The sequence below is a fragment of the Sphingopyxis sp. C-1 genome, from assembly GCF_001047015.1.
Lineage (GTDB): Bacteria > Pseudomonadota > Alphaproteobacteria > Sphingomonadales > Sphingomonadaceae > Sphingopyxis.
Genome location: NZ_BBRO01000001.1, coordinates 3,092,110 through 3,149,780, shown reverse-complemented (window position 1 = coordinate 3,149,780; position 57,671 = coordinate 3,092,110). Strand labels below are relative to the sequence as shown.

General features: G+C 63.7%; 38 protein-coding genes (3 of these 38 cut by a window edge). 23 read left to right on the top strand and 15 right to left on the bottom strand.

The genetic code is table 11. The annotated features are described in order from the left end of the window. Positions 1–14 carry the 3' end of an AraC family transcriptional regulator gene (locus SC1_RS14655; protein WP_238586709.1) on the top strand. The gene continues 667 nt to the left of window position 1, outside the view, so only the last 14 of its 681 coding nucleotides appear in the window; its start codon lies off the left edge, out of view; its stop codon occupies positions 12–14. On the opposite strand, the gene SC1_RS14650 is transcribed toward SC1_RS14655, so the two are convergent. After that, on the bottom strand, positions 1–481 hold the 5' portion of the coding sequence (locus tag SC1_RS14650) for a GFA family protein (protein WP_062183174.1). 14 nt of this gene lie to the left of the window's left edge; only the first 481 of its 495 coding nucleotides appear in the window; the start codon lies at positions 479–481; its stop codon lies beyond the left edge, outside the window. The two genes, SC1_RS14655 and SC1_RS14650, sit on opposite strands and share 28 nt — an antisense overlap. 111 nt (positions 482–592) lie before the next feature. On the opposite strand from SC1_RS14650, the gene SC1_RS14645 reads away from it, so the two are divergent. Next, positions 593–1,294: a helix-turn-helix domain-containing protein gene (locus tag SC1_RS14645; RefSeq protein WP_152682408.1), complete on the top strand. Its 702-nt coding sequence runs from the start codon at positions 593–595 to the stop codon at positions 1,292–1,294. Positions 1,295–1,340: 46 nt separating this feature from the next. Next, complete coding sequence (locus tag SC1_RS14640; RefSeq protein ID WP_062183168.1) at positions 1,341–2,000, top strand: class I SAM-dependent methyltransferase; 660 nt, start codon at positions 1,341–1,343, stop codon at positions 1,998–2,000. Between the two features lie 15 nt (positions 2,001–2,015). Here SC1_RS14640 and SC1_RS14635 read toward each other — a convergent pair whose 3' ends face one another. The 4 genes from SC1_RS14635 to SC1_RS14620 are packed head-to-tail and all read right to left on the bottom strand — an operon-like array spanning position 2,016 to position 8,032. Then, a complete protein-coding gene (locus tag SC1_RS14635) occupies positions 2,016–5,222 on the bottom strand; it encodes an efflux RND transporter permease subunit (RefSeq protein ID WP_062183165.1) in 3,207 nt (1,068 codons plus the stop codon). A gap of 3 nt (positions 5,223–5,225) precedes the next feature. After that, on the bottom strand, positions 5,226–6,374 hold the full coding sequence (locus SC1_RS14630) for an efflux RND transporter periplasmic adaptor subunit (RefSeq protein ID WP_062183162.1): 1,149 nt from the start codon (positions 6,372–6,374) through the stop codon (positions 5,226–5,228). Positions 6,375–6,378: 4 nt separating this feature from the next. Further along, entirely contained in the window at positions 6,379–7,650 is a 1,272-nt protein-coding gene (locus SC1_RS14625) for a TolC family protein (protein WP_062183159.1), read from the bottom strand. Positions 7,651–7,705: 55 nt separating this feature from the next. Continuing rightward, the gene (locus tag SC1_RS14620) at positions 7,706–8,032 is read right to left on the bottom strand and encodes a hypothetical protein (RefSeq protein ID WP_062183156.1); all 327 of its coding nucleotides are present in this window, start codon (positions 8,030–8,032) and stop codon (positions 7,706–7,708) included. A 208-nt stretch (positions 8,033–8,240) separates the two neighbouring features. Between SC1_RS14620 and SC1_RS14615 the strand changes: the two genes are divergently transcribed. From SC1_RS14615 to SC1_RS14590, 6 genes are all read left to right on the top strand, one after another. After that, on the top strand, positions 8,241–10,541 hold the full coding sequence (locus SC1_RS14615) for a TonB-dependent receptor (RefSeq protein ID WP_062183153.1): 2,301 nt from the start codon (positions 8,241–8,243) through the stop codon (positions 10,539–10,541). 2 nt (positions 10,542–10,543) lie between these two features. Beyond that, the gene (locus SC1_RS14610; RefSeq protein ID WP_062183150.1) at positions 10,544–11,866 is read left to right on the top strand and encodes an MFS transporter; all 1,323 of its coding nucleotides are present in this window, start codon (positions 10,544–10,546) and stop codon (positions 11,864–11,866) included. Further along, positions 11,863–13,491: a carboxylesterase/lipase family protein gene (locus SC1_RS14605; RefSeq protein ID WP_062183147.1), complete on the top strand. Its 1,629-nt coding sequence runs from the start codon at positions 11,863–11,865 to the stop codon at positions 13,489–13,491. The genes SC1_RS14610 and SC1_RS14605 overlap by 4 nt, the downstream gene beginning before the upstream one ends. Beyond that, positions 13,488–15,074: an AMP-binding protein gene (locus SC1_RS14600; protein ID WP_062183144.1), complete on the top strand. Its 1,587-nt coding sequence runs from the start codon at positions 13,488–13,490 to the stop codon at positions 15,072–15,074. The genes SC1_RS14605 and SC1_RS14600 overlap by 4 nt, the downstream gene beginning before the upstream one ends. After that, the gene (locus SC1_RS14595; protein ID WP_083435866.1) at positions 15,061–15,813 is read left to right on the top strand and encodes a TetR/AcrR family transcriptional regulator; all 753 of its coding nucleotides are present in this window, start codon (positions 15,061–15,063) and stop codon (positions 15,811–15,813) included. Before SC1_RS14600 ends, SC1_RS14595 begins: the two co-directional genes overlap by 14 nt. 75 nt (positions 15,814–15,888) lie before the next feature. Further along, a complete protein-coding gene (locus tag SC1_RS14590) occupies positions 15,889–16,776 on the top strand; it encodes an SDR family NAD(P)-dependent oxidoreductase (RefSeq protein WP_202966802.1) in 888 nt (295 codons plus the stop codon). 27 nt (positions 16,777–16,803) lie between these two features. Here SC1_RS14590 and SC1_RS14585 read toward each other — a convergent pair whose 3' ends face one another. The 4 genes from SC1_RS14585 to SC1_RS14570 form a co-directional block, all read right to left on the bottom strand. Beyond that, entirely contained in the window at positions 16,804–17,745 is a 942-nt protein-coding gene (locus tag SC1_RS14585; protein ID WP_062183142.1) for a tetratricopeptide repeat protein, read from the bottom strand. Beyond that, entirely contained in the window at positions 17,742–18,806 is a 1,065-nt protein-coding gene (locus tag SC1_RS14580; protein WP_062183140.1) for a dipeptidase, read from the bottom strand. The genes SC1_RS14585 and SC1_RS14580 overlap by 4 nt, the downstream gene beginning before the upstream one ends. Positions 18,807–18,891: 85 nt before the next feature. Next, on the bottom strand, positions 18,892–19,515 hold the full coding sequence (locus tag SC1_RS14575) for a helix-turn-helix domain-containing protein (protein WP_083435865.1): 624 nt from the start codon (positions 19,513–19,515) through the stop codon (positions 18,892–18,894). A 194-nt stretch (positions 19,516–19,709) separates the two neighbouring features. Next, complete coding sequence (locus SC1_RS14570) at positions 19,710–22,154, bottom strand: TonB-dependent siderophore receptor (RefSeq protein ID WP_062183133.1); 2,445 nt, start codon at positions 22,152–22,154, stop codon at positions 19,710–19,712. 177 nt (positions 22,155–22,331) lie between these two features. On the opposite strand from SC1_RS14570, the gene SC1_RS14565 reads away from it, so the two are divergent. From SC1_RS14565 to SC1_RS14540, 6 genes are all read left to right on the top strand, one after another. Then, positions 22,332–23,648 carry an amidohydrolase family protein gene (locus SC1_RS14565; RefSeq protein WP_062183130.1) on the top strand — a complete coding sequence of 439 codons (1,317 nt, stop codon included), beginning with the start codon at positions 22,332–22,334 and terminating at the stop codon, positions 23,646–23,648. Positions 23,649–23,694: 46 nt separating this feature from the next. After that, the gene (locus SC1_RS14560; RefSeq protein WP_062183127.1) at positions 23,695–25,257 is read left to right on the top strand and encodes an aldehyde dehydrogenase family protein; all 1,563 of its coding nucleotides are present in this window, start codon (positions 23,695–23,697) and stop codon (positions 25,255–25,257) included. 32 nt (positions 25,258–25,289) lie between these two features. After that, positions 25,290–26,282: a hypothetical protein gene (locus SC1_RS14555; RefSeq protein WP_193749185.1), complete on the top strand. Its 993-nt coding sequence runs from the start codon at positions 25,290–25,292 to the stop codon at positions 26,280–26,282. 73 nt (positions 26,283–26,355) lie between these two features. Continuing rightward, positions 26,356–27,768 carry an amino acid permease gene (locus tag SC1_RS14550; protein WP_062183120.1) on the top strand — a complete coding sequence of 471 codons (1,413 nt, stop codon included), beginning with the start codon at positions 26,356–26,358 and terminating at the stop codon, positions 27,766–27,768. A 186-nt stretch (positions 27,769–27,954) separates the two neighbouring features. Continuing rightward, the gene (locus SC1_RS14545) at positions 27,955–29,193 is read left to right on the top strand and encodes an MFS transporter (protein ID WP_062183117.1); all 1,239 of its coding nucleotides are present in this window, start codon (positions 27,955–27,957) and stop codon (positions 29,191–29,193) included. Between the two features lie 83 nt (positions 29,194–29,276). After that, positions 29,277–30,188 carry an alpha/beta hydrolase gene (locus SC1_RS14540; protein WP_062183115.1) on the top strand — a complete coding sequence of 304 codons (912 nt, stop codon included), beginning with the start codon at positions 29,277–29,279 and terminating at the stop codon, positions 30,186–30,188. Between the two features lie 9 nt (positions 30,189–30,197). Here the strand turns inward: SC1_RS14540 and SC1_RS14535 are convergent, their stop codons facing one another. From SC1_RS14535 to SC1_RS14520, 4 genes are all read right to left on the bottom strand, one after another. Then, a complete protein-coding gene (locus SC1_RS14535; RefSeq protein ID WP_202966801.1) occupies positions 30,198–31,781 on the bottom strand; it encodes a long-chain fatty acid--CoA ligase in 1,584 nt (527 codons plus the stop codon). Positions 31,782–31,801: 20 nt separating this feature from the next. After that, entirely contained in the window at positions 31,802–33,289 is a 1,488-nt protein-coding gene (gene treF / locus SC1_RS14530; protein ID WP_062183112.1) for an alpha,alpha-trehalase TreF, read from the bottom strand. Continuing rightward, the gene (locus tag SC1_RS14525) at positions 33,289–34,182 is read right to left on the bottom strand and encodes an alpha/beta hydrolase (protein WP_083435862.1); all 894 of its coding nucleotides are present in this window, start codon (positions 34,180–34,182) and stop codon (positions 33,289–33,291) included. Before SC1_RS14525 ends, treF begins: the two co-directional genes overlap by 1 nt. Positions 34,183–34,249: 67 nt before the next feature. After that, positions 34,250–36,553: a TonB-dependent receptor gene (locus SC1_RS14520; protein ID WP_062183106.1), complete on the bottom strand. Its 2,304-nt coding sequence runs from the start codon at positions 36,551–36,553 to the stop codon at positions 34,250–34,252. A gap of 180 nt (positions 36,554–36,733) precedes the next feature. Here SC1_RS14520 and SC1_RS14515 point away from each other — a divergent pair, with 180 nt between their 5' ends. Beyond that, complete coding sequence (locus SC1_RS14515; protein WP_193749183.1) at positions 36,734–37,663, top strand: alpha/beta hydrolase; 930 nt, start codon at positions 36,734–36,736, stop codon at positions 37,661–37,663. Here SC1_RS14515 and SC1_RS14510 read toward each other — a convergent pair. Both SC1_RS14510 and SC1_RS14505 read right to left on the bottom strand, forming a co-directional pair. After that, positions 37,660–38,661 carry a LacI family DNA-binding transcriptional regulator gene (locus SC1_RS14510; protein WP_062183100.1) on the bottom strand — a complete coding sequence of 334 codons (1,002 nt, stop codon included), beginning with the start codon at positions 38,659–38,661 and terminating at the stop codon, positions 37,660–37,662. The two genes, SC1_RS14515 and SC1_RS14510, sit on opposite strands and share 4 nt — an antisense overlap. Before the next feature lie 29 nt (positions 38,662–38,690). Then, the gene (locus SC1_RS14505; protein WP_062183096.1) at positions 38,691–39,596 is read right to left on the bottom strand and encodes an alpha/beta hydrolase; all 906 of its coding nucleotides are present in this window, start codon (positions 39,594–39,596) and stop codon (positions 38,691–38,693) included. Positions 39,597–40,064: 468 nt separating this feature from the next. Between SC1_RS14505 and SC1_RS22275 the strand changes: the two genes are divergently transcribed. The 7 genes from SC1_RS22275 to SC1_RS14470 form a co-directional block, all read left to right on the top strand. After that, positions 40,065–48,449, top strand: a complete 8,385-nt coding sequence (locus SC1_RS22275; RefSeq protein ID WP_083435861.1) for an Ig-like domain-containing protein — start codon at positions 40,065–40,067, stop codon at positions 48,447–48,449. 33 nt (positions 48,450–48,482) lie between these two features. After that, the gene (locus SC1_RS14495; protein WP_062183091.1) at positions 48,483–49,850 is read left to right on the top strand and encodes a TolC family protein; all 1,368 of its coding nucleotides are present in this window, start codon (positions 48,483–48,485) and stop codon (positions 49,848–49,850) included. Beyond that, complete coding sequence (locus tag SC1_RS14490; protein ID WP_062183089.1) at positions 49,847–51,937, top strand: ATP-binding cassette domain-containing protein; 2,091 nt, start codon at positions 49,847–49,849, stop codon at positions 51,935–51,937. The genes SC1_RS14495 and SC1_RS14490 overlap by 4 nt, the downstream gene beginning before the upstream one ends. 38 nt (positions 51,938–51,975) lie before the next feature. Next, positions 51,976–53,097 (top strand): HlyD family efflux transporter periplasmic adaptor subunit, encoded by a 1,122-nt coding sequence (locus SC1_RS14485; protein ID WP_238586708.1) that lies wholly within the window; start codon positions 51,976–51,978, stop codon positions 53,095–53,097. A gap of 309 nt (positions 53,098–53,406) precedes the next feature. Beyond that, on the top strand, positions 53,407–55,659 hold the full coding sequence (locus tag SC1_RS14480) for a TonB-dependent receptor (RefSeq protein ID WP_062183079.1): 2,253 nt from the start codon (positions 53,407–53,409) through the stop codon (positions 55,657–55,659). Positions 55,660–55,679: 20 nt separating this feature from the next. Beyond that, complete coding sequence (locus tag SC1_RS14475) at positions 55,680–56,447, top strand: aspartate dehydrogenase domain-containing protein (protein ID WP_152682406.1); 768 nt, start codon at positions 55,680–55,682, stop codon at positions 56,445–56,447. Then, positions 56,444–57,671, top strand: partial view of an MFS transporter gene (locus SC1_RS14470; protein WP_193749182.1) — the 5' portion only. The gene runs 95 nt beyond the window's last position; only the first 1,228 of its 1,323 coding nucleotides appear in the window; it begins with the start codon at positions 56,444–56,446; its stop codon lies off the right edge, out of view. The genes SC1_RS14475 and SC1_RS14470 overlap by 4 nt, the downstream gene beginning before the upstream one ends.

The following is a 57,671-nucleotide window of genomic DNA, read 5'->3' as shown; positions in this document are numbered from 1 at the left end:
GGCCGGTATCATGATCGGGATGCTGGTGATTGCTCGCCTTGATGGCACCGACATAGTCGGCCATCGTTTCCTCGGTCGTGCCTTCGCCCTTGATGGGCAGATGCTCGAACAGCGATAGCTGGCCTTCGATTCCGAACTGGACCTGCGGCGGGAAGCGCGCCGGATCATCGAACGACCCCGTGGTCAGGTTGATATGCTGGCTCTCGAAATAGTCATAGGCGAGCGGTGTCCCGCAACTGGAACAAAAGCCCCGCGCCGCCTTGTCCGAGCTTTTGAACCAGGTCGGCGAACCGCGCGTCCAACGGATCGCGTCGCGCGGGACGCCGATCAACGCGATGAAAAAATTGCCTGCTGCCTTTTGGCACATGCGGCAATGACATATGTGCGAGCTGTCGAGCACCGCCGTCACATGCCAGCGCACCGCGCCGCACTGGCAGCCGCCGGACGCCTCGGCTTCAACGCGTTCGGGGCGATAGCTCATCTTTCCTCACTCCCATTCAATTGTTAGGGCTCGCAATATATCGGGAATGCAGGCCTTGGTACCTCGTTTTTTCTCTCGGCTCCGACCGGCGGTGGCGCCGGGGCCGGATCATTGGCAGGAGCCGGCATGACTGGTTTGCCTTGGAACGGGCATTTGCAGATTTCAGGAGAGATTGCCTGGTGGTCGGGCGTCGTTGGCGACGCCACCTTGCACCGGCATTTCGCCGCGCAGGCGGTCTTCTCAGACGATCCGGTGCGGGTTATCGACGATGAGGGGTGCGAAATCTGTGGAACCTGCCTGTTGATCGAACCCAACGCCCGCCATCTTCTGCGCCCGGGCGGCCGTGCCCGGATCTGTTATGTCGAGCCGACAACCGCTTTTGGACCGCCTGATGCCCTGCGCGAGCACCTCGACCAAGAAGATGTTCGCATCGTGTCGGGCGCCGGGGCGCGAATATTCTGGAAGGACTGGACTGAACGCAGGGCGCGCCCGGCCATCGATACGCGCATTTCCCGGGCGATTATTGCAATCGAACAATTGCTTCCCGCCGGCACGATACGCCTCGCCGACATCTGCGCGGAGGGCACGCTTTCGGTTGGGCGCTTCCGGCATCTGTTTGCCGCCGAGATCGGATTGCCCTTTCAGCGCTTTGTCCTGTGGCGTCGCCTGGCTGCAGCATTCGAGAGCTTGATCGAGGGAACGACGGTCACGGAGGCGGCCCATGCGGCAGGTTTCGCCGACGCCGCGCATCTCGCGCGGACGACAAGGGCCATGTTCGGCATTCGTGCGAGCGACATTCTTCCGCAGCGATAGCCGCTTCGTTCAATCGCGCCGACGCCGGGCGGGCTATAAACGGAGCATGACAGAAACAAAAAGAGACTTCGTCCCGGCTCTGGGAAAGGCTGGCAACACCGGCAGCTACGATACCGTCGTCGCGCTGATGACACGCGAGAAGCGTTGGCGTGGCGAACTGGTCCGGCTGATTGCACCGCGCGCGGGCGAAACGATCGTCGACGTCGGCTGCGGGACCGGCACGCTTGCGATCGCGCTCAAGGCGGCGGAACCCGAAGCTATTATTCTGGGCGTCGATCCCGATCCAGCGGTGCTCGCGATCGCTGAGGAGAAGGCACGCGATGCGGGTGTGACGGTGCGATGGTTCGAGGCGATGGGTGATGCGCTCGATGCCATCGAGCCCCTGCAGGCGTGCGACAAGATCGTGTCGAGCCTGGTCCTCCATCAATGTCCGATGGACGTGAAACATGCGATCGTTCGCCAGATGCGGCGGCTGCTGAAACCGGGCGGCGAGTTCTTCATCGCCGACTATGGCGAGCAGCGTACATTGTTGATGCGCACGCTTTTTCGTCAGGTCCAGATGATCGACGGTTTCGAACTTACGGAGCCGAATGCGCGGGGCTGCGTCCCCGAAATCCTGCGCGAAGCGGGATTTCGGGGAGTCGAGGAAGTCGGCGCGATTTCAACCCCGACGGGTTCGATCTCGCTTTATCGGGGACACCGTTGATTCCGGCGCGTTCGACTATGCGTGTGCGCCATCGCCGCCCCCTTCATTGTTCGTCATCCGCCCACCCCAACGCGCGTAGAGGGTCGGAAGCAGGAAAAGGGTGAGCAAGGTCGCCGAAATCAGCCCCCCGATCACAACCGTTGCCAGCGGCTTCTGCACCTCGGCGCCGGCGCCGGTGGCGAGCGCCATCGGAACGAAGCCGAGGCTTGCGACCAGGGCGGTCATCACCACGGGACGGAGGCGGAGTAGGGCGCCTTGCCGTGCGGCTTCGGCTCTTTCCATGCCCGCGCGCATCAGTTCCTGGATCGACGATACCATCACAAGGCCGTTGAGCACCGCGATGCCCGATAGCGCGATGAAGCCGACGGCGGCCGAGATGGAGAAGTCCATGCCGCGCAGGAACAGCGCAAGGACGCCGCCGATCAGCGCCAACGGCACGCCCGTAAACACGATCGCCGCATCGCGCGTCGACCGAAGCGCGCCGTAGAGAAGCAGCAGAATCAGCACGAAACACGCCGGGATGACGAGCCCGAGCCGGTCGCGCGCCGAGGCCAGATTCTCGAACTGGCCGCCCCATTCGAGATAGCTACCGGCGGGCAGCCGGACATCTTTTGCTATGGCTGCCTTTGCGTCGGACACGACGTCCGAGATCGCACGGTCGCGGACATTGGCCTGCACGACGACGCGCCTTTTGCCATTCTCGCGGCTGATCTGGTTCGGGCCGTCGACGATACGGATGTCGGCAACGCTCGCGAGCGGCACGAAGCCGCCGCCCGCAACCGGGACCTGCACCTGTTCCAGCACCGACAGGTCGGCGCGCTCTGCATCCGACAGCCGGATGACCACGGGGAAGCGCCGGTCGCCCTCGAAGATCGTGCCGGCCTCGCGCCCGCCGATCGTCGCGGTCACGACATCCTGCACATCCTGCGCGGTCACGCCAAGCCGCGCCATTGCGTCGCGGTTGACGCGAATGTCGAGCAGCGACAGCCCCTCGGTCTCCTCCACCCGGACATCGCTTGCGCCCCCGGTCTTCCGCAGGATCGCGGCGATCTGCTGCGCGGTGGAATTCATCGTATCGAAATCGTCGCCAAAGATCTTGATTGCGATATCGCCGCGTACCCCCGCGATCAGCTCGTTGAAGCGCATCTGGATCGGCTGGGTGATTTCATAGGCATTGCCCGGAAACTTGTTCAGCTCCTTTTCCAGCCGCTCGACGAGCTCGGCCTTGGTCAGCTTTGGATCAGGCCATTGCTTGCGGGGTTTGAGGATCACGAAATTGTCGGTTGCATTGGGCGGCATCGGATCGGATGCGAGGTCCGCCGTGCCGGTCTTCGAAAAGACAATCGCGACCTCGGGCTGCTTTGAAAGCATCCGTTCGATCGGGATCTGCATCGCCTGGCTCTGCTCGACCGAGGTCGAGGGAACGCGGAATGCCTGGATCAAGAGGTCGCCCTCATCGAGCTGCGGCAGGAACACCTGACCGAGCGAGAAGAAGGCGAGGACCGCGACGACGAACCCGCCGACGCCGGCGCCGATCGTGATCTTCGGTTTGCTCATGGCCCGGTCGAGACCGGGTTCGTAGCGCCGTTTGAGCCAGCTCATGATGCGGCCCTCCTTTTCGTCGACGCGTTTCGACAGCCAGATGGCGATCGCTGCCGGCACGAAGGTCAGCGAGAGGATGAAGGCGAATGCGAGCGCGATGATCACGGTCAGCGCCATCGGGATGAAGGTCTTGCCCTCAACCCCGCTCAAGGTGAGCAAGGGCACATAGACAAGGATGATGATCGCCTGCCCGTAGACCGAAGGCCGCACCATCTCGCGCGCCGCAGCGGCTACCGTTGCCAGCCTTTCCTCCTTTGTCAGCGTCCGTCCCTCCCGGTGCTGGAAATCGGCCATGCGCCGCAGCGCATTTTCGACGATGATCACGGCGCCGTCGACGATGAGGCCGAAATCGAGCGCCCCGAGGCTCATCAGATTTGCCGAGACGCCGGCGTGCAGCATGCCAAAGCTGGTGAGCAGCATGGTCACGGGAATGACGAGCGCTGCAATGAGCGCGGCACGGAAATTGCCGAGCAGCAGGAAGAGTATGGCGATAACGAGCAGCGCGCCTTCGGTCAGATTCTTGCCGACCGTCCAGATCGTCGCATTGACCAGCTTGGTGCGATCGAGCACCGGCTCGATAACCACATCGGGCGGCAGCGAGGCGTTGATGTTCAGCAGCCGGTCGGCAACCGCGGTCGCCACCGTGCGGCTGTTTTCGCCGATCCGCATGATGGCGGTCCCGACGACGACCTCGGTACCATTTTCGGACGCCGATCCCATGCGGACCGCTTGCCCGGTGCGAACCGTCGCGACCTGATCGAGCGTGATCGGAACACCTGCACGCGTCGCGACGACGATACGCGAAAGCTCGCTAGCATCGCGCACGAGCGCGTCGGAGCGAACCGCGAGTCCTTCGCCGTTGCGTTCGACCACGCCGCCGCCGACGGCTGTGTTGTTGCGTTCGAGTGCTTCGGCGAGATCGGTCAGGCCAAGGCCAAGCGCGGCAAGGCGCTGGACGTCGGGCACGACCAGATATTGCTTTGAAAAGCCGCCGATCGCATCGATGCCGGCGACCCCCGGAACGGTACGGAGCAGCGGGGTCACGATCCAATCCTGTGCGGTGCGCAGGTAGGTCGCCTTGTCGGCTTGGGTGACGAGCCGTTCGCCTTCGGGTGTCACATAGCTGCCGTCGGGTTGAAGGCCGGGCTCGCCCGGCTTGTGCACGTCGTCCTTGCGGTGGGCGAGCCGAACCGTCCACATATAGACTTCGCCGAGCCCCGTCGCGATTGGCCCCATTTCGGGCCGCACGCCGTCCGGCATCGTCTCGGTCGCCTCGTTCAGCCGCTCGCCGACCTGTTGGCGTGCGAAGTAGATGTCGGTCTTGTCGGTAAAGACGGCGGTCACTTGCGCAAAGCCATTGCGGCTCAGCGAGCGTGTATATTCGAGGCCGGGAATGCCGGCGAGCGCAGTCTCGATCGGGAAGGCGACCTGTTTCTCGACAAGTTCGGGCGAGAGCGCCGGTGCGCGGACGTTGATCTGAATCTGGTTGTTGGTGATGTCGGGAACCGCATCGATCGGCAGGCGCGACAGCGCGAAGGCTCCGATAACGGCGGCAAGGGCGGTGAGCAGGACGACAAGCCAACGCTTGTCGACCGCCCAGGTGACGATATGGGCGATCATGGCTTAGTCCTCATGGCCTGCTTCGCCCTTGCCGATTTCCGACTTGAGCGAGAAGCTGTTGGTAATGGCGATCTGTTCGGTGCCCTTGAGTCCCGAGCGGACGATCACATTGGCACCGGCACGGTCGCCGAGGACCACCGGAACGGCGGCGAAGCCACCCTTGGTGCGGACGAATATGACGCTCTTTCCCTCGACCGTCTGGACCGCGCTCAACGGGACGCTGATCGATGTGTCTCCGCTGTCTCCGGCGAGTGCGATGGTCGCCGTGACCGCTTCGCCGACCCGCCATTGCCCGGCGCGATTGTCGAGGATCGCGATCGCCGGGACGAGCCGCGTGGCCGGATCGAGCGCGGGCGAGACGAAACTGATCTTGCCGGTAGCCTGGCGCCCCGGCGCGTCGATGGAAACGATCGCGCCGGGACGAATGCGCCCGGCGTCGGCAGGCCGCAGGTTGAACGACAGCGAAACGCTCGAGAGATTGGCGATGCGATAAAGCTCGGCGTCCGCAGCCACCGTCTGACCGAGAATCACGCTGCGCGCGATTACCTGTCCCGAAATTGGTGCGGCGATTGCGATCCGGTTGAGTTGGCCGCCGCCGCCGCCCGCAGCCGACACCTGTTGCTGCGCAAGCTGGTAAGCGATCTTGGCTTCGGTTGCCGTCGTGCGCGCCGCGATCACATCCTGTTCCGGCGACACGCGCTGCGCGAACAGGCGCTCCTCGCGCGCCAGGTTGGAGTTGGCGAGCGCGAGCCGCGCGCGCGTTGCCTGTACTTCGCCCTGAAGCTGCGCGGCCTCGCGGCTTTCGACGATCGCGAGCGTTTGCCCGCGGCCGACGCTCTGTCCAAGATTGCGATTGAGCGCGACGATGCGCCCGCTGATCGCAGCCGACACCGCTTGTGTGGCTTGGGGATCGCCCTCGATCGTCGCGGGCAGTTGCAGCGTGCCGACGCTTCCGATGGTCGGACGGCCGAGCGCGATCCCGGCGACCTTGATCTGTTCGTTCGTGAGCGTGATCTGGCCCTCGTCGGCGTGGCCGGCTTCCTCCTTGCCATGCTCGTCGGCCGGTTTGACGGTATCCGTGCCACCGCACGCCGCGAGGAAGAGCGGCAGCGCCGCGGTGAGCAGCAGCTTTCGGTTGATATTGATGGTCATGGGTTCAATTTCCTTCGAGCGGCGCGGGAGCCGTGAGGCGTTCCAACCGGGCCTTGGCGAGTTGATAGGAGGCGAGGGCTTCGATCGACGCCGACCTCATGTCGGTCAGCGTCCGTTCGGCATCGAGCAGTTCGAGCTGCCCGAATTTGCCCTCGCGGTAACCGATGCGCGCAATCCGCGCGGCTTCCATCGCCGCCGACAATGCGGGGCCGCTCGCGACGCGCGCCGCGGCTGCCGCATTGGCGGCCTCGACCTGGGCGTCGCCGATCTGCTGCTCGACATCGAGTGCGGTCACGCGGCGCTGTGCATCGGCACGCCGTCGTTCGGCATTCGCCTGGTCGACCGCAGCGCGCCCGTTGTTGAACAGCGGCAGCGGCACCGAGACGCTGAACACTGCCGCGACGTCGTTCGTGGCCTCTAGACGCCGAATGCCAGGCCCGACGGTGAGGTCCGGGACACGCTGCGATTGTGCCAGCCTTACGCCTGCATCGGCCGCCCCGAGATTGGCGTCGGCCGCAGCCAGCGCGAGCGTGCCTGTCGCCATGGCCGGCCGCGGCGGGCCCATCGCTGCGCTCGCCGGTCCGCCGAGCACGGCGATATCAAGTGCGCCGGTGACCGGTCGCCCGATCCGCCGAGCCAGATTGGCGCGCGCGGCATCGACGAGCCGGCGCGCCTTTTCGACTCCGGCTTCGGCGGTCAGGCGTGCGACTTCAGCGCGCTCCTGCTCAAGCGGCGATGCGCGGCCCGCCTGTACCCGGATCGTCGCGGCGCGCGCTGTGTCCCCGGCGATACGGAACTGGTCCGCGGCAATTGCGAGCCGCACTTCGGCAGCCGAGGCCTGGATATAGAGCTCGGTCACCTGCAGGCGGATATCGGCCTGGGCGATCGCCTGCTCAATCCGCGCGCGGTGCGTCGCCGCGTCGGCGACTGCGATTCGCGCCTGTCTTTTGCCGCCGAGTTCGAGCGGGATCGCAACGCTCGCCGTCACGTCGGCGCCGTTCACGCCCTTATAGGGCCCGGTTCCGACGAAATTCTCGACCTCGACGGCAAGCGCGGGGTTGGGGCGGAGCCCCGCGACGCGGCGCGCCGCCGTTGCGGCGTCGACCTCTGCCGCTGCGGCATCGGCTGCGGGTGCACTGCCGCCCGCGAGCGCGACCGCCTGGTCGAGCGTCAGTAATGGGCCGGATATCTGCCGGCTTTCGGTGCCGACCTGCTGTGCGTGCGCGATCGCGACGCACGATGTGGCTGCCGCGAGGGCAGCAACGTACCTGAACATAATGGATCATCCTCGATTGATCGGAGAGATCGCCGCCGGAAAGCGGCGAGCGTGCTCAGATCGCGAGGAGCGGCGGATCGAGTAACGGCGGGAGAATACGCGAGGCGAGCTGCGTCGCGGGCGCCGCGAAAAGCGGGGCGCGGGCAGGGTGCGGTTCGGAACCCGCCGACGGGCCACCCGGATCGGGGGCGACCGGGCAATGATGATGCCCGCCGTGCGCCAGGTTCGATACGGGATTCGGATCGTCGCCTTCGTCGTCGCCGGCCGAAAGGTGAAAGGCGGTTTCGCTCGACGTCGAATGCGCCGACGCGGGCTCGGCGATATGCATGCTGCAAAGCAGCACCCCGACAATCATCAGCAGTCGCATCAACGCACCCGGCATGGCGCTCCCCATATCAGCGTCGACCGGGTTTGTCGCGGGGCGAAATGAAAGGGGCCCGGCTATCGGGCGGAACGGGCTGATCGTCGGCATATTTGGGCAGTAGGAATTTTATTCACACACGTGAGAGTGAATATTGACTCATTTCCGGACCGCTGCCATGAATGCGCCATGCCGACGATCGAGCGGCGACATTTTGGGAGAGGGCAAGATGAGGGTTCAGCTGTTTGCGTCCGTATGCGCGGGCGCGCTTTTCGCAATTCCGGTGAGCGCCGCCGCGCAGGACGCGAGCGAAACCGTGCCGCAGGCCGACGAAGCGTCGGATGGCAGCGACATCATCGTCACCGCGACGCGCCGCGCCGAGCGCATCCAGGACGTGCCGATCAGCATCTCGGCCTTTTCACAGGAAGAGCTGACCGAAAAGGGCATCGTCGGATATGAGGGCATCGGCCGCGAGACGCCGGGTGTCGTGCTCAACAAGCCCACCGCGAACTTCAACAATTTCACCGCGCGCGGCATCGCGACCAACGGCTATAATGCGAACCTGCAAAGCTCCGTCGCAATCTATATCGACGAGCTTCCGGTCTCGACGATCGGTAACACCACCGTCGTCGACCCGAACCTGTTCGATGTCGAGCGCGTCGAGTTTCTGCGCGGGCCGCAGGGGACGCTCTTTGGATCAGGCTCGCTGTCGGGGGCGATGCGTATCCTCCAGAAGACGCCCGATCTCAACGATTTCGATGTGTCGGCGCTCGTCGACCTTGGGCTGACCGGGTCGGACAGCTTTCGCCAGCGCTATAATGCGATGGTCAATGTTCCGATCGTCGACGACAAGCTCGCGCTCCGCGTCGTCGGTTTCTACCGTGACGAAGAAGGCTATCTCGACAATGTCGGGACGGGCGTGAAGAATTCGAACACGCTGATCGACTATGGCGGCCGCGCGACCCTGCTGTGGCGCCCGACCGATCGTTTGTCGATCAAGCTGCTCGGCAGCTATGAGTACAGCAATCCCAAGGATTCGTCGCTGACGAGCCCCTCGCTCGGTCGCAACAAGCGCATCTCCGACGAACCCGATCGCTTTACGGGCAAGCAGTTCATCGCCAATGCGACGATCGACTATGAGTTCGACTTTGCCAAGCTCACCAGCTCGTCGACCTATTCGGATTTCGACCAGCGTTTCTATGTCGATCTTGCCGGGACCTTTGCGCCCGGCTCGTTTCCCGGGGCGCCGATCGCCTTCGGCCTCGATGCCGATGCCTATGACAAGGTGTTCGTGCAGGAAACGCGCCTGGCCTCGACGCTCGACGGTCCATTCCAGTTCGTCGTCGGCGGCTTCTATCTCGATCGTCGCCGCGACGTCGATTATTTCTACCGCTCGAACCTCGCTTTCCTCGCGGCGCGAAACATGACGGGACTGCCCGACAAATATTTCCAGAAGCAGTATACGCATTCGCTCAGCAAGGAACTGGCGGGCTTTGGCGAGTTGACCTACCGCTTCTCGGACAAGTTCTGGCTCACCGGCGGCATGCGCTATGGCGAGACGTCGGCGCAGGGCTTTACCGAGGCGGGCGGCTATCTCGCGACTGCGTTCGGCTTCAACTATTACGACTATGCGTTGCTCGGGCTGCCGGCGAATTTCACGACCTTCACGCCCTATGCGGCGGTCGAAGGCGTGAAGGCCAAGGGGTCGAAGCCGTCGTGGAAGGCGAGCGCGACCTTCAAGCCGAGCGATGCGCTCACGACCTACGCGACCTTCTCGACCGGTTTCCGGGCGCCGATCGTCAACGCCTTCGCGGGCCGGCCGAGCCTTGTCGATCCGAACGACCTTGTCATTCCGTACGGGGCGAGCTCGGACGACCTCAAAAGCTATGAAGTGGGCGCGAAGGGCCGCTGGCTGGGCGGGCGCGTCAGCATGAACGTCGCATTCTACCAGATCGACTGGAGCAACATCCAGGCGCAGGCGAACCGCGTGTCGGACTCGGTGCAGTTCGCCACCAACATCGGCGCCGCGCGCAGCAAGGGCTTCGAGTTCGAAGTCGGCGTGGTCCCGGCAACGGGTTGGGCGATAGGCTTCAATGGTGCGTATAACGACGCGAAGATCACCAAACTGTCGCCTGAAGAGGCGGCGATTTCGGGCGCGGTGCTGGGCCACCGCCTATCGGCGCCGCGCATCCAGGGGTCGGCCTATATGTCCTATAGCTTCAAGCTTGCGACCGACGTCGATGCGATGCTGGCGGTCAATGCGCAGCATATCGGGTCGTATAACAGCAGCTTCCCGAATACGCCGGGCCGTCCCACCGTACCGCTCTCGACCTTTGGCAAGACCGACGCCTACAGCAACGTCAACCTCAGTTTCGGTTTGAAGAAGGGTGATATTTCGGCGCAGCTCTATGTCGAGAACCTCTTCGACGATCATTCGATCACCTATATCCACCCTGAAGCCTTCCTCGTGAGCCGCTTCGGGACGATGCGTCCGCGGACGTTCGGCATCCGCCTCGGCTACGGGCTCTGACGATGGCGGGCGCAGAGGCCTCCCTCTCCCCGGTCGCAGCGTCCACGCGGCCGGGGAGTAATCCGACTTTCGTTCTGGGGATGCTCTGCTTCGTCTATGTGCTGAACTTCCTCGACCGGCAGTTGCTGTCGATCCTCGCCAAGCCGATCCAGGATGCGCTGCAGATCAGCGACGGTCAGCTCGGGCTGATCAGCGGGCTCTATTTCGCGATGTTCTATTGCTTCATCGCGATCCCCGTCGGCTGGTTCGCCGACCGCACCAGCCGTGTCGGCGTGCTGTCGGCCGCTTGCGCGATCTGGAGCGGAGCGACCGTCGCATGCGGCATGGCTGCCAACTACACGCAGCTCGTCGTCGCGCGCATGGTCGTCGGCTTTGGCGAAGCGGGCGGTGTGCCGCCTTCCTATGCGATCATCACCGACACCTATCCGCCGGGCAAACGCGCCGCCGCGCTCGGCATCTTCAACCTCGGTCCGGCGATCGGCGCCGCGGCCGGGGTGGCGTTCGGCGCCGCGATCGCCGAGCGTTTCGGCTGGCGCATTCCTTTCATCGCGGTGGGCGCGATCGGCATCGTCACCGCGCTCGCGGTATGGCTGACGGTCCGCGAGCCGACGCGCGGTGCGACCGATGTCGCGGCCACGCCCTCGATCCCGTCCGCCGACGACAAGGCCGCCTTCTGGCCGACGGTGCGCATGTTCCTGTCGCACCCGGTCCTGATGCTCGCGGCGCTGGGTAGCGGCGCGACACAATTCGTTACCTATGGCCTCGGCAATTTCGCGGTGCTGTTCCTGATGCGCGAAAAGGGCATGGAGCTTGGCGATGTCGCCATCTGGTATGCGCTGGTTCTGCTGATCGGCATGGGCGGCGGGATGATCGTCTCGGGCCGCGTGATCGACCGGATGGTTCGCAAGTCGCGGGCGGGTTATGCGGTCGCGCCCGCGATCTCGCTGGCCGTCGCCATGCCCTTCTATCTCGCCTTCGTCTGGGCGCCGGGCTGGCCGCTCGCGCTGGCGCTGCTCACCGTCGTGATGGTCTTCAACTATTTCTACCTCTCGGCCTCGGTCGCGCTGGTTCAGGAGGAAGTGAAGCCTAATCAGCGCGTACTCGCCGGCGCCTTGCTGCTGCTCATCATGAACTTCATCGGATTGGGATTGGGCCCGACATGGGTCGGCTTCGCAAGCGACTGGTTCAAGGCGCAGGGCGACCTGCACGGGCTGCAAACGGCGCTTTACACGCTGACGCCCTTTTACGTGATCGCGATCGGACTTTTCCTCTGGCTCGCGCGGCTGCTGCGCCGAGAGGATGGTCGGCAGGAGATACAGGCATGAAATCGTTGCGCACCGCCTTGTCGGCGGCGGGGCTATTGATGGCGGCGCCCGCCATCGCCGCGAACCCGGTCGTCGAGGCACCCGCCGGGACGCTGGAGGGCAAGACCGTCGGCAAGGTTCGCGAGTATAAGGGTATTCCCTTTGCGCAGCCGCCGGTTGGGCCGCTTCGCTGGAAGGCGCCGCAACCGCTGCCGGGATGGCCCGGTGTCCGCAAGGCGCAGAGCTTTGGCGCCGCATGCATCCAGCCGCGCCCCGCGGCCGTCCATATCTATGCGAATCCGCCCGCGAAGATTTCCGAGGATTGCCTGACGCTCAATATCTGGGCGCCCGAGGATGCCAAGGATGCGCCGGTGATCGTCTGGATCCACGGTGGCGCGCTGACGACGGGTTACAGCCATGAGGGAATGTACGGCGGTGCAAAGCTGGCGGCGCGCGGCGCTATCGTGGTGTCGATCAATTACCGCCTCGGGGTGCTCGGCTATTTGGCCCACCCGGCGCTGAGCGCGGAATCGCCCGACGGCGTGTCGGGCAATTACGGCCTGCTCGACCAGATCGCGGCGCTCGAATGGGTGAAGGCCAATATCCGTGCGTTCGGCGGCGATGCGGGCAATGTTACCATCGCGGGCGAGTCTGCCGGCGCGCTCAGCGTGATGTATCTGATGGCCTCGCCAAAGGCGCGGGGGCTGTTCCACAAGGCGATCGCGCAAAGCGCCTATATGATCTCGACCCCTTCGCTGAAAGGGGATCGCCATGGCGAAACAGCCGCCGAAGCGACCGGGTTACGGGTCGCGGCTGCGCTTGGCGCAAACGATCTGACGACGCTCCGCGCGATGGACGCAACCGCGCTATCGGATGGGGCGCTGAAGGCGGGCTATTTCCCGTGGGGAACGATCGACGGCAAGATTTTGCCGCGTCAGCTCGTCGACACTTTCGACCGCGGCGAACAGGCGCCGGTGCCGATCATAGCCGGGTTCAATATCGGCGAAATCCGATCGCTACGCATGCTTGCGCCGCCCGTTCCCGCCAATGCGGCGGCTTATGAAGCCGCGATCCGCGAGCGCTACGGCGACCTCGCCGATGCCTGGCTGAAACTCTATCCGGCAAAGGATCTGGGCGAGGCAATCCTCGCGACGACGCGCGACGCCATGTATGGCTGGACGTCGGAGCGGCTGGCGATCAAGCAGACCGCGCTTGGCCAGCCATCCTATCTCTACCTCTTCGACCATGGCTATCCGGCGGCGAGCGAGGCGGGTTTGCACGGCTTTCACGCGGCAGAAATTCCGTTTGTATTCGGCACCGCCAGCGATACGCCGCCCTATTGGCCCAAGATTCCCGACACGGTTGCCGAACGCCGCCTTGCGACCGCAATGGGCGACTATTGGGTCTCCTTCGCCAAGACGGGGAAGCCCGAGGCGGCGGGGCAGGCGGCCTGGCGGGCTTATGGTGGCGATGCGGCCTTTATCGCGTTCGCCGACATTCCGCGCCCCGGTGTGCGGTTGATGCCCGGCATGTATGCGCTTCACGAAACCGCGGTTTGCCGCCGCCGGGCGGCAGGGAACCAGCCGTGGAACTGGAACACGGGGATCGTCTCGCCCGTGCTCGCGAAGGACGCGAATTGTCCATGATTCACGGAATGATGCAGGATTATCCGCTTACCCTCGACAAATTCCTCGATCACGCGGCGCGCTGGCACGGTGATGCCGAAGTCGTCACTGCATGCGAGGACGGCAGCGTTGCACGCATCGGATACGGACGCCTGCGCGGCCGCAGCCTCGCCATATCATCGCTGCTCGCGGGGTTCGGCGTAGAGGAGGGTGACCGCGTCGCGACGCTCGCGTGGAACAGCCAGGCGCATGTCGAGGCCTGGTATGCGACGATGGGCATCGGCGCCGTCTGTCACACGCTCAATCCGCGGCTGACCGCGCCGCAGCTTGCGGCAATGGCGGTGCAATCGGGCGCGAAGCTGCTCATCGTCAGCGCCGACCTGTTGCCGCTCGCACGGTCGATCGTCGAGCGCGCGCCTGCGATCGCGCAGGTGCTGGTGATCGACGGATCCGCGAGCGACTGGCCTGCCGCCGCGCCGCCGCTTCGCGAACTCGAAACGCTGATCGACGACGCGCCGGGCGGTGCGACATGGGGCGGCTTCGACGAGCGCTCGCCCGCCGGCCTTTGCTTTACCTCTGGCACGACGGGTGCGCCGAAGGGCGTAACCTATACGCACCGCGCAAGCTTTCTCCACACGCTGCGCGCGCTTCAGGCCGATGTCATGGCCTTCACGCACCGCGATGCCGTGCTCGCGGTCGTGCCGATGTTTCACGCCAACGCGTGGGGGCTGCCCTTTGCGCTTCCCGCGGTCGGCGGCAAGCTCGTGCTCCCGGGCCGTCAGGCTGACGGGGCGAGCCTCGCGCGCCTGATCGCGGCCGAGGGCGTCACCGTCGGCGTCGGCGTGCCGACAGTCTGGCTCGGCGTTGTCGAGCATCTGGAGGCAACGGGCGGCGAACTGCCATCCCTGAGGCGCATCATCGTCGGCGGCGCGCCGATGCCGCCCGCGCTGATGGAGCGGATCGAGCGACGCCTTGGCGTCAGCGTCCAGACCAGTTGGGGCATGACCGAGCTGTCGCCGCTCGGCACGATCGCACCGCCGGACGATCCGCTGCGCAGCGCTTCGGTATCGGGACGGCCCGCGATCGGCGTCGACCTGCTGCTCACCGATGCCGCCGGTATCGCCCTTCCCGAACAGCGCGGGGTTGAGGGACATTTGCGCGTTCGCGGATCGGCGGTCGTCGAACGCTATCTGGGTCAGGAGGAGACGGCGACCGACGATGACGGCTGGTTCGCGACCGGAGACCTTGCGCGGATCGACGCCCGCGGCAATCTGTCGATCACCGGCCGCGCCAAGGATCTGATCAAGTCGGGCGGCGAATGGATCAACCCCGCCGAGATCGAGGCTGTCGTTGGCGCGTTGCCACAGGTGTCGCTCGCCGCGGTGATCGGCCGCGAGGACCCCAAATGGGGCGAGCGGCCGGTGCTGCTGGTCGAGCTTGGAGCGGATGCCAAGATCAGCGATGCCGACCTGCTTGCGCCGCTGGCCGGCCGGGTTGCGCCCTGGTGGATTCCCGACGCGGTCGTGCGCCTTCCCTCCATGCCGCTGGCGCCGACCGGAAAAATCGATAAGATTCGCTTGCGGAACGACTATGGCGCGGGTTGATCGGCATGGGGACGTCGCGGCAGGGGCGGCGACGGAACAGATATTGGAAGTCGGACGAGTGACAGAAGAGGCGAAAACGCGTCGGCGATCGACCAAGGCCGAACAGCGCGCCGAGACGATGGAGCAGATCCTCGACGAGGCCGAGCTACTGTTCTCGCGGCACGGCCTGCACGGCGTCACTTTGAAGGACGTCGCGAAGCGCGTCGGCGTGCATCACACGCTGCTCAACTATTATTTCGAGGACAAGAAAAAGCTGTTCGACGCCGTCTTCGCGCGCCGCGCGGTGGTGACGAGCACCAAGCGGATGCAGGCGCTGGACGAATATGATCGCGCGAGCGGCGGCAAACCGACGATCGAGGGCGCGCTTCACGCCTTTCTCGACACCGACCTCGATCTCTATATCCATGGCGGCGACGGCTGGAAAAATTACGGCGCGCTCGGCGCGCAGGTCGCAAATACCCCCGAATGGGGCGCCGAACTGATGGACAGCCATTTCGATCCCGTGGTGCTGCGCCTGATCGAGCTACTGAAAATGGCGATGCCCGATTGCGCCGAAGAAGATATCTTCTGGGGCTATCATTTCGTCACCGGCGCGCTGATGGTCACGCTCGCGCGGACCGGGCGCATCGACAAGCTGTCGGGCGGCGTCTGCAAGTCCGAGGACTTCGAAGCCATTAAGGCGCGCATGGCATCGTTCATGGCGGCGGGCTTCCGGCAAATCTGCAGCACGAAGGTCTAGGCGAAAGACACGATTGCTCTTTCGCCCCGCGCCTGTTCAAGATATTAACTCACTAGAGAGTGAATGGAGATTGATATGGGACATGATGTATTGCCGCTGCATGGGCAGGTCGCGATCGTCACCGGGGCAGGCGGCGGATTGGGCCGTGCCCATGCGCGCTACCTCGCAAGGCAGGGCGCGCGCGTTGTGGTGAACGACCTCGCGCTGTCCGCCGCGGAACAGGTGGTGTCGGAGATTGTCGCCGACGGCGGGGAGGCGATGGCGATAGCGGCTTCGGTGACCGACGAGGCCGCGGTGGGCGCGATGGTCCGCGATACGCTGGATGCGTGGGGACGGATCGACATCCTCGTCAACAATGCGGGCATCCTGCGCGACAAGAGCTTTGCGAAGATGAGCATCGACGATTTCCGACTGGTGGTCGACGTCCACCTGATGGGAGCGGCAATATGCTGCAAGGCGGTGTGGGAGACGATGCGCGAGCAGCAATATGGCCGCATCGTGATGACGACATCGTCGTCGGGGCTCTGGGGCAATTTCGGGCAGGCCAATTATGGCGCCGCGAAGATGGCGCTCGTCGGGCTGATGCAGACGCTGGCGATTGAGGGCGAGAAATACGGCATTCGCGTCAACAGCCTCGCGCCGACGGCCGCGACGCAGATGACACACGGGGTTCTGTCCGAGGAAAGCCTGACGGCGCTCGATCCGGCGCTTGTCAGCCCCGGCCTGCTGGCACTGGTCGGCGACGCCGCGCCGACGCGCGCCATCCTCTGCGCGGGCGCGGGGCATTTCGCGAGCGCAGAAATCACCTTGTCGGGTGGCGCATTCCTGGGGCGCGATCCCGATGCCGGCCGTCAGCTGACCGATCGATGGTCGAGCGTGGTCGCGCGCGACGATGCGATCGTTCCAGCATATGGCTTTGTGCAGGCAGAGCGCGAAGTGGCGAGCGCCGCCAACGGTCGGTAGCGGCGAGATCGGGTCGATCAGGCCCGATCAATAGCCTTTTCGGCCGGGGCTCGCGAGTTCGGCTTCCGAAGGCCAATGCCCCTGCGGGTTTTCGCGGACAATCTCTGCCAGCAGCGCCTTCGCGCCCGTCTCGTCACCGGCGAAGCGGCGTTCCATCGCGATCGCGAACTTGATCGTGCTGTCGCGCGTGTCCTTGAAACCCGCGGGGTCGAGCCGCCCCTGCATGATCTGAACCGCCTGATAATAAGTGAAATTCTCGATCAGCTTCAGGTTCGGTTCGATCGCGTCGATCGCGGCGCGAGCCTTGTCGTGCTGGCCCATCTTGCGATACGCGAGATAGGTCCAATAGGCTGTCGGCACGCGCATGTCGTCGCGCGCGAAATCGGCCGACAGTTCGAGCGATTTCGCCATGCCGGTCACCATCGTCGGATAGTCGCCGGTCGCGAAGCTCGTCTGCGCGTGATAATAGACGATGTTGCCGCGATAGGTGCTGATCGTCAGGCCGATCGGGTTCGGCATGCCGTCGGGTTCGAAGCTGTCGGGCGTGTCGCCCATCAGTTCGAGCGCCTTTTCATAATCGGCAAGCGCCTCCTTGAACTTGCGCGCGCGCGTGAGGTCGCGGGCGCGGAAGCGGTAGAGCTTATAGCTGTCCGGGAATTGCTTGATCCCGGCGCTGAAGGCATCGACCGCGTCGCAGATACGCCCCGCATAGTCGAGCCGGCGACCGTACCAGATATGGCTGTCCTCGCGGCCCGGCGCGATGCGCAGCGCCGCTTCGGCAATCGCGATATCCTCGTCCAGCATCTTCTGCGTGGCGGCCGAATATTTCGGGATCGTCAGCGGCGTACCGATCAGGCTGGTCGCGCAATTCCCCGCGTCGGCGTCAGGGACGTTCGCCGACGCGGGGGCTGCCGTCAGCAGCAAGGCAAGGGTGAAGGTGGAGACGGAGGCGATGAAGCGCATGGTCATCCGATCACCTCCTGATAGATGCGGCGGACATTGGTCCCCATGATCTTTTCGACGGTGCTTGCCGGATAGCCGAGCTTGCGTACGCCATCCCACACCACTTCCATGCGGCGCGGGCCGTTGAGTTCGTTGATGAACAGCGGCCAGTCGGGTTCGTGGAAATTGGCGCCCTCTTCGGCCTTCAGTTCGGCGATATAGGCATCGGTCATCTCGACGACACGATGGTCGCGGTCGCTGCCGATCGCGACATGGTCGGCGCCCATCACTTTGACGGCATGATCGATATGGCGGAAATATTCGGGCAGCGCGTCGTCGCGCTTGGTCGTCAGGAACGGACGCATCTGGCAGATGCCGGCGACTCCGCCCTTGTCGGCGAGGAGGCGCAAATTGGCGTCGGTCGTGTTGCGGATATTGCTGTGCACCGCCATGCACGCGGTGTGCGAAATAATAACGGGAACCTTTGACGCGGTGATCGTGTCCGCCATCGTCTGCATGTTGGAATGCGAGAGGTCGATCAGCATCCGGCGCTCGTTCATCCGCCCGACGAGGTCGCGGCCGAAGTGCGTCAGGCCGTTTGAGCCCAGTTCCTTGCACCCCGCGCCCGCCCAATTCTGGTCGTTATAGGTGATCTGGGCCGAGCGGACGCCGAGCTTGTAGAAGAGGTCGACATTGTCGAGGTCGCGCCCGAACTGGGTGCTGTTCTGGAAGAGATAGAAGAGCGCGAGCTGGCCGTGCGCACGCGCGACGTCGATGTCGCCGGTCTTCGTCGCTTTCAGAAACAGTTCGGGATGCTTGGCGATATGCGCGTCATGGTCGAGGACGGCCTGAATGGCCTCTTCATACGCCTGGCCCTCATAAGCCTTCGGATCGCAAAGCGTGATCGTGATCGCGTCGAGTCCACTGGCGCGCATCTGGCCGATCAGCGCCGCATCATATTCGAAGCGTACCTCGCCCATCGCATCGAAGGTAAGGGGGCGCGTCTTCGCCAAAGCCGCCGCCGCGGGTGCCAGTGCCATCGTGGCCGACAAGGCCGCCCCCGACAGGATGAAATTCCGTCTGTCCATAGCTTCGCCCTCTCCAATTCTCTATTGGAAAGAAATTAGCGTATCGGAAAATTATTGCAAGCCCGATGATCGGGCAGGCTTTCGCCTAGCCGGTGTTGACCCACAGCACGACGGCGTCTTCCTCGCTCGTAGAGTAGGCGGCGTGCTGCATGCTGCTGTTGATATAGATGCTGTCGCCAACGCCCAGGATCGCCGGTTCATAATGCTCGGTCTGGAAGCAGATTTCGCCTTCGAGCACATAGAGGAATTCCTCGCCGCTGTGCTGCGACCAGCGCTTGAAATCTTCGAGGCTGCGCGCCTTGATCGTCGTGACGAAAGGCAGGATCTTCTTGTTCTTGAGCTCGGCCGCGATCAGTCGGTGGCGGTAGACTTCAGTTTCCATCAACCGGCCCGCGCCGTCCATCGTAACGCTACGTCGGCCCGCGGCATCCTGTCCCGAATTGCTGGCGAAGAGTTCGGTGATGTCGATACCGAAACCGGTGGCGAGCTTTTGAACGACGTCGAACGTCGGCGACATCTGATCGTTTTCGATCTTCGACAGGGTCGACGCCGCAAGCGCGGTCAGGCGACCCGCATCCTCCAGCGTCATCCCGCGTTCCTTGCGCAATTGGCGCAACCGCTCACCCAGATGAAAGCCTTCGGATCGAGGCCGCTTCGCGGTACGAACGGCACCCAAAACTTCCGGCTCGTCTCCATTTCTGGGCGGCATAAAACTCCAATCCTTCACTTACTCGAGATCGCACGGCATCGGCCAATGGGGGACGGCTGGGGGAAGAAGTCCGGCCAATCAGCCGCCGCCACCTATAGGGCACAAATTTCCGATAGGCTACGGAATTGGCATATCCGATATGCCAATTCCGTATGTGCCCACCGGAAATAGAGGCCGATCTCGAACAGACGAGATCAGAATTTATACCTGGCATTCAAATAATAGAAGCCGCCTGCGACGCCGAATACGCTGTGATTGTCATAGATCAGACCAGCGCGGGCGCGAGCGGGGCCGCGGCCCGGCGGGAAGATGTTGAAGATGTTGCGTGCACCGACGCTCAGCTCGACATCCTGGATGCCCGAATAGGTCACCTCGGCATCGAACAGAGTCACCGCCTTGCGTGGCAGGAACGTCGCACCATCAAGGCGGCGCCATGCGCCATAGTGGATTGCGCGCGCCATGAAGCCGAAATCGCCGACCTTCGTCGTTGCCGAGAAATTGCCGCGCCAGCGCGGGGTGCCGCGTTCGAACTCGGTAACGATGGCAGGGCTGAATCCCGGAGGCGGCGCGCCGCGCAGATGCTGCTCGTTATAGTTTACAGCAAGGCTGAAGTCGGTCGACGCATTGTCCGACCAGCTATGACGATAGGTGCTGACAAGGTCGAAACCGCGCACGCGCGTGTCCATTTCGTTTTGGAAATAGCGCACCTGTTCGATGTCCGCACCGTTCGGGAAGTTGATCGCAGCGAGCGCGGCGCGCTCCGCAGCGGTCGTATTCCGCGAAGGCGTCAGCAACAGACGGTCGTCGACGTCGATCTGGTAGAAATCGAGCGTGGTCAGGAAACCGTCGAGGCCGGTGAAGACGACGCCCGCCGACATGTTGAACGAGGTTTCGGGGGTCAGCGCCTTTGATCCGAACACCTGCGCGGCGGGCGAACCCGGAACGAGCACGGCATCGAGGATGAAGCCGCCGACGCCGTCGAGCTGCGACGTCAGGCTGGTGCCGAAGACCTGTCCAGCGGCCGGTGCGCGGAATCCGGTGCTGACCGAACCGCGCAGCGCAAAGGCGTCGCTCAGCTCGAAGCGGGTCGACGCCTTGTAGCTGAAATTGTCGCCGAACTGGTCATAGTCTTCATAGCGGGCGGCCGCCGACAGATTCCACCAGGGCGTGATGTCGGCATCGATTTCACCGAACACCGCATAGCTGTTCGAATCGAAGCTGCCGGCGAATTCGGGCGAGAAGCCCTGGAAGCCGTTCGATCCCGCGGGCAGATCCTGCAGCGGGCCGGTCGTGTAGCTCGCGACATCGCCTTCGCCGATGACATAGGTTTCCTTGCGGTGGCTGGCGCCGGCAAAGATGAGGATGTCCTTGCTCAGTTCATAGGAGACTTCGGCATCGAACTGGATTTCACGCTGGGTGAGCGATCCGGGCTTGAACGAGGTCGGCGACTTCACGCCCATCGAGGCGTTGATCGTGCCGGTGATCGAATAATCGACCGTGTTGGTGCCATAGCGTGCCGACAGGTCCCAGGTCAGCGGTCCCTCTTGATCCCGCAGGCCCACCAAGGCGCTGAAATCTTCAAGATGGCCGCGGAATTCAGGCGTGAAGCCGCCCGGATAGATGGCGGCAAGGTTGAACTGCTGGGGGTGCGCGGGCGACAGGTCGAACGCCGAATTGGCGTAGGTGCCATGGCCGTTGAGGCCTCCTGCTGCGAAGGGCTGGCGGAGGCCGAAGGTGACCGAGCTTTTGCCGGTCATATAGTTGCCGAAGCTATAGAGTTCGAGCTCGTCGCTGAGTTCGATGCCGGCGTTCCATACCGATTTGAACGCCATGTAGCGCGGATCGAGGTTGCCTTCGGGATGTTCGGGCACGCCAGCGACGCCCAAAGCCCTCAGCGCTTCTGCGCCGGCGTGGGTGGCCTTCTTCGCATAGGCCTTTGCCTGATCGGTATATTGCGCGGCGATGTTGAAATAGGCGTTGTCGCCGACCGGGACAGCGAGGTGGCCCTGAATGTCATAGGTGCGGCCGCCGCTTTCATAATATTCGCCGACCTGGGCCGTGATGGAGCCGCCGCTCCGTGCCTTCTTCAGCTCCATGTTGATCACGCCGGCGATGGCGTCCGAGCCATATTGGGCCGACGCGCCGTCGCGGAGAACTTCGACGCTCGACAGGGCGATCGGCGGAATGACGTTGAAGTCCTGGCCCTGCGAGCCCGAGGTCGAGGCGTGACCGGTGCCGATCTGGACGATCGAGGCGCGGTGGCGACGCTTGCCGTTCATCAGCAGCAGCACATGGTCGGCGGGCGAGCCGCGCAGCGTGACCGGGCGCACGAACGACGAACCGTCATTGCCCTGCAGGCGCTGGGCGTTGAACGCGGGCACCAGCGTGCGCAGCGCATCGTTCACGTCCGAATAGCCGGTCGTCGCGATCTGTTCCGGCGCGATGACGTCGATCGCGACCGAGCTGTCGGTGATCGAACGATCCTTGCGGCGCGTACCGATGACGACGATGTCGCTGCCGCCGCCCTCACTGGTCTCTGCACCGTCATCCTCTGGCGGCGCCGACTGGGCATGCGCCATCGGCGTAATCGCGAATGCGAGCGCTGACGACAACAACAGGCGTGACACGAACTTCGACATTTTTCCCTCCTTTTGGACCCGTTTCCCCACCCGGAAATTCGGCGATTTCCGTCATGTGTCATAATTTCTAAAATTTTCCTATCATAAAAATTCTTGCTCAACTAGCAAAAACTTCCTATGCAAAAGGGGAGTGCTGCAGGGGCGGCCTCGCGGCATGGGCCAGCGGGAGAATTTCGCTTGAGCGGCATTGGAAAATTGTCGGCGCTCGCGATCGGCGTGTCGCTTCCGGGCATGGCTGTCGCTGCGCCTGCCGGCGTCGAACTGGCCGACGCGCTGGTCATTCATGCGGGCGCAGTTGTAGCGATTCCGGGCGAAAAGCCGCTTGGACCGAGCACGATCGTCGTGCGCGGCGGGCGTATTGCCGAAATCGAATCGGGCTATGTCGAGCGCCCCGGCGCGAAGGCGATCGACCTTAAGGGCCGGACGTTGCTGCCCGGCCTGATCGACACGCATGTCCATTTCAGCTTCTCGCCCGAAACGAAGCTATGGTCGGGGGCTATCGATACCGCCGAGGACGTCGCGCTCTTTGCCTTTTCCAATGCGAAAAAGACTTTGGAGGCAGGGTTTACGACGGTGCGCGACGTCGGGTCGGACGGCTATTCGATCCACGCGCTGCGCGATGCGGTGAACGAGGGTATAGTGGTCGGGCCGCGCATCTTTCTGTCGGGCACGTCGCTGTCGATCGTTGGCGGGCACGGCGACATGTCGGGGCTCAATCGCAAGGCGACCGAAGCGCTGTATCCCTATGACTATACCGGCGCGTGCACGGGTGCGGTCGAATGCGCGCTGCGCGTCCGCGAGGCGGCGAAATATGGCGCGGACCTGATCAAGGTCACCTCGACCGGGGGCATCATGTCGCAGCAGGCACGCGGGCTGGGGCAGCATTTGAGCGACGAGGAACTGACCTCGATCGTCACCACTGCGCACAGCCTCGGTCTGAAGGTCGCGGCGCATGCGCATGGCGAGGCGGGCGTCGCCGCGTCGGTGCGCGCGGGTGTCGATTCGATCGAGCACGGGACATATCTCGACGAGGACATCGCCAAATTGATGGCGACACGCGGCACCTGGCTGGTGCCCACCCTCGGCCTGCTCGACGGCCGAAAGGATGGCGATGCGACCCCGGCGGTGCAGGCGAAGATGGCCGAAGCGCGCCGCGTTGCGGGACGCAATATCCGGCTAGCAGTCCAGTATAAGGTCAAATTCGCTTTCGGCACCGATGCCGGCGTGTCGCCGCACGGCCAGAATGCCCGGCAGTTTCGCCTGATGGTCGAACAGGGCCCGATGACGCCGGCGGCGGCGCTGCGGTCGGCGACAGTGGATGCCGCCGCGCTGATTGGCCAGTCGGACAATCTCGGAACGATCGAGGTCGGAAAATATGCCGACATGATCGCCGTGGCGGGCGACCCTTATCGCGACATCACGCTGCTCGAACATGTCCCCACCGTCATCAAGGACGGCCGGGTCATTCTTCACGACCGGACGGACGCGCCGTGATCCTGCCGGTTCTCTATCATTTGCAACGCTTTCAACGGACATCACAATGAACGCTATCGATACGTCTCTCTCCTCTTCGTCGGTTTCCGGTGCCTTTGCCGATACAATTGCCGACCTGTTCGGCGAACTCGGCCTGTCGCTCTCGGACGATCTCGGATCGGATCTTGCAGTCTTTTCGCCGATTGATGGCTCGGCGCTTGCGACGCTGAAGATGCATCGCGCCGCCGATATGGATGCGATGGTCGCAAATGCCGGAACCGCTTTCCTTGCGTGGAAGCAGGTGCCCGCGCCGCATCGCGGCGAGTTGATCCGGCGCTACGGCCAACTCGTGCGCGAGCATAAGGAGGTGCTGTCGCAGATTCTGACGATCGAGAATGGCAAGATCCTGACCGAAGCGCGCGGCGAGGTGCAGGAAGTGATCGACATTTGTGAATATGCCGTCGGCCTTTCCCGCCAGTTGTTCGGGCTGACCATCGCGTCGGAACGCGCCGAGCACCGGCTGACCGAATATTGGCACCCGCTTGGCCCCCTCGGGCTGATCTCGGCGTTCAACTTTCCCGCCGCGGTGTGGGCATGGGGTACGACGGTCGCGCTCGTCTGCGGCGACAGCGCGATCTGGAAGCCGTCCGAAAAGACGCCGCTGACCGCGCTTGCTTTCGCAAAGCTGCTCCAGAAGGTCGCGGCCGATTATGAATTTGCGCCCGATCACCTGGTCCAGATTGCGATCGGCGATGCCGAATGCGGCGGCATCATCGCCGACCATCCGGGGGTTTCGATTGTCAGCGCGACCGGCAGCGTCCGTATGGGACAGGATGTCGGCGTACGCGTCCAGCGCCGTTTCGGCCGGCCGGTGCTCGAACTCGGCGGGAACAATGCCGCCATCGTCGCGCCCAGCGCCGATATCGGGCTCGCGCTGCGCGGGACGATCTTCGCCGCGACCGGTACGTGCGGCCAGCGCTGCACTACGCTGCGCCGGCTGATCGTTCACAAGGACATTCGCGCCGATTTCGTGAAGCGCCTGATTGCCGCGGTCGGCAGCCTCAACATCGGCAGCCCGCTCGACGATGCGACGCATGTCGGCCCGCTAATCGACAAGGCGGCGTTCGATGCGATGCAGCGCGCGCTCGATCGCGCGCGCAGCGAAGGCGGAACCGTCCATGGCGGCGAACGGATCGAGATCGCTGGATCGCCCGATGCCTATTATGTCCGTCCGGCGATCGTCGAGATGCCGACGCAGAGCGAGATCGTTCGCGAAGAAACCTTCGCGCCGATCCTCTATGTCCTGTCCTACACCGAATTCGCCGAGGCGATCGCGTTGCAGAATGGCGTGCCGCAGGGCCTGTCGTCATGCGTCTTCACCAGCGACGTCCGCGAGGCCGAACGTTTCCAGTCGGCACAGGGTAGCGACTGCGGCATCGTCAACGTCAACATCGGGACCAGCGGGGCCGAGATCGGCGGCGCGTTCGGCGGCGAGAAGGTGACGGGCGGCGGCCGCGTGTCGGGATCCGATAGCTGGAAGAATTATATGCGCCGCGTTACCGCGACGGTGAATTACTCGACATCGCTCCCGCTTGCGCAGGGCGTGAAGTTCGATCTCGATATCGATTGAAGACACGAATTTTGTTTCGGAGAGGATTTATGATGAACCGCAGGCATTTGAAATTGCTGGTATCGGCCGGCCTGTTGCTGATCGCAGCGCCCGCGACCGCAGTTGCGCAGGAAGGCAGCTTTCAGGGCATGTCGTTGCTCGGCGAGCGGATGGTCACCGCCCCCGCACGCAATGCGAACGTCGCGTCGGTCGAGACGCTGGATCGCGCGGCGCGTGACGCGAAAGCGGCGTTCGAGAGCAATATGACGGTCGACAGTGCGACCTGGTACGGCCGCATCCTCTTCTATCAGGGCTATACGAAGGAGTCGGCGGCGGTTTACGATCAGGCGCTGAAGCGCTTCCCCAATTCGGGCAAGCTGCTGCGCCACCGCGCGCACCGCGCTTTCTCCCTGCGCGAGTTCGACAAGTCGATCGAACTGGGGCTGAAGGCCGCGAAGCTCTATGAGAACCAGCCGCTCGAGCGCGAAAAGCCGGGTCCGGACTATTTCCCGGGCGACCCCGACGTCGTGCAATATTATCTCTATTACCACCTCGGGCAGGCTTATTTCGGCAAGCACGACTTCGAAAATGCCGCGAAATGGTTCGCCAAATCGGCCGAATCGGCTGCCTTTACGCACGATATCGAGGCGCGGACGGCGAACACCTATTGGGAATATCTGTCGCTCGCACGCGCCGGGAAGCTCCGCGAGGCACAGAAGCTGCTCGACAGCTATGACCTGACCCTGTTCGAAGTTCATCCGAAGGGCGGGTCGGATACCTATTTTGACGGCATCCAGTTGTTCAAGGGCAACCGCGCCGCCGACAGCTTCTTCAGCGACAAGGACGGCGGCCGCGCCTTCGCGACCGCCGACGGCGTCGCGGCGTCGACCGCCTACAGCCTCGCCAACTATTATATACTGAGCGGCGAGCCCGAGAAGGCGAAGCCCTGGCTGAAGCGTTCGATCAACGTCGATAGCTGGAGCTTCTTTGCGCGCATCCAGGCCGAAGCCGACTGGCTGCTGCTGTTCCCGAACGAAAAGCCCTGAGGGGGCCATCGAACTGACGCATTGAGGTTAGCGGCGGACCCGAACCATCGGGCCGGATCTTGGGAGACGCATCGTGAATAACTGGACCCGCCGCAAACCCGTCCTGCCGCCCGGCGAACGAAGCGCCGATGCGCTGCCGCCCAGCCTGTCCTGGCCGCAGCTTATGGCCATGGGCGTCGGTGCAATCATCGGCACGGGCATTCTGACCCTGATCGGCGTCGGCGTCGACAGGGCAGGCCCGGCCGTGCTGGTTTCCTTCGCCATCGCCGGGGCCGTCTGTGCCTGCGCCGCGCTCGCCTATGCCGAACTGTCGGCGATGATGCCCGCGGCGGGCAGCGCCTACAGCTATTCATATGCCGGTCTGGGCGAGGTCTTCGCGTGGGTCGTCGGCTGGAGCCTGATCCTCGAATATTCGCTCGTCGTGTCGACGGTCGCGGTGGGCTGGTCGGGCTATGCGTCGCCGCTTTTGATGGGGATCGGCTTTCCGGAGGCGCTGACCCGCGGTCCCGAACTCGGCGGGCTGATCAATCTGCCAGCGGTCGCGATCATCGCGGTCGTTGCGGGCCTGTTGCTGATGGGGACGCGCGAGAGCGCCCGGATCAATTCGGTCCTCGTCGTCGTGAAGATTGTCACGTTGCTGCTCTTCGTTGGCTACACCTTGCCCTATTTCGACGCAGCGAATCTCGATCCTTTCATGCCTTATGGTTACGTCGCGCACGTCGACGGCGACGGGGTGCAACGCGGCGTCATGGCGGCGGCTGCGATCATCTTTTTCGCCTTCTACGGCTTCGATGCGATTTCGACCGCCGCGGAGGAAACGAAGCGCCCGGCGCGCGACCTGCCGATCGCGATTATCGGGTCGATGGCGGTCTGCACGCTCATCTATATGCTTGTCGCCGCGACGGCGGTCGGCGCGACGCCCTTTACAAACTTCGCCGACAGCCCCGAGCCGCTGGCGCTGATCCTGCGCTCTATCGGGCAGGGCGGCATTGCCCAGGTCGTGGCGACGACCGCCGTGGTGGCGCTGCCGACCGTGTTGCTCGCCTTCCTCTATGGCCAAAGCCGGATTTTCCTCGCGATGGCGCGCGACGGCTTCTTGCCGCAGCGCCTCGCGCATATTTCGGGGCGCGGCACGCCGACGCGTATAACGCTGCTGACCGCACTGATCGTCGCGGTCCTCGCCGGCCTGCTCCCGATCGGCAAGGTGGCGGCGCTCGCCAACGCCGGTACGCTGATCGCCTTCATGGCGGTCGGGATCTGCCTGCTCGTTCTTCGCCGCCGCGCACCCGATATGCCCCGGCCATTTCGCGTTCGTGCGGCCTGGCTGGTCGGATTGGGAACGGTTGGAGGCTGCCTTTATCTGTTCCTGAGCCTGCCGGTCGAAACCCTCTTGTGGTGCCTGATCTGGAATCTGATCGGCCTTGGCCTCTATGCAATATACGGACAGCACCGCAGCCGGTTGGCGAAACCCGGCGTTGGGGGCTAGGTCCTTCCGCTGTCATGCGGCCGGTGTCTGAGGCGCCGGCCCGCGCGCTTCAGCAGTTACGCTTCGTTTCCCGACCGGAGCTGTTTTCAAAGCCCTGGCTGACCTTTCTCGGCAGATGGGCCATGTTCGAAAATTGAATGACATCGATAACAATTGCAGCTATGCGTGTCTCTACGGGAGAGAGATATGGATACGAGACATGGGGATTTTGCGGCCGAAGGCGGTGGTCTGGGTTCGCCTACGGGCGATTTTGGCAGGCTGGGTCTAGGCGTTTCGGGCCTCTATCTCGCTCTCTATATCCACTATGGTTTTTTCGCATTCCTGCCGCTGTGGTTGAAGGCGACAGGAGCTTCGCCAGAGGAAATTGGCGTTCTGCTCGCGATCCCGCTGATCTTGCGGTTGCTCACGGTCGCTCCCTTTTCGGCCTTTGTCGGCCGGCGCGGCCGGGTACGCGACGCGATCGCCTATACCTCGCTCGCGTCCGCGGCGATCGTCCTCCTCCTGCTTGGCGAGCCGGGGCACGCAGGCCGTATCGCGATCGTCATCTTCTTCTCGATCGTCTGGGACCAGATCCCGGTGCTGACCGATGCCTATGCGGTAATGGCCGTGCGCAGCCGATCGCTCGATTTCGGGCGGCTGCGCGTATGGGGCTCGATCGCGGTGGTCGCTTCGAATGCGGCGGCGGGTTGGGCGATCGCCACCTTTGGGATCAAGATGCTGCCGTTGATGGTCGCGGCGTTGTTGCTGGCGCCGGCGATGGTTGCCTTTCTGTTGCCATCGGACCGCAGGCTCGCTGCGTCGGATGGTGCCACCGGCGGGCGATGGCGTGACCTGATCGGCGATCGCGGCTTGATCCTCGCGATGATCGCCGCCTCGCTGATCATGGGAAGCCATGGCGTATTGACCAGCTTCGGTGCGATCCAGTGGGCGGCGCAGGGGATATCGACAACGACGATCGGCTTGCTGCAGGCGCTTGCGGTTGCGGCCGAGATCGGGGCTTTCTGGTTTGGGGCAAAGCTGCTCGGGAACCGCGACCCGCGGTTGCTGATTGTCGCGGGCGCGGTGGCCGGAGCGTTGCGCTGGGCGATCATGGCGACCACTCCTGGGCTTCCAGTCCTCGTTGTCGGGCAATTGCTCAACGGCATCACAGCGACGGGAACGATCCTAGGCATCATGCTTGTGATCGCGCAGCGCGTGCCGACCCATCTCAGCGCCACCGCGCAGGGGATGAACGCCGTGCTCCTCGGCGTGGTGCTGGCGGTCGCGACGGCGGGGTCGGGCCTGCTCTGGTCCTATGGTCTGGCCGTTGCCTATCTCGCCATGTCGGTTCTCGCGCTGCTCGGTGCGATCTGCGCCTGGCCGCGCGGAGAGCGGGAGGCGGAGATCGACACGAACGGATTGTCTGCATCGGGAGTCGAATCATGAGGCGTCACAAGATAATGTTTTTGGCTGCCCTGCTCGCGCCGGTAGCTCCCACATTCGCGCAGGAGGCACCAAAGGTGCAAAATATGCAGGACTGGCCGCTTCCCGAAACGGTAACCCCCAAGGGGCGCGCGGTCGCCTCCGAGATGGCGGCGCAAAAGATGCCCGACCCGCTGCCCCCGGTCGAAGAGATCCGTAAATTCGCCGACATGATGCAGGCGACCTTCGGCGCGCAGCTTGAGAAACGCTATGAGGTGCGGATCGAGACCTCGACGATAGCGGGGGTCCCGGTACGCATTGTCTATCCCAAGGGCGTGAGCGAACTCGGAACGGGTCCGGTGCTGCTCAACCTTCATGGCGGCGGCTTCGCGATCGATTCAGGTTCGCTGACCGAGACGATCCCGGTCGCGGCGCGCAGCGGCCTGCCGGTCGTTGCCGTGCTCTATCGCCTGACGCCCGAGCATCCCTATCCCGCGGCGCTCGACGATGCGCTCGCGGTCTATCAGGCGCTTGAAAAGGATCGCAAGGCGAGCCGCATCGGCGTGTTCGGGACGTCGGCCGGTGCAGGGCTGTCGGGGCAGCTTGTCGCGAAGCTGACCAGCATGGGCAAACCGATGCCGGCAGCGCTCGGCTATTTCTCCGGCAATGCCGATGCCAGCGTGAAAGGTGATTCGGAATCGTGGATGCCCGGCCCCGGTTTCGACTGGGTCGCCACCTATGCGGGCAAGACGCCGCTCACCGACCCGATCCTGTCCCCGATACATGGCGACATCTCGGGCTTTCCGCCGACATTGCTGGTAACCAGCACGCGCGACTTTTTGCTCAGTCCCACGTCGATCTTTGCCCGCGCGCTGACCGAAAAAGGCGTCGACGCGCGCCTTGTCGTGTTCGACGGCCTGCCGCACGCCTTCTGGGCTTATATGGACATTCCCGAAAGCGACCAGGCGAACGAACTGATTGCGCGGTTCTTCAAGGAAAAGCTCGCTGCTGCGAAATAGCCGGGCGGATCAACCGTTCGCGAGATGGTCTCGGTAGCGGTCGCGAAGCGTTTTCTTGTCGATCTTGCCTGTCGCGGTCAGCGGAACGGTGTCGAACAATATGTCGTCGGGCATCCACCAGCGCACGACGCGGGTTTCGAGATGTGCGCGGATGGCATCCGCGGCAACCGTCTCGCCGTCATGCGTTTCGATGACGAGCAGCGGCCGTTCCTCCCACTTCGGGTGATGAACGCCGATCACTGCGGCAATGCGGACGCCGGGGCAGCCGACCGCGGCATTTTCAAGGTCGATCGAACTGATCCATTCGCCCCCGGACTTGATGACGTCCTTCGCGCGGTCGGTAAGGCGCAGGAAGCCGAAGCGGTCGATCGTCCCGATATCGCCGGTATCGAACCAACCGTCGGTATCGGCGGCGGGAAGGTCGGGGTAATAGCGATCGACCACCCACGGCCCGCGCACCTGCAGCTTGCCGGCCTGTTCGCCATCCCACGCCAGCGGAGCGCCTTCGTCGTCGATGATGCGCAGCTCGATCCCGAACTGCATCCGGCCCTGACGCGTCAGGATCGTTTCGGTCGCGAATTCTTCGCCCTCTGCCATCAGCAGCGGGGTAGGGGTCGCGATCACGCCGAGCGGATTTGTCTCGGTCATCCCCCATATCTGGAGGACCGTGACGCCATAGCGTTCACGGAAGGTCTCGGCCATCGCACGCGGGACCGCCGATCCGCCGATGACGAGGCGCTTGAGGTCGCCAACGCCTTTCCCGCTGGTTTCGAGATAGGCGAGATACATCGTCCAGATCGTCGGTACGCCGCCCGAAAAGGTGACGCCTTCATCGAGGATCAGTTCGGCAAGGCTGGCGCCGTCCATCTTGTCGCACGGCAGGACGAGCTTGCAGCCGTTGATCGCGGCCGTGAACGGCAAGCCCCATGCCGTCGCATGATACATCGACGAGCAGGGCATGATGGCGTCGAAGGCGCTGAACTCGAACGCACTGCTGAGGCCCGCCGCCATCCCGTGCAGCACGATCGAACGGTGACTGTAGAGCACGCCCTTGGGGTCGCCGGTGGTGCCCGAGGTGTAGCAGAGGAAGGCCGCAGCATTTTCGTCGAAGCGCGGCCAGTCGAAATTGCCGTCCTCAGCGGCGATCATCGCCTCATAGGGTGCGCCGAGCAGCACATAATGCTCGATCGCGGGCAACATCGGCTTCAACCGCTCGACCAGGTCGGCGAGATTGGTATCGAAGAAGAGGATGCGGCTGCCCGCATGGTTGATGGTGAAGGCGATCTGCTCGTCGCTGAGCCGCGGGTTCGCTGTATGCAGAACCGCGCCGATGCCGGGGACGCCGTAGAAGAGTTCGAGATGCCGGTGGGTGTTCCATGCGAGCGACGAGACACGGTCGCCGCTATCGATCCCGAGCGTTCCGAGCATCTGTGCGGCCTGCCGTGAGCGCCGCTCGCAGCCCGCCCAGTCATAGCGCCATAGCGGCTCGCCCGCGAGCTTGGAGACGATCTCGCGCGCGCCATGTGCGCGCGCGGCGTGGGTCAGTATCGCACTGATCTGCAGGGGGGCGTCCTGCATCAAACCGGGCAGCATCGTCTCTCCTTTCGTGGCGCTTATCGCGCCGTCGGTGGCAACAGGTCGTAACGGTCGATAAAATCGGCGGTTACACCATTTGTCCAGCCGAACCCGGTCTGCGTTTCATATTCTCCGCCGCCGCCCGCCCCCGACGTCTCGACGTCATATTTCTCGAACAACAGGCCGGTGCGGGCAAAAGTCGCGCCAACCGTATGGACCCAGCGCGCCGCGATGTCCCGCGCCAAGGCATTATGCCCATAGTTTTGCAGGCCCGCGACGGCGATCCATTGCAGCGGCGCCCATCCGTTCGGCCGGTCCCATTGCTGGCCGGAGTGGTTCAGCGTCGTGTTGAGCCCACCGGAAGCAAGCAGGCCGCTCTCGACCGCTTTTGCCGTCGCGTCGGCTTGTTCCTGCGTGGCGGCACCGACAAGAAGCGGCGCCAGAGAAGCAGCCGTCAGCGGGCTGCGAAGCATTCCGTTCCCGATATCGTAGTCGCCGAAATAGCCATCGGCCGCATTCCAGAGATAGATATTCATCGCCTCGCGCCGGTCGGCGGCAAGGCGTTCGTAATAGGTAGCCTCGGCGTCGCCGCTCACGGCGATGGCGGTTTCCAGGCCGAACAGGAACGCGTTGAGATCGATCGGGGCGATCATCGTCGTGCGGATCGACGAGAGCGCTTCGCCGTCCAGCCAGCGCGACGAAAAATCCCAGCCGCTTTCGGCGCCGGCGCGAAGGTCGCGATAGACGTCGCCGGCGGGACGGCTGCTGTCGGAAGCGGTCGCCACATCCTCGCGCCAGCTTTCGTCGCGGGGCGTATCACGCGGGTCCCAATAGCGGTTGAGCAGATGGCCGTCGGAGAGCCGCGCGACGCGGGCGCTTTGTTGGCCGGGCGCAACGCTTTCGGCGCCCTCCATCCACCATGCATGTTCGCGCTTCATCGCCGACAGCCGCCGCGCCGCAACCTGGGGCCGGTCGTCGCCGAGCAGTTCGACCATCATATGGAACAGCGGCGGCTGCGACCGGCCGAGATAATAGGTACGCGATCCGTTGGGAATGTGCCCGTGCGCGTCGATCAGGTCGGTCAGCGCATCGACGATTCCGTTGGCGAGCTCGAGTTCGCCATCGCGGACGAGACCGAGCATCGTGAAGAAGCTGTCCCAGTAATAGATTTCGCGAAAACGTCCGCCGGGGACGACGTGCCGGTGCTGGACGGGGAGGGCCGATCCGCTTGCGGCCTGTTCGGGCGCGCGGGCGAGATCCTTCCAGAGAGCGCGGATATGGTCGCGGAGCGGTAGCACCGCGGGGCGTGCGCCCTCCGCCGCGACGGGCAGGTCGAAATTGGCCGCGATGAACGAGAGCAGCGCCTCGTCTCCTGCGGGAAGCTGCGCGAAATCGCGCATGATCTCCGCCACGGGCCGCTTGGGCAGCGCGTCGACGAAGGTCTTGCCGTCGGGCAGGATGGCGCGCTCCTGCACCTTTGCAAGCAGCGGGCCATAAAGGTCCGCAGGGCTGGGTTCGGCACCCATCAGCTTGCCAGATGACGTTGGAAAAAGGCAGCTTGCGCCGCGAGCGCGTCGTCGGTCTCGGGGCACTCCATATAAGCCCAGAAGGCATGAAGCATGCCTTCATAAACCATCAGGTCGGCCTCGACGCCGGCCTTTCGCAGCGCAAGATGGAAGCGCACCGTCTGGCTCAGCAACTGGTCGCGGGTGCTGGTCATCAGCATCGTCGGCGGCAGTCCCGACAGGTCGCCGTAGATCGGGGACAACAGCGGATCGGTGCGGTCGGTTCCCACACTGTAATCGGCCAGGGTTTCGGGCGCCGACCGCGACCCCATGATCGGCGGTAGAAAGGCTTCGCAATCGCTGACGAGCGCGAAATCGGCGGACCCCGAAAAGACACCCGCTGCCCTCGGCAATGGCAGTCCCTCGGCCTTGATCCGTGCGAGAAGCTGCGCCGTCAGAACGGCGCCTGCCGAGGTGCCGTAAATGCCGATCGATCCGGCCGGCCGATGCTCCAGCGCATCCCTATAGACCGCCAGCGCATCGTCCACCGCCGCAGGAAACGGATGTTCGGGCGCCATGCGATACATGACGGTGATGATCGAAATCCCGGTCAGCCCCGCGATCGGAATCGTTTCAGTCTCCGACCCCGAATCGACCATGAAGCCGCCGCCATGAAAGTTGATCAGCAGCCGCCGGTTGGCAGCGGTGTCGCTTCCGCGGCGCCGCACAAACTTGACGGGGACGCCGGCGACCTTGCCCTTCTCGACCTCGACATCGAACCGCTTCGCGCGGCTCTTGTTCAGCGGCTTCAGATGATTGGCGGCCGCCGCACGCACCGCCTTACGCGTGATCGCGTTGCGCATCAGCGTCGCGGTCATTTCGGGCGCAGAGCCTGCCTTTACGAGAGGCTCCATGGCCGCGCGGGCTTCCGCGCTGACGGTCGGCGCGAAAGGCGGCTGAACGGGAGAGGCCGCCACCCGGTCAGTTCCCGAACCGGTAGCCGATCCGCACCCCGTACATCCGCGGTTCGGTATAGGTCAGTCCGACCATGCCCGACGACTGCGCATATTGGTCGAGCACGCCGACCGGCTTCGCCTCGTTGGTGATATTGTTGGCGAACAGCGTCAGGTCGATCGGGCGCCCCCCGATGTCCTTGAGCCCAATGCTGCCGTTGAGCACACCATAAGCAGGCAGGAAGTTGTAGAAACTGCTGTTGGTTTGCGCTGTCGAGACCCGGCTCTGGCGGGCATAGTTGACCGCCAGTACCAGATCGCCCGCGCTGCCCAGCGACGTCTCGTACGAGCCGCCGACCGAAATCTTGTGCTTGGGCGTATAGGGGAAGGGCGCGCCGTTGAGGATCGCTCCGGCGCTTCCGTCGGCAACCTCGGTATAGCGCGCGTCGATATAGGAGTAGCTGCCGTTCAGCGTCAGCCCCTTTACCGGGACGACCGCGAGGTTGAACTCGACGCCCTGGATCTTGCCTTTCGCCGCGCTGCGCGTGACGTTGAGCAGCACCGGCCCGCTCGGTGTATCGACCGCCTCTGCCGTGGTGCGCTGGATATTGTCATAGATGCCGCGATAGGCCGCGACGTTGGCGCGAACATCGACATTGCCGAGCGAGAATTGCGACTTCAGCCCGACCTCGATGTCGGACAGCCGTTCGGGCTTGTAGGTGCGGAACTGCGAACCGACCGGCACCGGGCCGTTGACGCCGCCAGACTTATAGGCGTCGCGCGCGGTGACATAGACGTGGACGCCCGGCGTCACATCATAATCGAGCGTCGCGGTATAGCTTGGATAGTCGCTGTCGACCGAACCCGAGACTTCGGGCGGTCCACCGATGGTCTGCGCCGTGAAGCTATGCTCCCAGGTGTAGCGGAGGCCGCCGGTGACGCTGAGCCCGGTGAGTGCCGGGGAAAGCTTGCCGAGATCGACCGTCGCCTGCCCGAATATCGCCTCGCTTTTGTTCGTCTGGGTGAAGAAGCCCGAGATTGTCGGAACGAGCGTCCCGATCGGGAAGAAGATATATGTTTCGATTCCTGCAGGATCGCTCCAGCTCTGCCGGTCGAGATAACCGCCGACCGAGAAATCGACCGCATCGTCGAACAGCTTACCCTGTAGTTGCAATTCCTCGGTGAAGAAATTGGGGGCTACGGTCGGGATGCGTCCGGTCTGCCCGGCGATCGGGAACGGCATCGCATCATAATCATAGCCGTAAATGGTACGCAGTTCGGAATAGCTGATGATGTTGCGCAGCTTGATATTGTCGCTGAGCTGCACCGACGCCTGGTTGATCACCTGCCAATATTTCGTCTCCGAAAACTGGTCGAGGTCATAGGATACGCGGCGCGGGCCGCGTGCCTGCTGCTCGGCGACCGCGGTGAGCACACCTGGGTAGAAGGCGGCGACCGGAAGGAACCCCAATCCCAATGCTGTGGCGTCGAACCCCGCGGCGGGATTATACGCACCGAGCACGGTGCCGCCGCCATTATTGTCCGAATGATAATAGCGCAGCATCGTATAGAGTTCGACATTGTCGGTCGGCGCCAGCGTCAGCCCGAAGCGGAAGCTTTCGTACGAGAGATTGTCGTAATCCTTGCCCTCGAAAAAGGGGCCGACATCCTTGGTATAGCCGTCGCGGCGTCCGACCTCGCCGGCGACGCGCAGCATCACGCGGCCTGGAACGATCGGCGTGTTGAGCGCACCCTCGATCCGGCGGTCGTTATAATTTCCTAGCTGGACGCGGACATAGCCTTCGAACTCGTCCTTCGGCTTGACGGGCTCGAACAGGATGTTGCCGCCCGTCGCATTCTTGCCGAACAATGTGCCCTGCGGTCCCGCCAGGACCTGGATATTGGCCATGTCGAAATAGGTCCCGACGCGGCCGTCGACGTTCACGCTGTTCGGGACTTCCGCGAAATAATTGACGACGCCGGGGGTCGATCCGAACGCCGGCCCCTGGCCGCGAAGCGCGAAATAGGCGAACTCGCGTGGGTAGCCGCCGCTGATCGTGAACAGCGAAGGCGTATTGTCGGCCAGCGAGGTGCGGTCGGTAACGCCCTTCTGCTCGAGCGCTTCGTCGGTGAAGGCGGTGACCGCGATCGGCACGCTTTGCAGATTCTCTTCGCGGCGGCGGGCAGTGACGATGATGTCGCCAAGGCCGCTGTCGTCGCTGGTGGCGGTTTCGTCGGCCGGCGGCGTTTCGGTCTGCGCAAAGGCGGCGGCGGGCAGCAGGCTCGCGCTGCTCGCGAGTGCAAGCAGAAAGGCGGAACGCATCGAAATCATCACTTCCCTCCCAAAGGATAGCCGGATTCGTCCGGTCGATGATGCGAATGCGTGAAAATGTTATCGATGTCAATAGGGCTTGCGCGATCTACGGGAAAGGCTATCACTAGGGATGATTTCTAAGTGCTATCGATAACATAAAGTGGATCGAATGAGAGAGGCGGGATGCAGGTGGATGGGATGAGCGACGCCGAGCAATTTGGGCCATGGGTCAGTGACGCGGCGAAGGCGCGGTTCGGCGCTTTCCTTCGGGAATCGGCTACGCCGTCTGACCTCGCTGATGCGCGGCCCTTTTTCCGCGACTATAACCAGCGTCTACTCGACAAGGCGCAGGCGAAATACACCGTAGATATCGACGAGCGCGAGATTGCGGGTGTGAAGGTCTATGAGGTCGCTCCGACCGGCGGCGCGGCGGATGCGCCGGTGCTGCTGTGCCTTCATGGCGGCGGGTTCATGTGGGGCGAAGGGCCGGGTGCGCTGCTGGAGGCTGTCCCGATCGCGGCGGTTTCCGGGATGCGTGTGCTTGCCATCGACTATCGGCTTGCGCCCGAGCATGTCTATCCCGCCGCTGTCGACGATGTCGTCGCAGTGTATCGCGCGCTGATCGAAACGGTCGAACCGGTGAAGATCGGTATATATGGCTGTTCGGCGGGCGCGGTACTGACGACGCAGGCGGTCGCGCGATTTCTTCATGACGGACTGCCTACGCCGGGCGCAATCGGCATCTTCCATGGCGCGCCGGTTCCATTCGCAGGCGACGCAGCGCTGGCCCAGGCGCTGTTCGACCCGCGGGCTGGGACGGGTGCTGCGCCGAAGGTTGAGGAGCTTCCCTATTTTTGGGGCGCGGATCTTGCCGATCCGCTTGTGCTGTCGGCCGAACACCCCGGAACGCTGGCTGGATTCCCGCCGAGCTTACTCATCTCGGCGACGCGCGATTTCGCCGCCAGCGCCGTGTCGGTCATGCATCGCCGCCTGCTCGCGGCGGGCGTCGATGCCAGCTTTGTCCTGTTCGACGGCCTCTGGCACGCGCATCACATGGACGTCGACTTGCCCGAGTCGGTCGAAACTTACGGGATCATCGCCGGTTTCTTCCGCAAACACCTTGGTTAGCGACTGGTCTCGCGCGCAATAAGCTCGACGGGAAGCGCCTGTGCCGTGATGGATGCGTTGCCCTCGATCAGTGCGATCACGGCATGGGCCAGTGCATGGCCGGCCTCGGCGCCGTCCTGACGGATCGAACTGATCGACGGGCGATGCACGCTCGCGATCGGCGCATCGTCAAAACCGACGATCGAGACGTCGCCTGGGACCGAGAGCCCGCGTCCCGACAGTGCGTCGCAGGCGCCGGCGGCGATGAAATCGCTTGCGGCAAAGAGCGCGTCGAACGCTGTTCCGGCGTCGAGCGCGCTGCGTACCGCCCCCGCGCCGCCCTCGGCGGTGAAGGGGCAGGGCAGGGCGCCGACCAGCCGCGCCTCGCTGGATGCCAGCGCTTCGCGAAACCCTTCCAGCCGTGCTGCGATTTCGGGGTGCTGGATATCGCCAAGGAACAGCAGGCGCGTGGCGCCCCGTGTGACAAGATGTTCGGCGGCGAGTTTGCCTCCCATGCGATTGTCGCTGCCGACGACCTTTGCGCTGACGCCGGGGACGGGCTCGCCCCAGACGACGATCGGCAAGTTCATTGCAGAGACCTGCGTCACGCGGTGCGCGCCTTCGCCCTGGCCCAGCATGACGGCGCCATCGGCGCCGACCGCGCTCGACGACAGGAAATGCTCATTGGTGGTCAGCAAGGTCGAATAGCCAGCCGGGGTCAGCGTTTCGAGCAGGCCGCCGATGATCGAGAGGATGAGCGGGTCGGTGTGCGACTGGCGGCCTGGGTCGATCTGGTCGATCACCACCGCGATGGTCCGGGTTTCGCGCGTGCGCAGGCTGCGCGCCGCGACATTCATCCGGTAACCGACCTCGTTCGCGACCTTCACGATGCGCTCGCGGACTTCGGGACGGACAAGGTTGCTGCCGCGTAGCGCGCGCGACACGGTGATTTTCGAGACGCCGGCAAGCGTCGCGACCATTTCCATGGTCGGGCGTTCGTCCTTGCCGATCTTGCCCATGATTGAACGTCCCCCGAAAATCCGAAACCCTATGTAGCCGCGAAGTAGCGGCGGACCAGCCCTCCGATCAAGTCATTGGCGGCTGCGACGGCGGGAATTGTGATCGGCAGGAACTGGAAGCCGTGCGGCAGGCCCTGCAGGCGGCGGGCCAGCGTTTCGACGCCCGCCCGGACCAGCGCGGCGGCATAATATTCGCCGTCGTCGCGCAGCGGATCTTCCGAGGCGGTGAGAATGATCGCCGGGGCAAGGCCGGCGTGGCTGTCGGCGCGGAGCGGCGAAGCGAGCGGATCGGACTCTGGAACATCGCCGAGATAATATTCGCGGCATGCATCGAGATAGGTTTTCGACAGGCCGGGTGCCGCGATTTCGGTGAACGACGGCAGCGAGAAGCTCATGTCGGTCGCGGGATGGATCAACAACTGGAACAGCGGCTGCGGCTTGCCTTCGTCGCGCAGGCGCAGCGTAACGGCAGCGGTCAGATTGCCGCCCGCGCTTTCGCCGCCGAGCGCGATACGATGGGGGTCGCATCCCAGGTCGGCCGCCGACCGGCGCGCCCAGTCGAGCGCGGTCATCGCATCGTCCAGACCTGCCGGGAATTTATGCTCGGGCGCCAGCCGATAACCGACGCCAAGCACCGCGCAGCCGCTCGCCGCAGCGAGGTGGCGCGTCATCGCGTCATGCGTGTCGAGATCGCCGAACATCCATCCCCCGCCATGCAGGAAGACAAGCAGCGGCAACGGGGTATCCGATGCGGGGCGATAGAGGCGGACCGGCACACCGTCGGCGTCAAAGCCCTCGACATGATCAATGTCGGTCCCGGGCATTGCTGCCCCCATCATCGCCATATGCGCGCGCATCATCGGAATGATCTCGGGGCTCAGCGGCGGCATGTCCTGCGGTTGGCCCATAGCGGCCGCGATATCGGGATCGAGCATGATATTCCTTTCTATGATATCGATATCAATTGTTGCTTCCCATGTCCAACGCGGATTGGAGCGATCGGTAAAGCTGGGGTGCTCGAACAACGACCTATGTGCTCACCGGCAATGGCGATCATGCGCGGACTTTGCTGTTAGCCCGCCCTTGCTTCAGTCGAGAATCGGCCATTTTTCGAATGTGAACATTCTCGAACAGCTTAACATAGGTTGGAGAGCCAGAAATTGGCGGCTTATCGAGCATATTGGCCATGCAACTTATGGCGGAGATAGACGTTTCCGGGCGTGTGGCGAGTATAGGGGAAAATTTTTCTTAGTAATCTAAATAAATCCACTTTGGTGTATAATGTTGGATTTTTGTTCTCATTTTGGGGAGTTGTTAACTTTTTTGGACCCTAATTAGACTGTAGGCGACAATAACTTAGGAAACGGGACCAGTTTCAACAGCTCATCTTGGGAGGTTTGAGAATGGCGCAGGGCAAAATAGTCGATTATGTATTGATCGATAAAGCATCCGGGCGCCAAATATCGTCTTCAGGAAATCGAATAGACTTAAAATCTCCCATGATCGTGAAGCTATTTTCACGACGCGATGACGTGCAAGAGATTGTTCGTGACGGAGATAGCCTCCTAATACGTTTCGACAACGGCGATTCGCTAACCATCGACCATTTCTTTACGCACGACGGCGCCCTGTCCAACAATCTCGTTTTCGAAGATCGCAATAGTGGCGCGCTTTGGGAATGGTTGCCGAGCGAAGCGGGCGGTGACGGCCTGGTTCCGCTGCAATCGATCGAATCCCTGCTGGTCGCGGAGGAAAATCATTCGATCGTGCCGATCCTTCTCGGAGCGGGCGCGATCGCCGGCCTGGCAGCCGTTGCGGCTGGCGGTGGCGGTGGTGGCGGCAGCGACGGTCCCGGAAATGGAAACACCGCCAATAGGGCACCCGTTGCGGTAGACGATGCGGCCAGCGCGACCGAAGACACGCCCTTCAGTTCGACAGTTCGGCTCGTGGCCAACGACACCGATGCCGACGGTGACACGCTGACCGTGGTTGCCGGAACCTTTGCGACGGCGCGGGGCGGCAGCGTAACGATCAATGCCGACGGCAGCTATACCTATACGCCGGCCCCCAATTTCAGCGGCACGGACAGCTTCAACTACACCGTAAACGATGGCCGCGGCGGAAGCGACATGGGTACCGTGACGCTGACGGTCGCTGGAGTGAATGATGCGCCCACAGCGGGCGCGGACTCCGCGACGACGCCCGAAGATACGCCGGTCGTGATCGACATTCTGGCCAATGACAGCGATGCCGACGGCAATGTCCTGGCGGTGACCGCCGCGAGCGCGACAAACGGCACGGTGACGATCGATCCGGTAACCGGCGCGCTGACCTACACGCCCAACCCCGACTTCAACGGTAGTGACACGATCACATACACGGTCGGCGATGGCGCAGGGGGCACGACTACCGGTACTGTTACCGTTACCGTTTCGCCGGTCGCCGACGCGCCAGTGGCGGGCGCCGATACGGCGTCGACAGACGAGGATACGCCGGTCGTGATCGACGTCCTCGCCAATGACAGCGATGCTGAGGGTGATCCGCTGACGGTCACCGCTGCCACCGCCACGAACGGCACAGTGACGATCGATCCGGTAACCGGCGCGCTGACCTACACGCCGAATCCCAACTTCAACGGCAACGACACCATCACTTATACGGTAAGCGACGGCACTGGAGAGGCGAGCACCGGGACGGTCGCGGTAACAGTGTCTCCCGTCGCGGATGCGCCGCTCGCGATCGATGATGTGGCGACGGTGACGGAAGACACGCCGTTCAGTTCGGTGATCAGCCTCATCGCAAATGACATTGATAGCGATGGCGATACCTTGACCGCTGTCGCCGGCACCTTTGCAACGGCACAGGGCGGAAGCGTAACCATCGCGGCGGACGGCAGCTATGTCTATACGCCGGCGGCGAACTTCAACGGCAGCGACAGCTTTACCTATACCGTGACCGACGGCGCGTTCACGGACACCGGGACGGTCACGCTGACGGTCACGGCCGTGAACGACGTCCCGGCCGCAGGCGCTGACGCGGCATCGACGGCCGAAGACACACCGGTGGTCATCGACGTCCTTGCCAATGACAGCGACGCCGAGGGTGATCCGCTGACGGTCACCACAGCCACCGCGACGAACGGCACGGTGACGATCGATCCGGTCACGGGGGCGCTTACCTATACTCCCAATGCGAACTTTAGCGGCAGCGACACGATCACCTACACGGTGAGCGACGGCACTGGCGGCACGGGCACGGGGACAGTCGCAGTGACGGTGTCGCCGGTCGATGACGGGCCGGTCGCGGTCGATGACGCGGTGACGGTGACGGAGGACACGCCATTTACCTCGGTGGTCAGCCTGATTGCAAACGACACCGACGGGGATGGCGACGTGTTGACGGCGGTGGCGGGCACTTTCGCGACCGCGCAGGGCGGCAGCGTCACGATCGCGGCGGATGGAAGCTATGTCTATACGCCGGCGGCGAACTTCAACGGCGCCGATAGCTTCATCTATACCGTGACCGACGGCGCACTGACCGACACCGGCACCGTGACGCTGAACGTGACGGCGGTGAATGACACACCATCCGCGGGCGCGGATACCGCGTCGACGGCCGAAGACACGACCGTAGTCATCGACGTGCTGGCCAACGACAGCGACGCCGATGGTGATCCGCTGACGGTGACCGCGGCCAGCGCGACAAATGGTGTGGTGGCGATCGATCCGGTCACGGGCGCACTGACCTATACCCCCAATGCGAACTTCAGCGGCAGCGACACGATCACCTACACGGTGAGCGACGGGGCAGGCGGCACGGGCACGGGAACAGTCGCGGTGACCGTATCGCCGGTCGCAGACGGGCCGGTTGCGGTCGACGACGCGGCGACGGTGGTGGAGGACACGCCGTTCAGCTCGGCAATCAGCCTGATCGCGAACGACACCGACGGGGACGGCGATGCGTTGACGGCGGTGGCCGGGACTTTCGCGACCACGCAGGGTGGCAGCGTCACGATCGCGGCAGACGGAAGTTATGTCTATACGCCGGCGGCGAACTTCAACGGCACCGACAGCTTCATCTATACGGTGACTGACGGGGCGTTGACCGACACTGGGACGGTGACATTGACGATCACCTCAGTGAATGACGTTCCGGTGGCAGGCGCCGATACCGCGTCTACCGCAGAAGATACGCCAATCATTATCAACGTTCTGGCGAACGACAGCGATGCCGATGGCGATCCGCTGACGGTGACCGCCGCCACCGCGACGAACGGTACCGTTACGATCGACCCGGTGACGGGCGCGCTGACCTATACGCCCAATCCCAATTTCAACGGCAGCGACACGATCAGCTATACGGTGAGCGATGGCACGGGAACGAGCGCCGGCACCGTCGCAGTGACGGTTTCGCCTGTGGCTGATGCACCGGTCGCCGTCGACGACGTGGCGACCGTCACCGAAGACACGCCGTTCAGTTCGATCGTCAGCCTGATTGCGAACGATACTGACGGTGACGGCAATGCGTTGACCGCCGTCGCCGGCACCTTTGCGACGGCTGAGGGTGGCAGCGTGACGATCGCGGCGGACGGCAGCTATGTCTACACCCCGGCGGCTAACTTCAACGGCACCGACAGCTTCCTCTATACGGTGACTGATGGTGCCCTGACCGACACCGGCAGGGTGACCTTGACCGTCACTGCGGTGAACGACGTTCCGGTCGCCGGGGCCGATACCGCCGCGACGGCCGAGGACACGCCGGTGGTAATCGACGTCCTCGCCAATGACAGCGACGCCGACGGCGACTCGCTCACCGTCACGGTCGCGACGGCAGTCAACGGGACCGTCACCATCGACCCCCTCACGGGTGCGCTCACCTATACGCCCGACACAGGTTTCAGCGGCACCGATACGATCAGCTACACTTTGAGCGACGGGGCGGGCGGAACGGCTGGTGGGGCGGTGATCGTGGTCGTATCGGCAGGCGCCGCTGCGCCGGTCGCCGTCGATGATACCGTAAGCGCGACGGAAGATACGCCTTTCGTTTCAACCGTCAGCCTGATCGCCAATGACACGGACAGCAACGGCGATGCCTTGACGGCCGTCGCCGGCACCTTTGCGACGGCTGAGGGCGGCAGTGTCACGATCGCGGCGGACGGCAGCTATACCTATACACCGGCGTCGAACTTCAGTGGCACCGACAGTTTCATCTATACCGTCACCGATGGCGTTCTGACCGACACGGGCACGGTGACGTTGACCGTGGCGGGAGTGAACGACAGTCCGGCGGCGGGCGCCGACACCGCATCCACGGCCGAAGATGTGCCCGTCGTGATCGACGTTCTGGCGAACGACAGCGATGCCGATGGCGACCCGCTGACCGTCACGGCCGCCACCGCGACGAACGGAACCGTCTCGATCGATCCGGTGACGGGCGCTCTCACCTATACGCCCAATGCGAATTTCAGCGGCAGCGACACGATTACCTATACCGTGAGCGACGGCGCAGGCGGAACGACGAGCAGTACGGTCGCGGTCATAGTCTCGCCGGTCGCAGATTCGCCGGTGGCGGTCGATGATGCGGCGACGGTCACGGAGGATACGCCCTTCAGTTCGGTGGTCAGCCTGATCGCCAACGACACGGATGCCGATGGCGACACGCTGACGGCGGTCGCCGGGACCTTCGCGACCGTTCAGGGTGGTAGCGTGACGATCGCGGCAGACGGCAGCTATGTCTATACCCCGGCCCCGAACTTCAACGGCACCGACAGCTTCATTTATACGGTGACCGACGGTGCGCTGACCGATACCGGCACCGTGACGTTGACGGTCACGGCGGTGAACGACGCACCGGTGGCAGGTGCTGACACTGCATCGACGGCGGAAGATACGCCCGTCGTGATCGACGTTCTGGCGAACGACAACGATCCCGAAGGCGCCCCGCTGACGGTCACGGCTGCCACGGCGCTGAACGGGACGGTGGCGATTGATCCCGTCACTGGCGCATTGACCTACACGCCCAACGCGAACTTCAGCGGCAGCGACACCATCACTTATACCGTGAGCGATGGCGTGGGCGGCACTAGTGGCGGAACGGTCGCGGTAACCGTCTCGCCGGTCGCGGATGCGCCGGTTGCGGTGGATGACGTGGCGACGGTGACGGAGGATACGCCCTTCAGTTCGGTGGTCAGCCTGATCGCCAACGACACGGATGCCGACGGCGATATATTGTCCGCGGTGGCCGGGACTTTCGCGACCACGCAGGGTGGCAGCGTCACGATCGCGGCGAACGGGAGTTACGTTTATACCCCGGCAGCGAACTTCAACGGCACCGACAGCTTTATTTACACCGTAACCGACGGTGCGCTGACCGACACCGGCACCGTGACGCTGACCGTCACGGCGGTGAACGACGCGCCCGTGGCGGGTGCCGACACTGCGTCGACCGCCGAAGACACGCCGGTGACGATCAATGTTCTGGCCAATGACAGCGATGCCGACGGTGACCCGCTTACGGTCACGGCCGCCACCGCGACGAACGGAACCGTCTCGATCGATCCGGTAACAGGTGTGCTGACCTACACGCCCAATGCGAATTTCAATGGCAGTGATACGATCAGCTATACGATAAGCGATGGCCATGGCGGCACCGCTTCTGCGTCCGTGGCCGTTGTCGTCGCTCCGGTGAATGATGCGCCGATTGTGGTCAACGCCGCTGCCGGCGTCGCTGAATCGGGCCTTCCCGGCGGTCTGCTCGACGGCGGGTCTGTCCCGGCGCCGACAAGAGCGACGGGGACGATGACGCTGTCGGATGTGGACGGATCGGTCACGAGCGTTGCGGTGACCGGCCCGACTGGCCTGACTTCCAACGGCGTGCCGATCGCCTGGGCGGGCAGCTTTGCGGGCGGCGTTTATACGCTCACCGGAACGGCCGGCGGCGCCACCGTCGCGGTGCTCACCCTCGGCACGTCGGGCGCATATAGCTTCGATCTCGCGCGCCCGATCGATCACCAGGCCGCCGGCCAAGATCTGCTGGCGCTGGGCTTCGTCGTCACGGCGACCGACAATGGCGGTGCCTCGTCGAATGGCCTGCTCACGGTCGAAGTCCGCGACGATGGGCCGGTGGCGCAGCCTGCCGATCATTTTGTGGTCGGCGTGCCCGGTCAGGCGTCCGGCGACCTGGTCGTCGGCTATGGCGCCGATGGCGGCCATGTCCAGTCCATCACCGTGGGCACCTACACGCTGACGTTCGACCCCGACGCAGACGCCGTCACGGGGGCGGGCACGCTGGGCACCGTCGCCAGTTGGAGCTTCGACCCTGCGAGCGACCAGCTCCTGATCAATACGACGGCGGGCGAAACGATTGCCGTCGACATGATGACCGGCGCATATCAATATGCGGCGCTCGCAACCGCAGCTTCTCAAGCCCAGGCGCCGGTGGTTAACGTCAATGCATCGGCGAGCTTGCTTGGCTTGGTCAACGCCGACGCGCTGGATCTGATCGGCATCGGCACCGACCAGATGCTGACCGCGGTCGATGCGAACAACAATATTTCACAAGTGCAAATTCGTGCGGAAGCGCTGTTGGGTGCCGGGCTTAGCCTCGGAACCAATGCGGGCTATCACCTCGCCTGGTCGGCGGCGATGGCGGCCGAGTTCGGCCTCACTGTCGTCGAGACCAACAATATTTTCGCGCTCACCATCGGCATCCCGCCGCTGGCGGTGAGCGTCAATACGCAGTCCTTCTCGGCGCTGTTGATAACATCGGCCAACGGGCAGCCGATCGACAATTTGCGCCTGAATGAATTTCTTGCGACGGTCTATGTTCAGCAAAGCGGCGGCCTAAATCTCGCCGCGCTGAACCTCCTGCCGACCATTTCGATAACGGCGACCGATACGTCGGGGGCCACCGCCACGGATTCCGACAGGGACCTCTTGGGAACGAGCCTGCTCGATCCCGCAAATGATCCTGCGGGCGTTACGGAGGGTACTGCCGCCCCCAACACGCTGACCGGGACAGCCGAGGATGAACGTCTCTACGGCTATGCCGGCGCCGATAATCTGAGCGGCGGCGGCGGCAATGACCTGCTACGCGGCGGGCTTGGCAACGATGTATTGAACGGCGGTGCGGGCAACGACATCATCGTCGGCGGTCGCGGCAACGACACGCTGACGGGCGGCACCGGCAGCGACCGCTTCATCTGGGAGGTGGGTGATCAGGGGACCGTCGGCGCGCCCGCGCAAGACGTGATCGCCGACTTCAACGGCGCGCCGGCCAGCGCCGGCGGTGACATCATCAACCTCGCGGGCATTCTCCAGGGCGAAGCGGCGATAGGCAATATTTCGGGCAATCTTGCCAATTATATCCATGTCGCCGTTGCCGGCGGGAACACGATCATCTCGCTCAGTTCGAGCGGCGGCTTCGCGGGCGGCTTCAATGCCGCGCTGGCGGACCAGCAGATCCAGTTGTCGGGCGTCGATCTCGTCGGCGGGCTGACCTCGCAGTCGGAGATTATCGGCAGACTGCTTGCGGGCGGCAACCTGGTGGTCGACCAGGCGACCAGTTCGGCGCAGGCGAACAGCCTGACCACGATCGGGGCCGTCATCGCCGACAATGACGGGGACACCGCGTCAACATCGGTATCGTTCGACAGCCGCACCCCGACGGTCACGCCGGGCAACCGCGCGCCGATCGCGCAGGCGACCGATGTCGACCTCCTCGGACTTGTCGGTCTGAGCGCGCTCGACATCATCGACCTCAGCCGGCAGGCGATCGTGGCATTCGATCCCGACGACAATCTGCAACAGGTGGTCGTTTCCTATGCCGCACTCGTCAGCCTCAATCTGGCTGATGCGGAACTGACCGTTTCGAACGCCTTGGCGGCCGAACTCGGACTGTCCGTGTCGGTCGTGAACACGGCGGGCATATTGGGGGTCGTTGGCCCGACCTCGACATTGACGATCACCTCGGCCGACGGGCGAGTTATCGACAATTTCGCGGTGAACCAGTTGCTGGCGACGATGCAGTTGGAGTCGGGCGTCAACCTGCTGGCCCTTTTGCCGCCGGCCAGTCTCGACGTCAGCCTGCTCGGAAGTTTCAGGGTAACCGCGACCGATTCTGACGGTGCGATCGATACCGACCTGATCTCGACCCTCGCAAATGCCGATGTTCTCCAGGGGCTGCTCGGCGCGGGTGGCAGCCCCGACATCGTCGAAGGTACGTCGGCCAACGACACTCTTACGGGGACGCCGGCCGGGTCGATATTCGAACGGCTCTATGGATATGAAGGCGACGACACGCTCGATGGCGGCACCGGCAATGATCTTCTGATGGGCGGTGCCGGCAATGACACGCTCAATGGCGGGGTCGGCAACGACATATTGATCGACGGCAACGGCGCCGACATCTTTAACGGCGGTGCCGGCAACGACATCATCCTGCTGTCGGGCCTCAATTTCCTGTCGATCAACGGCAATGCCGATTTCGACACGCTGGTGCTCGATGGCATCGATCTGGCTCTCGGCGGGTCCAGCAATATCTCCAATATCGAGCGCATCGATCTTGGCTATGACGACGACAGCAATGTGCTCGATATTTCGGAGGCCGGCATATTGGCCGCAACCGGCGGGGGCGTCTTGCAGGTCACCGGCGACAGCAACGATATCGTCAATCTGAACGGCGCGTGGGTCGTGGGCGCAAGCCAGACCATCGGCGGCACGATTTACGACCAATATATGCTGAACGGCGCGACCGTCCTGATCGAGCAGGGCGTCCACGTCATTGCGTAGCCTCTCCGTATCCCCCCTGGCTCCGTTGCCTGCATGATCGGCGAAGTGGCGGCGGCGGGGGGTGACACGGGGAAAGGGCGCATTGCGAGCGCGCGCGGCCGGTTCGCATCTGCAAAACTGGCGGCGCTGTCGTGCCTATGGATTTTGTCGCCGAACCCGGCGTCCGCTCAGGCTGTCACACCGCCGGTCTATGGTCCGCCGGGGGCGGAGGAGGCGCGCGCGGAGGGTTTGCCGTGGTTCGATCCGCAACTGGAGGAATTGGCGAACCGTGCGGTTGCGGACCACCCTTCGATCGTCGCGGCGAAAGCGAATGTCCGCGCTGCGGGCGCCGATCTCAGGGCCTCGCGCTGGCAACGCTTTCCAAGCTTTGGGGTCGAGGGGCTGATCCTCGGCCAGCGCAGCGACCGTGCGCAAGCCACCGTCACGGTCGAGCAGCCGATATGGACCGGGGGCCGGATAAAGGGCTCGATCGGCCGGGCGCGGGCGGCCGAACAGGCGGCGCTCGCCAGCTACGATCAGGCGATCCTCGATATCGCGCTGCAAGTGGCGGCGTCCTACTACGAATTTTTTCGCGCAACGCAGCGTCGCGCGATCCTCGACAGCAGCCTCGAGCAGCATCAGCGTCTGCTCGCGTCGATGGAACGGCGGGTTGCACAGGAGGTCAGCCCGCGGTCCGATCTGGAACTTGTTCGTGCGCGGACCGCGCAGGTCTCGCAGCAAATCAATCTGACCGTGGCGCAGCAGCAATCCGCGATTCAGCGCCTCCGCGAACTTGTCGGCGATCCCTTCTACACGGTGACGTCAACCTATCGCGAAGCTGCCGATTTGCCGAATCTCGACCGCGAAGCGCTGGTCGCGGCGGGGCTCGAATTCAATCCCGGGCTGCGCCGCGTGCGCCTGGAAGCCGAGGTCGCCGACGCCGACGCGCGGATCGCGAAAGCGCAGACGCTGCCGCAACTTAACGCGCAATATGGCTATGGCGAATTCAATGGCCATCAGATCGGCCTTGCCGTGCGGATGCAGATGGACGGCGGGCTTTCGCGCTTTGCCGCCGCCGACGCCGCCCGCCTGCGCCAATTGTCAAGCGAGGCACAGATCGGGACCGCCGAGCGCGAGCTTCGCGACATATTGGTGATCGATCATGTCGAATATGAAGCGGCGACGGCGCGGGCGGAGACGACGCGCTTCTCGGCGGAAGCATCGCAGCGCGTTACCGAATCCTATATGCGCCAGTTCACCAGCGGCCGGCGGACCTGGCTCGATGTAATGAACGCGGTTCGTGAGAGCACGACGGCGCAGATCGACGCGCTCGATGCGCGCGTGAACATGCTCGCCTATCTCACCCGGCTCATGATGCGGACGGGGCAATGGCAAACGGTCGGGGAGGCGAGCGGTCCATGAACCAGCCCCATCAGGAACTGATCGAGGCGCTCGCCCGCCGACGCGGCATCAGCCTGGCGCCGGATTGGGCGGCGGGGGCGCCCGGCGATCTGGATTTGAACGATCCCGAGGCCCTGACCAAGCTGGCCGCGGCTCTGAAATGGCCGGAGCCCCGGCAGGTTCGCGAACGACCGCGAGCAAACGCCTTCCCCTTGCTGATCCTGACGCCATCCGGCTGGGCGCTCGCCGAACAATGGGACACGCCGACGACCATCCGCGCGCTGGCGATCGGCGGGGCCCAACAGGTCGCGTGGGATAAGGATTGTCTGCTGATCGAGATGCGTTTTCCGGCGATGGCCGAAAGGCCGAATTTCATGCGCGCACGGAGCATATTCTGGTCCGCGATCATGCGCCGCAAGCATATATTGTTCGAGACGGTGGTCGCCACCATCGTGGTCAATACGCTCGCGCTTGCGACATCGCTCTACTCGATGCAGGTTTATGATCGTGTCATCCCTCGTGGCGGTTTCGCTACCCTATGGGTTTTGACGGCCGGGATCGGCTTCGCGCTGCTAATCGATTTCGTGATGCGCGTGATCCGGGCGTTAATGGTCGGGCGCGAAGCGATGGCCATCGATGCGGAGGTGTCGGAATATTTCTTCGATCGCATGCAGGCCGTCCGCCTCGACGCGCGGCCGCCGGGGATCGGAACGATGGCGGCACAATTGCGCGGGCTGGAACAGGTGCGCCAGATTTTTTCCTCCGCCTCGATCTTCGTCATGGCGGATCTGCCGTTTGCGCTGTTGTTTCTGGTCGTGATGGCCGTGATCGGCGGGGTTATCGCGATCGTGCCGCTGGCGATATTCGCGCTCTCGCTGCTGCTCGCCGTCATATTTTCACGCGGCATCCGCGAACATGCGGACAGGACGCAGGTCACGGGCAATCGCAAGAATGGCCTTTTGGTCGAAGCGCTCGACGCATCGGAAACGATCAAGGCCAATCGGGGCGGATGGCATATGCTCGCCGCGTGGAACGACCTGATCGACGCGGTCAATGGGCATGATGTGAAGGTTCAGCGCTGGTCGGTGTTCGCCAGTCAGACCTTCTCCTTTCTTCAGCAGGTCGCCTATGTCGGCATCGTCGTGTGGGGCGCCTATCGCGTCAATCAGGGCGACATGACGATGGGCGGACTGATCGCGTGCACGATCATCAGCGGCCGGATAAATGGCCCCCTCGTCGCCGCGCTGCCCGGCTTTGTCGTTCAATGGGGCTATGCCCGCGCATCGCTGCGCGCGCTCGACCAATTGCTGGCGATGCCGAGCGATCAGCCGCTCGATACGCAGAAGATTCGCCCCGACACGCTTTCCTCGGTCTTGAAGGCAGAAAATGTCGCCTTTTCACATGGGGAATCGCGCTTCGGCCTCGCCGTTCCGAAACTGGAAATCGGACCGGGGGAGCGCGTTGGAATCATCGGATCGGTCGGCGCGGGCAAATCGACTTTGCTCCGGCTGCTGGCCGGGCTGGTTCCGCCTCAGAAGGGGCATATGCTCCTCGGCGGCATCGCGCTCGACCAGATTGCGGAAGACAATCTGCGGCGCGAAATCTGCTATTTCCCCCAGGATTATCGGCTCGTGTCGGGCACCTTGCGGGACAATCTCACGATGGGCCTGCCGACCCTTTCGGACGATCACCTGCTCGAAGCGGCGTCGCGGACAGGGCTCGACGACTTGATACGGACGCACCCCAAGGGGCTCGATCTTCCGGTTTTCGAAGGCGGCGGCGGACTGTCGGGGGGGCAGCGCACCATGGTCGGCCTGGCCCGCGTCTTCCTTCTCAAGCCCCGATTCCTGCTGCTCGACGAGCCGACGTCCAATCTGGATCAGGAGAATGAGGCACGCGTTCTGGCTTTCCTCTCCAAGCTCAGCGATCCGTCGACGTCGGTCGTCATCGTCACGCACAAGCTGCAATTCCTTGGCGCTATGTCGCGCCTGCTCGTGATGCAGGCGGGACGCGTCGTGCTGGATGGCGACACGGCTTCGGTACTGGACAAATTGCGCCGTGGGGAAAAGGCGGCTTCCGCCGTTCAGCAGTCTCGGACCGGGAGCTAGGCATGGGGTTTCCCAGATTCTTATTCCGGCGCTCCAGCATGGTCATCAATGTGACCGCTATCGCGCTTGCCGGCCTCCTCGTCTGGGCGGGGTTCGCGGAGATCGATCAGGTCAGCCGCGCGACGGGACAGGTCATTCCCGCGGGCCGGGTGCAGGTGATCCAGAGCGCCGACGGCGGCGTGATCGGTGAAATCCTGGTGCGCGAAGGCGATCGCGTCCGTCGCGGGCAGAAACTCGTCGTCCTCGACCCCGTCCGCATTCAGGCGGCGGTGGAGGAATCGCGCGCTAAGGTCGCGAGCTATCGGACGATCAAAAGCCGGGTCGAGGCCGAACTGTTCAATCGTCCGCTGGTCTTCACGGACGATGTTCAGTCGTTTCCGGAGTTCGTCACCAATCAACGGCAACTCTACAGTCGCAGGCGCACCGCGCAGGCCGAGGACATCGGCACATTGCGGAACATGCAGGCGATCGCCCGCCGCGAGCTTGAAATGAATATGCCGCTGCTCGAATTTGGCGACGTCAGCCGCAGCGAGATCATGCGGCTGCAAAGGTCGGTTGCGGACATCGAAGGGCAGATTGCGAACCGGCAGAACAAATATCTTCAGGATCTACAGGCCGAATACAGCCGCACCGAAGAGGAGTTGGTTGTCGCCGAGCAGACGCTGAAACAACGGATCGCCGCGCTGGATGCGGCGATCCTTTTTGCGCCGACGGATGGCGTAGTCAAAAATGTGCGCTTCACGACGATCGGGGCTGTCCTGCGTCCAGGCGACGAGGTGTTGCAGATCGTCCCGACGGGCGACAAACTCATCATCGAGGCCAAGGTGTCGCCGGTCGATATCGCGTATCTGCGGGTCGGTCAGGACGCTTCAGTGAAATTCGATGCCTATGATTCCTCGATTTATGGCTCCGCAAATGGCCGGGTCACCTACATCAGCCCCGACACGCTGACCGAGCAAAAGCCAACCGGCGAGCAGATATTCTATCGCGTCAATGTCACGGCCGACGCGCGTTCGCTACGGCCCAGGGCAGGTGAAAAGATCGAGATTCAGCCGGGCATGACCGCCACTGTCGAGATCAAGACGGGGCGGAACACCGTGCTCAGATATCTGCTGAAGCCCATATCCAAGACATTCGGCGATTCCATGGGCGAACGCTGAGGGCGAGCCCCTCGATCGAAGGCAGCCGTTTCGGCAATGACCCTCGCGGCTGCGCGCATGTGCGCCGTCGTCCTGCGCCGCTCCGAATTAAACTCGCCTAACTCAAGACGTTGGCCAGCGGCGGTTCGGAGCCGCTGGAGGTATAGGGAATCGATATAGAAGGAGCCTGCAATATTATTTTTATTATAGGGCTCAGCTTCGCACTCTTGAGGCCGAACGGTTGTGACGGGACGCATGGCCCGGTCCGGGAGGGGCGAGAAAATGAAAAAAACGACTGCTGGAAATAGGGCTTTTCTGTTGCTGGGGGCGATGTCCGTCCTGACGGTGCCCGATATGGCGCTTGCGCAGGAGAAGGAAACATCCGGTGGCGGGCTCGAAGAGATCGTCGTCACCGCGCGGAAACGCGAAGAGAATTTGCAATCGGCGCCGCTGTCGGTCGCGGCAATCGGCGGTGATACGCTCGAAAAGGCCGGAATCGACGAATTTTCGGAAATCGCGAGCCGCGTGCCGGGCTTTACCTTCAACCCCGACAACGTGTCCGAACCGAATATCTTCCTGCGCGGCATCGGCACCGATATCGAAAGCGCCGCGTCGAACCCGGCGATCGGCTTTTTCCTGAACGACGTCTATCTGTCACGCGCGCAGGGCACCGCGATCGAATTGTTCGACCTTGAACGCGTCGAGATCGTCCGCGGGCCGCAGGGCACGCTCTATGGCAAGAATGTCGTCGGCGGCGCGATCAACTTCATCACCCGCAAACCGACCGACGAATTTCGTGCGGGGGCAGAGGCGGGCTTCGGCAATTATGGCAGCTTCGAGGTCAAGGCGAACGTCGCGGGCGGGCTCGGCGACGGGCTGTCGGGCAGCATCGCCGCGAGCGCGCGGCATCATGACGGCTATGCGCGCAACACGTTCACCGGCAACAACGTCGAGGATCTCGACGCCTATGGCGTGATGGCGCAGCTCCGCTACCAGCCGGACGACCGGCTCGACATTTTGCTGACCGGCGACCTCACGCGGCGGCGCGGCGGTGGTAAGTGGGTCGATATCCAGACGCCGTCGGATCATAATATCCCGTTCGTGAACCCCGAACGGCGGCGCGGCCCGAACAATATCGACGGCAAGCAGGATGCCGATCTGGGCGGTGTCCATTTGAGCGCAAATTACGACACCGGCTCGGGCACGATCACGTCGGTGACCGCGTATCGCGAAGGCAAGTTCGCGTCGGTCAACAATGATGCGGGCAGCTTCATCGATTTCACGAAGATGATCTATGGCGCGGACGGCCGCATCGATTTCGGCGCGATCGACCATTCGCTGTTCAACGATGATTATTATATCAACGACAAGGATGAAACCGCGAAGAGTTTTTCGCAGGATCTGCGTTTCCGGTCGGACTTCGACGGACCGTTCAATCTGCTCGCGGGGCTCTACTACCAGCACGAGAGCGTCGATCGCACCGAGATCGCCGACTATATCTTCGTCGAATTCTATGCGCAGGGCAAAGAGATCGCCGAAACGCGGCTGAAGAGCGATACCTGGGCGGCGTTCGCCGAAGGCACGTTCGACATCACCGACACGCTGGGGGTGACTGCGGGCATCCGCTACACCAAGGACCGGAAGCGCTTTTCGGTCTATCGCGAGACGATCGGCGATTTCCTCGGCGCCGAGTTCGAGGATGAGAACGGCAATTTCACCCGCGCCTTTTCGGCATCGAGCAAGCAGAGCTGGGACGCATGGACGCCCAGCGTCAACCTGCACTGGCAGCCGGCAAAGGACGTCTATGTCTATGGCCTCGTCTCGAAGGGCTATAAATCGGGCGGCTGGAACGGCGAGAATGCCACCAACCCGGGCGAGGCGCGCCTCGCTTACGATCCTGAATATGCGTGGAATTACGAGCTCGGGACCAAGACGACCTGGCTCGACAACCGGCTGCGTTTCAACGTCACCGGCTTCTGGACCGAGTATAAGGACCTGCAGACGCAGCAGTTCGTGATCTTCGACCCGAACTTGCCCGCCGACAATGTCATCTCGAACGCCGGCAAGGCGCGGGTGAAAGGGATCGAACTCGAAACCGCGCTCGCTCCGGTCGACGGCGTGACGCTCTTCGCCAACTATACCTATATGGATGCAAAGATCACCGGCGACCTCATCAGCACCGAACTGCAATATGACCCGAGCTGCTTCTGTTCGGTGCCGGTGCCGACGAACTTGAAGGGCAACCGGTTGCGGCGTTCGCCCAAAAACTCGTTCAGCGTGGGGGGCGACGTGACGGTGCCGGTCAGCAGCCGGATCAACGCTTTCGTGCGCGCCGACTATAACTGGACCGACGATTTCTTCTTCGACAATGAGAACAGCCCGCGCACGCGGCAGAAATCGGTCGGTGTGCTGAACGGGTCGATCGGCATTGCGACCGAGGACGACAAATGGGAATTGCGCCTCTGGGCCAAGAACCTGACCAACGAACTCTATGAATCGGGAAAGAGTGACGTGATCGGCTCGGTCCTCGTCTCGTACAATCCGCCGCGCACCTATGGCGTGACGCTTCGCTGGAAATATTGATCGCGCGGGGGCGGGCGGCGATGCGTATCGGGCTGATCGGTTTCGGTTTCATCGGAGCCGAGCTCTACCGGCGCATCGCCGCTAGCGACCGGCGGGACGAGGTCGTCTTCATCCACTCGCGTTCGCGCGAGCGACTGGCGGGATTGCCAGAGGAGGTGATCCTCGACGACCTGTCGGCCGCGCCCGACCGATCCCCCGACCTGATCGTCGAAATGGCGGGGCCGGAAGTCAGCTGCCAATATGGCACGGCTTTCCTGGCCTTTGCCGACTATATGCCACTGTCGCTGACCGCGCTCGCCGACGAGGCGCTGTGCGACCGCCTGACCGACGCGGCGGGGCGATCGGGGCGATCGCTGCTCGTTCCGCATGGGGCGCTTGTGGGTCTCGACAGCCTCGTCGAATGGCGCGACATGTGGGACGAGGTCTCGATCAGCTTTCGCAAGCCGCCATCGAGCCTTGGGGTGACAGGGGCGGGGGCAATGCAAGAGACTATATTGTTTGACGGCAGCGTTCGCGACATTGCGGCGCGTTATCCGCACAATGTCAACGCGATGGTCGCCTGCGCGCTGGCCACGACCGGCCTCGACCGCTGCCGCGCACGGCTCATTTCCGATCCCGCCATCGATTGCCTCGAACTTGCAGTCGAGGCGCGCGGGCATGACGGCTCGCGCCTGTCGATCTGTCGCCGCCAACCCGCACGCGGTGTTTCGGGAAGCGAAATGGCCGCCGCCGTCCATGCTTCGGTATGCCGGGTGGGCGGCCGCGCGGACGCGATGGCGTTCGTATGACCATCGACGAAAGCGGTCCCGTCCCGATCCAGCCGGTTGTCGACCGGCTTGCGTTCGGCGCTTTTCATGCGCGCGTGCTCGCGCTCGTCGCAGGGGTCATCCTGCTCGACGGGTTCGACATCCAGCTTGCCGCCTTCGCCGCGCCCGCAATCCTCGCCGACTGGCAGATTGGCTCGGCCGCGCTTGCCCCCGTCATGGCCGCGTCGCTGCTGGGCATGGCGGTGGGAACTAGCGTCGGCGGCCGGATCGGCGACCGTTACGGACGGCGCAGGGCATTGATCGGCGCGGCCTTCTGGTTCGGCGCGACCGCGATGCTCACCGCGCTTTGCCGCGATGTGACGAGCTTTTCGGTGCTTCGCTTCATCACCGGCCTCGGCCTTGGCGCGGCGGTCCCGAACGCGACGGCGCTGGTCGCCGAATGGATGCCGGAACGCGCGCGCAACTACGCGCTCACAATCATTTCGGTCGGGGTGCCGTGCGGCGGCATTGTCGGCGCGGGGCTCGCCTCCTGGCTGATCCCCGCCTATGGATGGCCCGCCGCCTTTCTGGTGGGCGGGGGATTGCCGCTGCTGCTTGGCATCCTGATGATCGGCGCGCTCCCCGAATCCCCGATATTGCTCGCGCGGCGCGGCGATGCCGATGCACGGATCGCGGCGCTTGTTGCGCAAGCGGGCGGCACGGCGACGGGGCCGTTCGCGCCGCCGCCCGTCGTTGCGCAGGGCGGGCATGTTCTTTCGCCGTCGCTGCGGCGCTCGACGATCGGGATGAGCATCGCCTTCTTCGCCGCGCTGATGGCCGTCTATGCGTTGCTTAGCTGGGTCCCCGTGCTGTTGACGGGGGCGGGGTTCGAAATGGCGAGCGCGATCCGTGGAGCGATGATCCTCAACCTGTCGGGGGTCGCGACCTCGTTCGCGCTCACCTGGCTGATGCTGCGTATCGGGTCGCGGCGTACGATGATCGGAACGATCTGCGCGGGTCTTGCCGCGCTGGCTTTGTGGGCCGTGCTGCTCCACACGCCCGGCGTTCCGCATGGCGCGATCCTGTTCGGTCTCGCGCTCGCCGGAGCGGGGGTGTTGTCGCTTCAGGTGCTGTTGCTCACCCTGTCGGCGCATGTCTTTCCGGTCGAGTGCCGGTCCGCGGGCATCGGCTATTCGATCAGCGTCGGACGGCTTGGTGCGATTGCCAGCGCGTTCGGCGCGGGCTTCCTGCTCGCGCGTCCGAACG

Excerpts from the sequence above, each read along its gene's own strand:
- SC1_RS14640 (WP_062183168.1), top strand. The coding sequence starts at position 1,341 with ATGACAGAAACAAAAAGAGACTTCGTCCCGGCTCTGGGAAAGGCTGGC.
- SC1_RS14635 (WP_062183165.1), bottom strand. The coding sequence starts at position 5,222 with ATGATCGCCCATATCGTCACCTGGGCGGTCGACAAGCGTTGGCTTGTC.
- SC1_RS14630 (WP_062183162.1), bottom strand. The coding sequence starts at position 6,374 with ATGACCATCAATATCAACCGAAAGCTGCTGCTCACCGCGGCGCTGCCG.
- SC1_RS14625 (WP_062183159.1), bottom strand. The coding sequence starts at position 7,650 with ATGTTCAGGTACGTTGCTGCCCTCGCGGCAGCCACATCGTGCGTCGCG.
- SC1_RS14620 (WP_062183156.1), bottom strand. The coding sequence starts at position 8,032 with ATGCCGGGTGCGTTGATGCGACTGCTGATGATTGTCGGGGTGCTGCTT.
- SC1_RS14615 (WP_062183153.1), top strand. The coding sequence starts at position 8,241 with ATGAGGGTTCAGCTGTTTGCGTCCGTATGCGCGGGCGCGCTTTTCGCA.
- SC1_RS14610 (WP_062183150.1), top strand. The coding sequence starts at position 10,544 with ATGGCGGGCGCAGAGGCCTCCCTCTCCCCGGTCGCAGCGTCCACGCGG.
- SC1_RS14605 (WP_062183147.1), top strand. The coding sequence starts at position 11,863 with ATGAAATCGTTGCGCACCGCCTTGTCGGCGGCGGGGCTATTGATGGCG.
- SC1_RS14600 (WP_062183144.1), top strand. The coding sequence starts at position 13,488 with ATGATTCACGGAATGATGCAGGATTATCCGCTTACCCTCGACAAATTC.
- SC1_RS14595 (WP_083435866.1), top strand. The coding sequence starts at position 15,061 with ATGGCGCGGGTTGATCGGCATGGGGACGTCGCGGCAGGGGCGGCGACG.
- SC1_RS14590 (WP_202966802.1), top strand. The coding sequence starts at position 15,889 with ATGGGACATGATGTATTGCCGCTGCATGGGCAGGTCGCGATCGTCACC.
- SC1_RS14585 (WP_062183142.1), bottom strand. The coding sequence starts at position 17,745 with ATGACCATGCGCTTCATCGCCTCCGTCTCCACCTTCACCCTTGCCTTG.
- SC1_RS14580 (WP_062183140.1), bottom strand. The coding sequence starts at position 18,806 with ATGGACAGACGGAATTTCATCCTGTCGGGGGCGGCCTTGTCGGCCACG.
- SC1_RS14575 (WP_083435865.1), bottom strand. The coding sequence starts at position 19,515 with ATGCCGCCCAGAAATGGAGACGAGCCGGAAGTTTTGGGTGCCGTTCGT.
- SC1_RS14570 (WP_062183133.1), bottom strand. The coding sequence starts at position 22,154 with ATGTCGAAGTTCGTGTCACGCCTGTTGTTGTCGTCAGCGCTCGCATTC.
- SC1_RS14560 (WP_062183127.1), top strand. The coding sequence starts at position 23,695 with ATGAACGCTATCGATACGTCTCTCTCCTCTTCGTCGGTTTCCGGTGCC.
- SC1_RS14555 (WP_193749185.1), top strand. The coding sequence starts at position 25,290 with ATGAACCGCAGGCATTTGAAATTGCTGGTATCGGCCGGCCTGTTGCTG.
- SC1_RS14545 (WP_062183117.1), top strand. The coding sequence starts at position 27,955 with ATGGATACGAGACATGGGGATTTTGCGGCCGAAGGCGGTGGTCTGGGT.
- SC1_RS14540 (WP_062183115.1), top strand. The coding sequence starts at position 29,277 with ATGCAGGACTGGCCGCTTCCCGAAACGGTAACCCCCAAGGGGCGCGCG.
- SC1_RS14535 (WP_202966801.1), bottom strand. The coding sequence starts at position 31,781 with ATGCTGCCCGGTTTGATGCAGGACGCCCCCCTGCAGATCAGTGCGATA.
- treF (WP_062183112.1), bottom strand. The coding sequence starts at position 33,289 with ATGGGTGCCGAACCCAGCCCTGCGGACCTTTATGGCCCGCTGCTTGCA.
- SC1_RS14525 (WP_083435862.1), bottom strand. The coding sequence starts at position 34,182 with ATGGAGCCTCTCGTAAAGGCAGGCTCTGCGCCCGAAATGACCGCGACG.
- SC1_RS14520 (WP_062183106.1), bottom strand. The coding sequence starts at position 36,553 with ATGATTTCGATGCGTTCCGCCTTTCTGCTTGCACTCGCGAGCAGCGCG.
- SC1_RS14515 (WP_193749183.1), top strand. The coding sequence starts at position 36,734 with ATGAGCGACGCCGAGCAATTTGGGCCATGGGTCAGTGACGCGGCGAAG.
- SC1_RS14510 (WP_062183100.1), bottom strand. The coding sequence starts at position 38,661 with ATGGGCAAGATCGGCAAGGACGAACGCCCGACCATGGAAATGGTCGCG.
- SC1_RS14505 (WP_062183096.1), bottom strand. The coding sequence starts at position 39,596 with ATGCTCGATCCCGATATCGCGGCCGCTATGGGCCAACCGCAGGACATG.
- SC1_RS22275 (WP_083435861.1), top strand. The coding sequence starts at position 40,065 with ATGGCGCAGGGCAAAATAGTCGATTATGTATTGATCGATAAAGCATCC.
- SC1_RS14495 (WP_062183091.1), top strand. The coding sequence starts at position 48,483 with ATGATCGGCGAAGTGGCGGCGGCGGGGGGTGACACGGGGAAAGGGCGC.
- SC1_RS14490 (WP_062183089.1), top strand. The coding sequence starts at position 49,847 with ATGAACCAGCCCCATCAGGAACTGATCGAGGCGCTCGCCCGCCGACGC.
- SC1_RS14485 (WP_238586708.1), top strand. The coding sequence starts at position 51,976 with ATGGTCATCAATGTGACCGCTATCGCGCTTGCCGGCCTCCTCGTCTGG.
- SC1_RS14480 (WP_062183079.1), top strand. The coding sequence starts at position 53,407 with ATGTCCGTCCTGACGGTGCCCGATATGGCGCTTGCGCAGGAGAAGGAA.
- SC1_RS14475 (WP_152682406.1), top strand. The coding sequence starts at position 55,680 with ATGCGTATCGGGCTGATCGGTTTCGGTTTCATCGGAGCCGAGCTCTAC.